This window comes from Hyphomicrobium sp. (assembly GCF_035687085.1).
Taxonomy (GTDB): Bacteria; Pseudomonadota; Alphaproteobacteria; order Rhizobiales; family Hyphomicrobiaceae; genus Hyphomicrobium_B.
In genome coordinates this window covers 226,319-283,860 of record NZ_DASRYS010000013.1, presented here as the reverse complement: position 1 = coordinate 283,860, position 57,542 = coordinate 226,319, and the positions used below count along the sequence as shown (strand labels likewise).

Annotated in this window: 52 protein-coding genes and 1 other RNA gene (2 of these 53 running past the window's edge); 41 read left to right on the top strand and 12 right to left on the bottom strand. The window is 62.2% G+C overall.

The window, feature by feature from the left end:
• From VFG26_RS12045 to VFG26_RS12030, 4 genes are all read right to left on the bottom strand, one after another.
• A protein-coding gene (locus tag VFG26_RS12045) for a flagellar motor protein MotA (RefSeq protein WP_325025579.1) crosses the window boundary here: on the bottom strand, positions 1-974 show its 5' portion. 76 nt of this gene lie to the left of the window's left edge; the window shows 974 of its 1,050 coding nt (coding positions 1-974); it begins with the start codon at positions 972-974; its stop codon lies beyond the left edge, outside the window.
• A gap of 126 nt (positions 975-1,100) precedes the next feature.
• Positions 1,101-1,898, bottom strand: coding sequence for an inositol monophosphatase family protein (locus VFG26_RS12040; protein WP_325025577.1), 798 nt, complete (start codon positions 1,896-1,898; stop codon positions 1,101-1,103).
• Positions 1,899-1,977: 79 nt separating this feature from the next.
• A complete protein-coding gene (locus tag VFG26_RS12035; RefSeq protein ID WP_325025575.1) occupies positions 1,978-3,084 on the bottom strand; it encodes a tetratricopeptide repeat protein in 1,107 nt (368 codons plus the stop codon).
• Positions 3,081-3,734 carry a thiamine phosphate synthase gene (locus VFG26_RS12030; protein WP_325025573.1) on the bottom strand — a complete coding sequence of 218 codons (654 nt, stop codon included), beginning with the start codon at positions 3,732-3,734 and terminating at the stop codon, positions 3,081-3,083. Before VFG26_RS12030 ends, VFG26_RS12035 begins: the two co-directional genes overlap by 4 nt.
• Before the next feature lie 324 nt (positions 3,735-4,058).
• Here VFG26_RS12030 and VFG26_RS12025 point away from each other — a divergent pair, with 324 nt between their 5' ends.
• Positions 4,059-6,323 (top strand): L,D-transpeptidase family protein, encoded by a 2,265-nt coding sequence (locus VFG26_RS12025; protein WP_325025571.1) that lies wholly within the window; start codon positions 4,059-4,061, stop codon positions 6,321-6,323.
• A 96-nt stretch (positions 6,324-6,419) separates the two neighbouring features.
• Here the strand turns inward: VFG26_RS12025 and VFG26_RS12020 are convergent, their stop codons facing one another.
• Entirely contained in the window at positions 6,420-7,454 is a 1,035-nt protein-coding gene (locus VFG26_RS12020) for a class I fructose-bisphosphate aldolase (RefSeq protein WP_325025570.1), read from the bottom strand.
• A gap of 72 nt (positions 7,455-7,526) precedes the next feature.
• Complete coding sequence (gene gap / locus VFG26_RS12015; RefSeq protein WP_325025568.1) at positions 7,527-8,537, bottom strand: type I glyceraldehyde-3-phosphate dehydrogenase; 1,011 nt, start codon at positions 8,535-8,537, stop codon at positions 7,527-7,529.
• A 281-nt stretch (positions 8,538-8,818) separates the two neighbouring features.
• On the opposite strand from gap, the gene VFG26_RS12010 reads away from it, so the two are divergent.
• From VFG26_RS12010 to folP, 23 genes are all read left to right on the top strand, one after another.
• Entirely contained in the window at positions 8,819-9,037 is a 219-nt protein-coding gene (locus VFG26_RS12010; protein ID WP_325025566.1) for a hypothetical protein, read from the top strand.
• A 42-nt stretch (positions 9,038-9,079) separates the two neighbouring features.
• Positions 9,080-9,418: a cell division protein ZapA gene (locus VFG26_RS12005; protein ID WP_325025564.1), complete on the top strand. Its 339-nt coding sequence runs from the start codon at positions 9,080-9,082 to the stop codon at positions 9,416-9,418.
• 64 nt (positions 9,419-9,482) lie between these two features.
• A non-coding RNA gene (gene ssrS, locus VFG26_RS12000) (6S RNA) lies at positions 9,483-9,642 on the top strand.
• A 35-nt stretch (positions 9,643-9,677) separates the two neighbouring features.
• Positions 9,678-10,253, top strand: a complete 576-nt coding sequence (locus VFG26_RS11995) for a 5-formyltetrahydrofolate cyclo-ligase (RefSeq protein WP_325025562.1) — start codon at positions 9,678-9,680, stop codon at positions 10,251-10,253.
• Between the two features lie 13 nt (positions 10,254-10,266).
• Positions 10,267-11,094, top strand: coding sequence for a TIGR00282 family metallophosphoesterase (locus tag VFG26_RS11990; RefSeq protein ID WP_325025561.1), 828 nt, complete (start codon positions 10,267-10,269; stop codon positions 11,092-11,094).
• Positions 11,095-11,267: 173 nt separating this feature from the next.
• Positions 11,268-12,017, top strand: coding sequence for a YebC/PmpR family DNA-binding transcriptional regulator (locus tag VFG26_RS11985; protein WP_325025559.1), 750 nt, complete (start codon positions 11,268-11,270; stop codon positions 12,015-12,017).
• A 296-nt stretch (positions 12,018-12,313) separates the two neighbouring features.
• Complete coding sequence (locus VFG26_RS11980; RefSeq protein ID WP_325025556.1) at positions 12,314-14,419, top strand: hypothetical protein; 2,106 nt, start codon at positions 12,314-12,316, stop codon at positions 14,417-14,419.
• Entirely contained in the window at positions 14,416-14,943 is a 528-nt protein-coding gene (ruvC, locus tag VFG26_RS11975; protein WP_325025554.1) for a crossover junction endodeoxyribonuclease RuvC, read from the top strand. Before VFG26_RS11980 ends, ruvC begins: the two co-directional genes overlap by 4 nt.
• Positions 14,940-15,563: a Holliday junction branch migration protein RuvA gene (ruvA, locus tag VFG26_RS11970; protein WP_325025552.1), complete on the top strand. Its 624-nt coding sequence runs from the start codon at positions 14,940-14,942 to the stop codon at positions 15,561-15,563. Before ruvC ends, ruvA begins: the two co-directional genes overlap by 4 nt.
• A 41-nt stretch (positions 15,564-15,604) precedes the next feature.
• Positions 15,605-15,997, top strand: a complete 393-nt coding sequence (locus VFG26_RS11965) for a hypothetical protein (RefSeq protein ID WP_325025550.1) — start codon at positions 15,605-15,607, stop codon at positions 15,995-15,997.
• 93 nt (positions 15,998-16,090) lie between these two features.
• Positions 16,091-17,137, top strand: a complete 1,047-nt coding sequence (gene ruvB, locus VFG26_RS11960) for a Holliday junction branch migration DNA helicase RuvB (protein ID WP_325025548.1) — start codon at positions 16,091-16,093, stop codon at positions 17,135-17,137.
• Positions 17,138-17,327: 190 nt separating this feature from the next.
• On the top strand, positions 17,328-18,272 hold the full coding sequence (locus VFG26_RS11955; protein WP_325025546.1) for a metallophosphoesterase: 945 nt from the start codon (positions 17,328-17,330) through the stop codon (positions 18,270-18,272).
• The gene (gene ybgC, locus VFG26_RS11950) at positions 18,269-18,757 is read left to right on the top strand and encodes a tol-pal system-associated acyl-CoA thioesterase (protein ID WP_325025544.1); all 489 of its coding nucleotides are present in this window, start codon (positions 18,269-18,271) and stop codon (positions 18,755-18,757) included. The genes VFG26_RS11955 and ybgC overlap by 4 nt, the downstream gene beginning before the upstream one ends.
• 370 nt (positions 18,758-19,127) lie before the next feature.
• Positions 19,128-19,844 carry a protein TolQ gene (tolQ, locus tag VFG26_RS11945; RefSeq protein WP_325025542.1) on the top strand — a complete coding sequence of 239 codons (717 nt, stop codon included), beginning with the start codon at positions 19,128-19,130 and terminating at the stop codon, positions 19,842-19,844.
• Positions 19,845-19,848: 4 nt separating this feature from the next.
• Positions 19,849-20,298: a biopolymer transporter ExbD gene (locus VFG26_RS11940; protein WP_325025540.1), complete on the top strand. Its 450-nt coding sequence runs from the start codon at positions 19,849-19,851 to the stop codon at positions 20,296-20,298.
• Positions 20,299-20,491: 193 nt separating this feature from the next.
• Positions 20,492-21,634, top strand: a complete 1,143-nt coding sequence (tolA, locus tag VFG26_RS11935) for a cell envelope integrity protein TolA (RefSeq protein ID WP_325025538.1) — start codon at positions 20,492-20,494, stop codon at positions 21,632-21,634.
• A 90-nt stretch (positions 21,635-21,724) separates the two neighbouring features.
• On the top strand, positions 21,725-23,062 hold the full coding sequence (tolB, locus tag VFG26_RS11930) for a Tol-Pal system beta propeller repeat protein TolB (protein ID WP_325025536.1): 1,338 nt from the start codon (positions 21,725-21,727) through the stop codon (positions 23,060-23,062).
• Between the two features lie 981 nt (positions 23,063-24,043).
• Positions 24,044-24,556, top strand: coding sequence for a peptidoglycan-associated lipoprotein Pal (gene pal / locus VFG26_RS11925; protein ID WP_325025534.1), 513 nt, complete (start codon positions 24,044-24,046; stop codon positions 24,554-24,556).
• Between the two features lie 173 nt (positions 24,557-24,729).
• Positions 24,730-25,527: an OmpA family protein gene (locus VFG26_RS11920; RefSeq protein ID WP_325025533.1), complete on the top strand. Its 798-nt coding sequence runs from the start codon at positions 24,730-24,732 to the stop codon at positions 25,525-25,527.
• A 155-nt stretch (positions 25,528-25,682) separates the two neighbouring features.
• Entirely contained in the window at positions 25,683-26,684 is a 1,002-nt protein-coding gene (gene ybgF / locus VFG26_RS11915) for a tol-pal system protein YbgF (RefSeq protein WP_325025531.1), read from the top strand.
• Between the two features lie 39 nt (positions 26,685-26,723).
• On the top strand, positions 26,724-28,076 hold the full coding sequence (gene tilS, locus VFG26_RS11910; RefSeq protein WP_325025529.1) for a tRNA lysidine(34) synthetase TilS: 1,353 nt from the start codon (positions 26,724-26,726) through the stop codon (positions 28,074-28,076).
• 152 nt (positions 28,077-28,228) lie between these two features.
• A complete protein-coding gene (gene ftsH, locus VFG26_RS11905) occupies positions 28,229-30,181 on the top strand; it encodes an ATP-dependent zinc metalloprotease FtsH (RefSeq protein WP_325025527.1) in 1,953 nt (650 codons plus the stop codon).
• A gap of 91 nt (positions 30,182-30,272) precedes the next feature.
• On the top strand, positions 30,273-31,376 hold the full coding sequence (gene folP / locus VFG26_RS11900) for a dihydropteroate synthase (RefSeq protein WP_325025526.1): 1,104 nt from the start codon (positions 30,273-30,275) through the stop codon (positions 31,374-31,376).
• A 168-nt stretch (positions 31,377-31,544) separates the two neighbouring features.
• On the opposite strand, the gene VFG26_RS11895 is transcribed toward folP, so the two are convergent.
• From VFG26_RS11895 to VFG26_RS11885, 3 genes are read right to left on the bottom strand one after another with little or no spacing between them, the layout of a single operon-like run.
• Positions 31,545-32,876, bottom strand: a complete 1,332-nt coding sequence (locus VFG26_RS11895) for an APC family permease (protein ID WP_325025525.1) — start codon at positions 32,874-32,876, stop codon at positions 31,545-31,547.
• A gap of 32 nt (positions 32,877-32,908) precedes the next feature.
• Positions 32,909-33,388 (bottom strand): hypothetical protein, encoded by a 480-nt coding sequence (locus VFG26_RS11890; protein WP_325025523.1) that lies wholly within the window; start codon positions 33,386-33,388, stop codon positions 32,909-32,911.
• A 26-nt stretch (positions 33,389-33,414) separates the two neighbouring features.
• Entirely contained in the window at positions 33,415-34,323 is a 909-nt protein-coding gene (locus tag VFG26_RS11885; protein ID WP_325025521.1) for a ParA family protein, read from the bottom strand.
• A 353-nt stretch (positions 34,324-34,676) separates the two neighbouring features.
• On the opposite strand from VFG26_RS11885, the gene glmM reads away from it, so the two are divergent.
• The 16 genes from glmM to VFG26_RS11805 all read left to right on the top strand — a co-directional run bounded on the left by glmM (position 34,677) and on the right by VFG26_RS11805 (position 53,152).
• The gene (gene glmM, locus VFG26_RS11880) at positions 34,677-36,026 is read left to right on the top strand and encodes a phosphoglucosamine mutase (protein ID WP_325025519.1); all 1,350 of its coding nucleotides are present in this window, start codon (positions 34,677-34,679) and stop codon (positions 36,024-36,026) included.
• A 207-nt stretch (positions 36,027-36,233) separates the two neighbouring features.
• A complete protein-coding gene (locus VFG26_RS11875) occupies positions 36,234-37,034 on the top strand; it encodes an outer membrane beta-barrel protein (RefSeq protein ID WP_325025516.1) in 801 nt (266 codons plus the stop codon).
• A 347-nt stretch (positions 37,035-37,381) separates the two neighbouring features.
• A complete protein-coding gene (locus VFG26_RS11870) occupies positions 37,382-38,251 on the top strand; it encodes a hypothetical protein (RefSeq protein WP_325025514.1) in 870 nt (289 codons plus the stop codon).
• Between the two features lie 94 nt (positions 38,252-38,345).
• A complete protein-coding gene (locus tag VFG26_RS11865; RefSeq protein ID WP_325025512.1) occupies positions 38,346-39,518 on the top strand; it encodes a phosphoserine transaminase in 1,173 nt (390 codons plus the stop codon).
• Between the two features lie 159 nt (positions 39,519-39,677).
• Positions 39,678-41,369 (top strand): mucoidy inhibitor MuiA family protein, encoded by a 1,692-nt coding sequence (locus VFG26_RS11860; RefSeq protein ID WP_325025510.1) that lies wholly within the window; start codon positions 39,678-39,680, stop codon positions 41,367-41,369.
• Positions 41,370-41,469: 100 nt separating this feature from the next.
• On the top strand, positions 41,470-42,759 hold the full coding sequence (locus tag VFG26_RS11855; RefSeq protein WP_325025509.1) for an adenylosuccinate synthase: 1,290 nt from the start codon (positions 41,470-41,472) through the stop codon (positions 42,757-42,759).
• Positions 42,760-42,825: 66 nt separating this feature from the next.
• The gene (locus tag VFG26_RS11850; RefSeq protein ID WP_325025507.1) at positions 42,826-43,623 is read left to right on the top strand and encodes a YdcF family protein; all 798 of its coding nucleotides are present in this window, start codon (positions 42,826-42,828) and stop codon (positions 43,621-43,623) included.
• 357 nt (positions 43,624-43,980) lie between these two features.
• Positions 43,981-45,804 (top strand): methanol/ethanol family PQQ-dependent dehydrogenase, encoded by a 1,824-nt coding sequence (locus tag VFG26_RS11845; protein WP_325025505.1) that lies wholly within the window; start codon positions 43,981-43,983, stop codon positions 45,802-45,804.
• Positions 45,785-46,597: a quinoprotein dehydrogenase-associated putative ABC transporter substrate-binding protein gene (locus tag VFG26_RS11840; protein ID WP_325025503.1), complete on the top strand. Its 813-nt coding sequence runs from the start codon at positions 45,785-45,787 to the stop codon at positions 46,595-46,597. The genes VFG26_RS11845 and VFG26_RS11840 overlap by 20 nt, the downstream gene beginning before the upstream one ends.
• A gap of 6 nt (positions 46,598-46,603) precedes the next feature.
• Positions 46,604-47,101, top strand: a complete 498-nt coding sequence (locus tag VFG26_RS11835) for a c-type cytochrome (protein ID WP_325025501.1) — start codon at positions 46,604-46,606, stop codon at positions 47,099-47,101.
• Between the two features lie 6 nt (positions 47,102-47,107).
• Positions 47,108-48,139, top strand: a complete 1,032-nt coding sequence (gene coxB, locus VFG26_RS11830; RefSeq protein ID WP_325025499.1) for a cytochrome c oxidase subunit II — start codon at positions 47,108-47,110, stop codon at positions 48,137-48,139.
• 23 nt (positions 48,140-48,162) lie between these two features.
• Entirely contained in the window at positions 48,163-50,088 is a 1,926-nt protein-coding gene (locus VFG26_RS11825) for a cytochrome c oxidase subunit I (protein ID WP_325025497.1), read from the top strand.
• Positions 50,081-50,680 (top strand): cytochrome c oxidase subunit 3, encoded by a 600-nt coding sequence (locus VFG26_RS11820; protein ID WP_325025495.1) that lies wholly within the window; start codon positions 50,081-50,083, stop codon positions 50,678-50,680. Before VFG26_RS11825 ends, VFG26_RS11820 begins: the two co-directional genes overlap by 8 nt.
• A 3-nt stretch (positions 50,681-50,683) precedes the next feature.
• Complete coding sequence (locus VFG26_RS11815) at positions 50,684-51,115, top strand: hypothetical protein (protein ID WP_325025493.1); 432 nt, start codon at positions 50,684-50,686, stop codon at positions 51,113-51,115.
• Entirely contained in the window at positions 51,109-52,041 is a 933-nt protein-coding gene (locus VFG26_RS11810) for a cytochrome c oxidase assembly protein (protein ID WP_325025491.1), read from the top strand. The genes VFG26_RS11815 and VFG26_RS11810 overlap by 7 nt, the downstream gene beginning before the upstream one ends.
• Before the next feature lie 286 nt (positions 52,042-52,327).
• On the top strand, positions 52,328-53,152 hold the full coding sequence (locus tag VFG26_RS11805) for a hypothetical protein (RefSeq protein ID WP_325025489.1): 825 nt from the start codon (positions 52,328-52,330) through the stop codon (positions 53,150-53,152).
• A 595-nt stretch (positions 53,153-53,747) separates the two neighbouring features.
• Here VFG26_RS11805 and VFG26_RS11800 read toward each other — a convergent pair.
• From VFG26_RS11800 to VFG26_RS11790, 3 genes are all read right to left on the bottom strand, one after another.
• A complete protein-coding gene (locus VFG26_RS11800) occupies positions 53,748-55,868 on the bottom strand; it encodes a DUF1217 domain-containing protein (RefSeq protein ID WP_325025487.1) in 2,121 nt (706 codons plus the stop codon).
• A 184-nt stretch (positions 55,869-56,052) separates the two neighbouring features.
• Complete coding sequence (locus VFG26_RS11795) at positions 56,053-56,574, bottom strand: N-acetyltransferase (protein ID WP_325025485.1); 522 nt, start codon at positions 56,572-56,574, stop codon at positions 56,053-56,055.
• A 54-nt stretch (positions 56,575-56,628) separates the two neighbouring features.
• Positions 56,629-57,123: an NUDIX domain-containing protein gene (locus tag VFG26_RS11790; protein ID WP_325025483.1), complete on the bottom strand. Its 495-nt coding sequence runs from the start codon at positions 57,121-57,123 to the stop codon at positions 56,629-56,631.
• 83 nt (positions 57,124-57,206) lie between these two features.
• On the opposite strand from VFG26_RS11790, the gene VFG26_RS11785 reads away from it, so the two are divergent.
• Positions 57,207-57,542: the 5' portion of a metallophosphoesterase gene (locus VFG26_RS11785; protein WP_325025481.1), read on the top strand. The gene runs 573 nt beyond the window's last position; only the first 336 of its 909 coding nucleotides appear in the window; it begins with the start codon at positions 57,207-57,209; its stop codon lies beyond the right edge, outside the window.

Below are 57,542 nucleotides of genomic sequence, written 5' to 3'. Positions count from 1 at the left end.
TCGACCCACTCCCTCACGACTTTCTGCTCCGAACGCATCTGGGTGACGAGCTGGTTGACCCCGCGGGCGAGGTCGCGAACGTCGTCCTGAGCGGGCGCGCTCTTGGCGGGAAGCCCCGCCTGATCGGCGACACGATTGGCGAAGTCCTCAAGCGAGCGCTGCATCTCGACCACTGCGGAGAGGAGCTGGCGGTTGACGTAGTCGTTGGTGTTGGCGCCGGTTCCTGCGGGCGTCAGCTCCGTGATGCCCGAGAGCCATTCCTCAAGTTCGTTATAGAAGCGGTTGTGCGCGTGGCTCGCCTGAAGTTCCAGGAAGCCCAGCACGAGCGATCCTGAAAGACCGAGCAGAGATGACGAAAAGGCCGTTCCCATGCCCTTCAGAGGCGCGGCCAGGCCCGCCTTCAGATCGCTGAAGAGCTGGACGTTGTCGGTCGCCTTGCTGTCGAGCGTATCGATGGCGTGGCCGACGGAAAGGATCGTTTCGAGAAGACCCCAGAAGGTGCCAAGGAGGCCCAGGAAGACGAGGAGGCCGACGAGATAGCGGCCGGTGTCGCGGGCTTCATCGAGCCTGGAACCGATCGAGTCCATGAACGAGCGCATGGCCGCGGTCGAGAGCGAGAGCGTGCCGGTGCGGTCGCGCAGCATCGTCGCCATCGGCGCCAGCAGGACGGGGCGGGCGCTGATCGAGAGGCCCGGATCGGAAATGCGGAAAGCATTGACCCAGCGAATTTCCGGGTAAAGTCGGAAGACCTGGCGATAGGCGTAGACGATGCCGAGCGCCAAAGCACCGACGATCAGGCCGTTGAGGCCCGGATTGTTCAGAAACGAGTTCTTTAATTGATCGAAGAGAATGGCCGCCAGAAAGCCGACCAACGTCAAAAAGATCGTCATCCGCAGCAAAAAGACACCAGGTGGTGTCAGCCGCCTCGATACCGGCGCGAGTGCCGAAGCATCGCCCGGGCGGATCTTGGCCATTTCTCGCCCTCCGGAAGCCCCGCTTGTCCGCTAGAACCTTAGCGCAAGGCTGTCCCATCGAAAACGGGCAACATCATGCCCAAGCCGCGGCTGGACCGCGACTATGCAGCACGATGCGGCAGGATTTCAGGACTTTCTGATGAGGTAGGAGCCCAAAGCCTTGTGAATGGTGGCGTTGGCGGCCAAAACGTCGCCCGTTTCCAGCATCTTATCGCCACCGTTAAGATCGGTGACGAAGGCCCCCGCTTCGCGGGCAATGACGATGCCGGCGGCAACGTCCCACGGCTGAAGATTATGCTCCCAGTAGGCATCGAAGCGGCCGGCGGCGACGAAGGCCAGGTCGAGGGCGGCGGAGCCGGTGCGGCGGATGCCCGCCACTTCCTTCATCAGCACGTCCATCTCTTTCAGGAAGCGGGCGTGGCCCTCGCGGCCGCGATGGGGAATGCCGGTCGTGACGAGGGCATCGCCCAAGTTCTTGCGGGCGGCGACGCGCAGGCGGCGGTCGTTCAGGTAGGCGCCTTTGCCCTTTTCTGCGGTGAAGAGCTCGTCGCTCGCGGGATTGTAGATGACACCCGCCACGAGCTGGCCCTCGCGTTCCAATCCGATCGAGATCGCGAACAGCGGATTGGAGTGCAGGAAGTTGGTGGTGCCGTCGAGGGGATCGACGATCCAGGTGTGGGTCTTGTCGGCGCCGACGATTTCGCCGCGTTCTTCCATGAGGAAGCCGTAGGTGCCGCGGGACTTCGAAAGCTCGCGAAAGATGATGTCTTCGGCCTTGTGGTCGGCGGCGGAGACGAAGTTCGCAGGCCCCTTAACCGACACCTGGAGATGCTCGACCTCGCCGAAATCGCGGATCAGGCTGCGGCCGGCCTTGCGGGCAGCCGAGATCATGACGTTGAGGGTCGGGGAGACGTTGCTGCTCATTTCGATGGTCCGGACGGGCGCGAATAGGGGAGTGCGGGCTCTAACGGCTCTTGCCCCGGGTGGCAAGGTGACGGAAACGCTAAGGTGCGTCAGCGAGGCCCGCGTCCACTCTTATCCGGTCGGACCAGGCGGACGCTGCGGCTTCCGCTTTCTGGCGATCCGCCTTGGGCATGGCGGCGATCCGCGCGTCGAGTTCTTCGTCCTCGTAGCCGTTCTTCTTAGCGATCAGCCGCCACTTGGCGGCTTCGACCGGATCCTTCTTCACCTTGATGCCGTCGAAATAGATGTAGGCGAGGCGATTTTGCGCTCCGGCGATGCCTTTGCCGGCCGCGGCTTTCATTAATGCCGGAATTTTTGGCTCGTCCTTCGTCAGACCCATGCCCTGGATGAGGCGAATGGCATACTCGTATTGCGCCTCCGGGTAGCCTTGCTCGGCGGCGCGGGAGAGCCAACGGGCGGCTTCCAGAGCGTTGGCGTCCGTACCGGTTCCATTTTGGTAGAGGGCGGCGAGGTCGTACTGGGCCTGGGCCAAGCCTTTCTCTGCAGCGTAGCGGATGTGCTGGAAGGCGCGAATTGGGTTTTCGGGTTTGCCGTCGCCTTTGAGGAAGAGCAGGCCGAGATTGTAGTTGGCGTCGGGCTGCCCGGTGAGCGCCGCCTTCTCGAAGAGTTCGGCGGCGGCTTTGCGGTCCTTCTTCACGCCTCGGCCTTGCGCATAGGAGATGGCGAGCGCGAAGGTGCCTTGGATGTCGCCCAGGTCGGAAGCGCGCTTGTAGTATTCGAACGCTTTGCGGTCGTCCTTCTGGACGCCGAGGCCTTCTGTGTAGATGCGTGCGATCAGCGTGTTGGCTTGCGGCTCGCCGCGGGCGGCGGCTTCTTCTGCGAGCTTCAGGGCCGTCAGATACTGGCCCTGATCGAAAGCCGTGTAGGCGGCGTCGTCGCCCGTCGCCGGCACCTCCGTCGGGATCTTGTTGCGCATGTCGGAGGCGCCACCCGGCTCAGGCACAAGCGTGGCGGGCGCCGTCGATTGGGGGGGCTTCTTGGGCGACGGCGCGAGCTTGGGGACCGGCGTTTCCTTTTCGCGCGTGAACCAGGAGCTGCTTTCGGCAAACGCTGGCGCCGCGGCTGCGACCGCAACGACGCCGGCAAGCGCCAGAGGGACGGCGAACTTCGCCGCGCGTTCGATCATTGCGCGGGCTCCGGCGTGGCGAGCGCCGCCGAAAACTGGCGCATCCGCGCGCCGGCCGCTTCCTCTGTATCGGCAGAAGTGATGCGTATGGCGACGAAGTCTGCGCCCGCCAAGGCGAGGGCATGCGCGGCGTCGGCATCATCGACATTGAAAGCGACGCAGGGGATCTCGAACAGCTCGCTCCACCAGGAGACGAGATCCAGCTGGCGCTCGGCGGCGCGTTCGCGATCTTCGACGTGAGGTGGAACTCCAAAGGCCACGTAATCGGCGCCGCCTTCGGCAATTTCCATCGCGTCGTGACGGCTGCGGCCGGCGTCAACGCCGATCACCATCGACGCCGATGCGGATTGCTTCAACGTCTTGAACTGGCGGGCGATATCTTTTGACCAGGGAAGGTGGATGCCGTCAGCCCCGAGCTTGCGCGCGTCGTCGACGCCCAAAGCAACGAGCGCTGCGATATTTCTTTTTTGAGCTTCAGCAATGAGCTGGCGTGCGGTTTCTGAATCGAGTTCCGCACCCTCGGCAGCTCTGATGAGAACGCTCTCGACAGGGGCTGCCGCGCAGGCCGCAATCAGCACGCGCGCTGCGTGCGCTGGGGCGGATCCTGCAGTGACCTCGAAGTCTAGATAAAGGCTAGTGGCGCTCGACAAGCGATAAGGCTCCCAATTTCACGCCCGCTCTTCGAAGCCGATTGCGGCGGAAACAAGAAGGGGCGCACATTCACACGATTTGACAACATCGTTTCCGGCTCTGGGTCGCAGTAAACGGGTCTATACTCAAGCCGATTCGAGTTTTCTCGGTCACAGACCGGTTTTTTCGCCGGATTCCGGGGCTTACGCAGTTTACCAATCCGGGGGGACGGGCGATGCTCGCCTATCTCTAAGTTTCGGCGTTTTTCCGCCAACTTGAGGGCTCACGTAATGCTGGCAACGCTGGCATCGGCGCGCCACTCGCCTATCGGAGCCAAACGGGGAATGAATAAATCTTCTCTTCGCCTTCTGGGCGTCAGCATGCTGGGGGTTTGTTTAGCCGGCGTTCCTGCTGCCATAGCCGGGCCCATCATTCAGAATTCGCCAAGCGGCACGACGACGTATTTTGCTCCACCCGGCACACCCGCCACGACGGGCGCCCTTCCTTCCGCAGACGTGGCGAAAGACGAAGCCACGGCCGCGCCATCACCTACAACACCAGCACCTGCAACACCGGCGGCTGAAGCTCCGGCTCAGCCCGCGCCTTCGACGGCGGCGGTGACGCCGCCAGCAAGCGAGCCGCCTCAGCCCGCGCCGGATGTCTCGCAGACGCCGGCAGCTCCCGCACCCGAGACAACGCCGGCCACGGCAACGCCCACCGATACGGCTACCGAGCCAAAGCCCGAAGCGATGCCCACCGTTGCGGCTCCTGTCGCGCCGCCGGTCAGCCCGGTCGTTGCGGCCGCGCGTACGGCGCTTGCTGACAAGTCTCTCGGCGGGCGCAACAACGTCGCCGAGGATCTGGCTGCGGCGCGCGACTTCTACAACACGCGCACCGAACCGCTGTGGGTTTTTGATGGGGCGTACACGCGCAAAGCCAAGGCCGTTATCTCGACGCTGAAAAGCGCGGACGATTGGGGGCTCGAGCCTGCCGATTTCCCCGTGCCGGAACTCATCGTCGGCGCGAGCCCGGATGCGCAGGGCGTGGCGGACGCGCAGTTGACGCTTTCAGCTTTGAAGTATGCGCGCTTCGCACGCGGTGGCCGTCTCGATCCCGTTGCGCTCAGCAACATTCTCGACATGAAGCCGCCGGTCAAAGATGCCAAGAACGTCATCAACGAGCTGGCGAGCGTGGCGGAGCCCGACGCCTATCTGCGGGGTCTCAATCCGAAGCATGAGGGTTTTGAACGCCTGCGCCAGGCGCTTCTGAAGGCGCGCGGCCCCAAGCAGGAGGAAGAGGCGGTCGATCCGGCGCTTCTCGTCAAGCTGCCGCAAGGCAAGCTGCTGAAGCCCGGCGCCCAGGACGATCAGGTCGTGCTTCTCCGTCAGCGTTTGAAGGTACCGGCGAGCAGCCCGGCAGACGAGAGCGTCTACGACGACAATCTCGTCGATGCGGTGCGTTCTTTCCAGCAGGATAACGGGCTCAAGGCCGACGGCATCGTGGGCAATCGCGTGCGCGCGGCGCTGAACAAGGCCGGTGAGCCCAAGGTCGCCAATCCCAAACGCCAGCTCGACCGGCTGATCGCGAACATGGAGCGTTGGCGCTGGCTGCCGGTGGATCTCGGGCCGCTCTACGTGATGAACAACATCCCGGAGTTCTCGAGCGAAATCTGGAAGGGCAACAGCCAAGAGCTGAAGCAGCGGATGATCGTCGGGCAGCCGTCGTGGCCGACGCCGGTGATGTCCGCCAAGATGCAGTTCGTGATCTTCCGCCCGAGCTGGGGCATGCCTGACGGCATCAAGGCGAAAGAGCTCATGCCGCGCCTCAAAAGCGCGTCGGGTGGATCCGGTTTCGGCTTCTTCGACCAGCTGTTCGGTGGCGGAAGCAGCGGCGGCGCCCGCGTTCTCCAGGCCTACAAGCTGCAGGTTTATTACCGCGGTCAGCCGGTCGATCCGGATTCGGTCAACTGGAGCACGGCAGACATTCGTCAGTACAGCTTCACGCAGCCGCCCGGTCCGGACAATCCGCTGGGTCTCGTCAAATTCCGGTTCCCGAACCGGCATGACGTCTACATGCACGACACGCCCGAGCGCGGTCTCTTCAATCAAAGCAATCGCGCTTTGAGCCATGGATGTTTGCGTGTCGAGGAGCCGCGCCGGACCGCCGAGGTGCTGCTGGCGGAAGACAAGGGCTATTCGCCCGAGAAGGTCGCTCAGCTGTGGGACAGCGGTGCTAGCGTGACCCTGTCGAAGGAAGTGCCGGTCTATCTCGTGTACTTCACCGCGAGCGTCGATAACGACGGCCGCCTGCAGACGTTCTCCGACATCTACGGCCATGACGACCGGATCATGTCGGCTCTGCGCGGCCGTCCGGTTCGTTACACGGCGCCGGAGGCCGTCGATCCGATCGAGGCGAACGAGCCCATGGCCTCCAACTCGTCGAGGAACGCCAACACGTTCAGCGATGCGGGTTCGGACAGCATGATGGACGCGCCGCCGCCGTCGAAGAAGAACACCAAGAAGAGCGCGTCGGCGAAACAGAAGCAGCAGCAGAGCAAGTCGTCGGGCGGCACCATTCAGGATGCGCTGTCGAACATCTTCCTGAACTAGTCGCGTCTCGCCACTTCGGCGAACGCTGAAATAAAGCTGAAATAAAAAAGAGCGGATCGTTCGATCCGCTCTTTTTCGTTTCGATTGATGCTTGGCTCAGGCGGCCTTTTCGAGCTTGTCGCTCCATTTGCCGAGAGCAGCGAGGCTGTTCATCTTGGCGCGATGCGTGAAGGCGCGCTGACCGGCAGCGACGTTCTCTGGCTTGCCGCCCCAGGCCTGAATCGCTGCGGCCTGCAGCGCGCGGCCGTAGGAGAACGTCAGCGGCCAGGGCAGGGGACCCGAAGCGTTCATCAGCGACAGGTGCTCGGTCGCGGCCTCGTCGGACTGGCCGCCCGACAGGAACGCGATGCCCGGAACAGCGGACGGCACCGTTTCCTTCAGGCACTTCACCGTCTTCTCGGCGACTTCGGCGGCGCTCGCCTGCTTCGGCGACTTCTGACCGGCGATGATCATGTTCGGCTTCAGGATGATGCCTTCGAGCTCGACCCGGGCGTCGTAGAGTTCGCGGAAGACCGTGCGCAGCGTCCAGGCCGTGACGCGGTAGCACTCGTCGATGTCGTGGCCGGAGTGCGGACCGTCCATCAGCACTTCGGGCTCGACGATCGGCACGATGCCAGCTTCCTGAGCGAGCGCGGCGTAACGGGCGAGCGCGTGGGCGTTGGCCTTCACGCAGTTCCAGCTCGGCAAGCCGTCGGCGATGGTGATGACGCCCCGCCACTTCGCGAAGCGCGCACCAAGCTTGTAGTACTCGGCGAAGCGCTCGCGCAGGCCATCGAGGCCTTCGGTGATCGTTTCGATCTTGGACGTCGGGCCTGCCAGCGGCTTGGCGCCCAGGTCGACCTTGATGCCGGGGATGGAGCCTGCCGCCTTCATGATGTCGACGAGCGGCGTGCCGTCTTTTGCCTTCTGCCGGATCGTCTCGTCATAGAGAATGACGCCTGAGACGTAGTTCTTCATCGCGTCCGTCGAGCGGAACAGCATCTCGCGGTAGTCACGGCGGCTGTCCTCGGTCGAGGCAAGGTTGATCGTGTCGAACCGCTTCTTGATCGTGCTCGTGCTTTCGTCAGCAGCGAGAATGCCTTTGCCTGGCGCTACGAGAGCGCGGGCAATATCCTCAAGTCTTTCACTCATTTCTGCCTCCGTCGAGCTTTGTCATTCTTTTCCCATGAAAACGGGCGCCATTTGCAGGCGCCCGTCAGTAACTTAGATCAGCTTCGCCATTGCGATGGCCGTGTCGGCCATGCGGTTCGAGAAGCCCCATTCGTTGTCGTACCACGAGACAACGCGCACGAAGTTCCCGTCCATCACCTTGGTTTGATCGAGGGCGACCGTCGATGAGGCGGCGTCGTGGTTCAAGTCGGAGGAGACGAGCTTCTCCTTCGTCGTCGCCAGAACGCCCGAGAGGCGGTTCGACTTCGAAGCCTCGATGAGTGCTTCGTTGACTTCCTCGGCCGTCGTGTTGCGCTTCGCCACGAACTTGAAGTCGATCAGCGAAACGTTGGGGGTCGGCACGCGCATCGAGGCGCCGTCCAGCTTGCCGTTGAGATCCGGGATGACGAGGCCAACCGCCTTCGCGGCGCCCGTCGTCGTCGGGATGATGTTCAACGCGGCAGCGCGGGCGCGGTAGAGATCCTTGTGCAGGGTGTCCAGCGTCGGCTGGTCGCCCGTGTAGGAGTGGATCGTCGTCATGAAGCCATGCTGGATGCCGAGGGCATCGTGCAGGACGCGGACGACCGGCGCCAGGCAGTTCGTGGTGCACGAGGCGTTCGAGACGACGAGGTGGTCCTTCGTCAGCTTGTCTTCGTTGACGCCGTAGACGACCGTCAGGTCGGCGTTGTCCGCCGGGGCCGAGACGAGGACGCGCTTGGCGCCTGCATCGAGGTGCGCCTTGGCCTTCTCCTTCGAGGTGAAGATGCCCGTGCACTCGAACGCGATGTCGACTCCCAGCTCCTTATGCGGAAGCTCGGCAGGGTTCTTGATCGCGGTCACCTTGATCGGGCCGCTACCCACGTCGATCGTGTCGCCAGAAACCTTCACTTCTTTTGGGAACCTTCCATGCACGCTGTCGTAACGCAGCAGATGGGCGTTCGTTTCGACCGGGCCGAGATCATTAATGGCGACGACTTCGATGTCGGTGCGTCCACTCTCGATGATTGCGCGCAGCACGTTACGACCGATGCGGCCGAAACCGTTGATCGCCACCTTCACAGTCATTCTCGGGGGTCCTCCGGGGTAAGAGATTTATGCTGGGGCTGATGAGATCTTGCCCGTTCCACTGGGATCTTCAGCAATTGCGGGTCTTTAACGTCAGTTGCTAGGGAGCTGTCAATCAGATAGCCCCGCGACCTCGGCAAACGCGCGACCAATTCTTTTCGTTCAATCGGGTACAAACACGGTCTCGTTTATTGACGTCGTTTACCTTCGCCACGTAACGTACATCTCAGCATTCGTGACTGGTGCGTCAATCGTGTCGCCCGAAAGGGTGAGTAGAGGCCATGACTGAACGCAACGCCGTAAAATTAAAGCGTGGGGAAGACGTCAAGTCTACCCGCAAGCCGGGCGACGTCGAGCTCCGGTCAGAAAACGAGCGGCTCAGGGCAGAGTTGGCGTCCGCAAACCAGCGGATCGCAGAGCTCGAGCAGCGATCAGCCGATGCGCTCAACCGCATTGATTGGGTTCTCGATTCGCTTCATAGTTTGGCCGAGAGCGGGTGACGGTGCGCGTCGCTCCAGAGAGCGGCGGAGCTGCCGGAAAGAATGGCCGAGGTCCCGTTCACCTTCAATCAACGCACCTACCGCTTCGTGTGCGAAGAGCACGACGTCCAGCGTCTCACAGACATTGTCGATTATCTGAAGGCTAAGCTCGACGGGCTGGTGCTGGAGCACGGCGCCGTCGGCGATGAGCGCCTCATCCTTATGGCGGCCCTTATGGTGACGGACGAGCTTTTTGACGCCCGGGCCGATGTCGACGAACTGCTCGGCGAGGGCCCCTCGGAGGCCCGGTCGGCCGCCATTCGCAGCATCCAGGCCGATGACGCCGGCACCGATCACGAGGACGACGACTTGGAGCCCGTGCGGCGGCGAGCCAAAGGCTAGCCGCTAAATTCCCGCCAAGGGCCTCGGCTGGCCCTGGATTTTTCGGCGCGGGTGACCTAAATCAGAGTGGCTGCGGGGCTCGTCAGGGACAAATGACCCGGGGGCCTATAAGATCCGCACGGGCGCTGTCCCTGTCCGGAGCCGTGGCTTCGGACACATGGTGCCCACCTACGCTCGTAGGGACCACGCGGGTTCATGCTCCCAACGGCCTTCGCGGCATTTTGTTTTTTGATGGGTTGAGCGTTTGACTGCTGACGTTATGCCAAACGCTAAAAAAGAGCTGCGAGCCGAAGCGCTTCTCCGGCGGAAAGCGGCCTTTGAGCGTCACGGGGCGGAGGCCAGCCGGATGATCGCGGCTCAGGGCCTCGATTTCCTGGGCGTCAAACCAGAGACGATCGTCTCTGGCTTCGCGGCCATCCGCGACGAAATCAATCCAGGACCATTGATGGCGTGGCTGCAGGCCGAAGGGTTCAAGCTCGCCCTTCCTGTCATGCAGGGTCGTGAGAAGCCGCTGCTGATGCGCGCCTGGTCACCGGGCGACACCATGGCCCCGGCGCAATGGGGCATCGCCGAGCCGCTCGACGACAAGCCCGAGGTTGAACCCGACGTTGTCCTCGTGCCGCTTCTAGCGTTCGATGCGCGGGGCTATCGGCTGGGTTACGGCGGGGGCTTCTACGACCGGACGCTCAGGCGGTTAAGGAAGCTGAAGCCCGTTGTGGCAGTCGGCATCGCCTACGACGAACAAAGGGTCGACGCGGTACCAGCCGAAAGCTATGACGAGAAGCTCGACTGGGTGCTGACACCTTCGGGCCCGCAACGTTGTCTCGATACCTGATCCGGAATTCTTTATGCGTCTCTTGTTTCTCGGCGATATCGTCGGTCGTCCGGGCCGGACTGCTGTTTGCGAAGCATTGCCGGGACTGATCAAGCGCTACGGGCTCGATTTCGTCGTCATCAACGGCGAGAATTCTGCCGGTGGCTTTGGGATCACCGAAACAATCCTTAACGATCTGATCGATGCGGGCGCCGACTGCGTGACGCTCGGCAATCATTCGTTCGACCAGAAAGAGGCGCTCGTTTTCATCGAGCGGCATGAGCGGCTGATCCGTCCGCTCAACTATCCCAAAGGCACGCCGGGGCGCGGTGCGACGCTGCTCAGGGCGAAGAGCGGGCAGGATGTGCTCGTCGTCAACGCGATGGGCCGCGTGTTCATGACCGAACTCGATTGCCCGTTCCGCGCCGTCGATGCGGAGATTTCGGCTTGTCCGTTGCGGCATGGCGCCGACGTCATCCTCGTCGACTTTCACGCCGAGGCCACGAGCGAGAAGCAGGCGATGGGCATGTTCCTCGATGGGCGCGTCAGCGTCGTCGTCGGCACGCACACACATACGCCGACCTCCGATACGCGCATTCTTTCGCATGGCACGGCCTATATGTCGGACGCGGGCATGTGCGGTGATTACAACTCGGTGCTCGGCATGGATCCCGAAGAGCCGATCAACCGGTTCATCACGCGTATTCCGCGCGGCCGGTACGAGCCCGCCACTGGGCCTGGGACGCTTTCGGGCCTCGCCGTCGACATCGACGATGAGACGGGGCTCGCCGTGAAGGCTGCGCCGGTGCGCATCGGCCCGCATCTGGAGCCCGCCATTCCGGCGTTCTGGTCCAACGATTGAGGGGCCGCGCGCGGTTTTTCAGAGCGTTAGGCGGGCTTTCTTAGACCTATGCCCGTGTTTCATAGGGGTGTGCAGGCCGCCGCCTATGCCCCTCTCTTGACCGGCGCGCGGGCGTTGCGCAAAAGACTGAGCCTCAGATCAGCGCAATTTTTCCAAGTCGAGCGAGCACGAGCATGGCCGGCCATTCGCAATTCAAGAACATCATGCACCGCAAGGGCAAGCAGGACGCCATGCGTTCGAAGCTCTTTGCGAAGCTTGCCCGCGAGATCACGGTGGCGGCGAAATCAGGCACGCCCGACCCGGCGATGAACCCGAGATTGCGGCTCGCCGTGCAGGAAGCGCGCGCAGAGAACATGCCCAAGGACAACATCGAGCGCGCCATCAAGAAGGCGCAAGGCAACGATCTCGCGAACTATGAAGAGGTTCGCTACGAGGGCTATGCGCCGGGCGGCGTCGCGGTGATCGTGGAAGCGCTGACGGACAACCGTAACCGCACGGGCGGCGTCGTCAGAAGCGTGTTCACGAAGTACAGCGGCAATCTCGGCGCGACGGGCGCGGTCAGCCATATGTTCAATCATATCGGCGAGATCACCTACAAGCCGAATGCGGGTTCGGCCGAGGCCATTCTCGAAGCCGCGATCGAAGCCGGCGCGGACGACGTGGTGTCGGATGCCAATGCGCACCTCATTTCCTGCGCGTTCGAGTCGCTCGGCACGGTCGCCGGCGAACTCGAAAAGACGCTCGGGGAAGCGCAGAGCGTCAAAGCGGTCTGGAAGCCGAACCTCACGACGCCGGTCGATGAGGACAACGCGCAGTCGATCATGAAAATGCTGGCGGCTCTCGAGGACGATGACGACGTGCAGAACGTCTACGCCAACTTCGAGATCTCGGACGAAGTCATGAAGAAGCTGACGGCGGCTTGATGCGAGAGGCCGCCAGCCGGTGGCCATTCTCCGACGACCTCAGCACTGCATTTATCCGGGCGGCCAGATTTGGCCGCCCAATTTTTTTCAAGACTTTTGTTAACGGCCAATTCCGTCATAGCAGCGCGTAACTGTTCGCCGCAATTCAGCTGCCATCAGTGTCCCGACGATGCTGATCTAACGGCCACAGCACACTGTAAATCTCGTGTTCAGCCAATGGCTGGCGCCATCAAGAAGGGGTGGCGGACGTCTCAGCAAAAGATATGATTGGTTCGCACACTGCGTAGGGGGCGTGAATGTCGGCGGACGGAACATCGGGGGCGAGGGGCCGGGTTCGCGTCGGATTGGTTGTCGTTCATGGCGTCGGCGAGACGGAGCCCGGATACTGCGTCAACGCCGTTCTTGATACGCTGGCTTCGACACGGCCTGGTTACAGCGTTTCCCCCGCCAACGAATACAACCGCATAGCCGAGCCGGAGTCCGGATCGCCGCCACGGGTCTTCCCCGTCATTCGCCGCGGCGCCGCACATACCAGCGGCATCGAAATCGAAGCCGTGGAACTGCATTGGGCCGACCTGACCACGGTTCAGGAGGGCCGGGTCGATACGCTCCTGCAGCTCTTTCGTGTCATCTTCGAGTCCCATCATCTGGTCGATGCGATGCTCGACCGGTCGCGCGATGCAATCGCGTGGCTGCTTAGAAAAATTCTCTGGGTTGCCGGATGGCTCATTCGCGGTCCGAGCGCTGCGCTGACGATCGTGACCTCGGTGATCTGCGCGCTGTTTCTTTTCGAGCCCGCAACGCTCACGACAGACATTTCCGACGTCAGATCGCAGGTGCTGATCGTGACGGGCGTGATGTTCTTGGCGTCTCTCTGGGTCTTTCACCGGATCACGCGGAAGCAGGATTATTCCTGGTACGACACTGTCTTCTGGCTGGCGATCGCGGCGCTCTCGGTTTTTGTGCTGACGTTCTACAATTTGCTGCTGCCGCTGTTGCGCATGGTTCCGGATCTCGAAATCGGCCCGGAGCGCTTAGCGGGGCGGCCACAGGTGGAATGTGTGGCGGCGGCGACGTCGGCCGCGGCCTGTTACATCAACGGGCTCTATAAGGTCATCATCTGGGGCTGGCGCTTCTGGGGCGGCTTGATGCTGTTTGCGACGGCGCTGCTCGGGATTGCCTATTTGCGGGCGCTGAGCACGGGCGACCGCTCGCGGCTGGCCACGGCATCGACGAGCATCGGCATTTTGATCATGCAGTTCCTGCTTTGGACGACCGTTGTCGTCAGCGCGATTTATCCCATGCTCAATCGGGCCGAGACGATCACGACGCTCAGGGAAGCGCAGCCGATCATCAATCAAGCGATCAATGCGGGCCAGCTGGCGAGCGACAGTGCGCTCGCCCGGCTGGTGCAGGTGCCAAACATCGAGCTCGATTGGATCGGGCGCTTCAAATTCATCTTCGCGGCGGCGGCGCTCACGGTGATGCTCTGCATCATCGGCGGCGGCATCCTGATCGAACTTCGTCACCTGAAAGCGAGGCGCGGACTCTCCGATCTCCAGCAGACGGCGCGCAGCATGCCAAGGCTGCTCTTCAGTCCCGTGCTCGTCGGCCTGCTGATCGTCGCATTCGTCGTCGTCTTCGCGCTGGTGTTCGTGCAACCTTATCTCGACAGCAATGAAGTGTTCGTGACGCTCAGGGGCTACATCTTGCCGGTGGCGGCGATCGTCGCGGTGCTGCTGCCGTTCTTCTTTGGGCGGCGCATCGCCAACGTCGTCAGTGTGGCGCGCGATCTCATCGATCATCACTATCAGCCGCGGCAGGAGACGGCAGCGTACCTCATTCCGTCGGTGTTCCGCTCACGCTTCCGGCGTTTAAGGCGTGAGCGCATCCAGGGGCGGCTCAATCGGGTTCTCGAACACTTCGTTCAGAACCAGGGCTATGACGGCGTGATCTTTCTGGCGCACAGCCAGGGCTCGATCATCGTTTATGATTTTCTGCGTGATAACGGTCCGCATTATGCCCGGCTTGGTGACGCGTCGCCCGCGCTGCTGACGTTCGGCTCGCCGCTCGGCACGCTTTACCAGAAGTACTTCCATGAGTACTCCGCAGCGAAGGGCGTGCCGCTCGGCATTGCGGCGAGCCTCAAATGCTGGATCAATCTCTATCGCGTCGATGATTACATCGGCGGCCGTATCGACCCGCCGCGCGGCCTGCGCATCGACAACCATGTGATGGGCATCGGCGGGCACACCGGCTACTGGACCGAACCCGATGTTGCGGAAGCGCTCGATGCCATTCTGACCGGCAAAGTTGCCGACGCCACGAAGCCACCGCCGCTGCCGCCGCCACCTATGACGCCTTCGGCGCCCTATGCGGTTCGTGCTATGCGGAGAGCATGAATGGACGAACGATTCGCATTATCGGCATCGACCCCGGATTGCGGCGGACGGGGTGGGGCATCATCGAGAGCGACGGTCCCCGGCTCGTTTACGTCGCGTCGGGCGTCATCACGCCACCCAAAGACGATGATCTCGCCTACCGGCTTTCCGCGCTGTTTGATGCTGTGACGAGCGTCATCCAAAGTTTCAGCCCGTCGGAGGCCGCTGTCGAAGAGACCTTCGTCAACGAGAACCCACGTTCGACGCTGAAGCTCGGCCAGGCGCGCGGCGCCGTTCTGCTCGCACCTGCTCGGCTCGGGCTCCGGGTTGCGGAATACACCCCGAACCTGATCAAGAAATCGGTGACGGGTGCCGGGCATGCCGAAAAACAGCAGATCCAGGCGATGATCGGCTTTCTGCTGCCGAAGGCGACGTTCGGATGCGCCGACGAGGCCGACGCGCTGGCGATCGCCATCACGCATGCCCATCACCGCGTCAGCCGCCAGCGATTGGCGACGGTCAAAGCCAAGGTTCCGCAGCCATGATCGGCAAGCTCAAGGGCAAGGTCGATGCGGTGGGCGAGAGCTTTCTCATCATCGACGTCAATGGCGTCGGCTACGAGGTGCAGGCGTCATCGCGAACGCTGCGCAACCTGAAGGCAGGCGATGCCGTGTCACTCACGATCGACACGCACGTGCGCGAGGACGCGATCCGGCTGTTCGGTTTTCAGAGCGAATACGAACGCAGCTGGTTCCGCACGCTGCAGTCCATTCAGGGCGTCGGCGCGAAAGTGGCGCTGAGCGTTCTCGGCATCATGTCGCCTCAGGACCTGGCGAGCGCGGTGGCGATGGGTAACTGGGCGGCGGTCGAAGAGGCGCCGGGGGTCGGCAAGAAGCTCGCGCAGCGCATCGTCGCGGAATTGAAGGACAAGGTGCCGGGACTTGCCATGGGCGGCCACGATATTCCTTCGGGCGCTCAGGCGACGCCTTCGGCGAACGGCGTGCCCGCCGGCATGGCATTTGCGGAAGCGCTCTCGGCGCTCACCAACCTCGGTTACAACCCATCGCAAGCCACGGCGGCCGTCGCCGTTGCCGCGAAGGAACTCGGTGAGGGGGCGGAGACGGCGGGTCTCATCAAGCGAAGCCTCAAGGAACTCGCGCGCTAGCAACGCGCAACGGGCATAATCGAGGGAAAGCTCGGCACATCATGCGACAGATCTCCTTGAGCAACACGCAACGCGCCATCTGGATGGTGCTCATCAGTTCGCTCGCCGTTCCCTTTTTCGCCGGTGTCATCGATCTTGGTCTGATGCTTCTCAGCCCTTTGACGGACGCGGTGCTGCCGGCTCGCGGCAGCGGAGGTGCCGGCGAAGCCGCGGCGGGGGCGTTCGTGTGGAGCGTTCTGCCGGCGGCCGTCGCCGCGCTGGGGCTGACGCCGTTCGTCTTGCAGCGCGGGACCTACAGCTGGCTCGAAGCGGCGGTTGCGGGCGTTTTGGGGTTCATGGCCGCTGTCATCATTTTTCCCTTCGAACCGCCATCGGGCGTGCCGTTTCTCGCGTTCACTGCGGGTCTCATCATGATCGGCATGCGGCGCTGCTGATCGCTGCTGGAATCCTCAAGCCATAGGCAGGAGCGGCCTTTAAGACCTCGCCCTCGACTTGACGGCGCTGCCGAATAGCCCCACGAACAAACCATGACCGACAGGCTCGTCAGCAGCGCGCGAAAAGACCTCGACGCCTTGGAGGCGACGATACGACCGCAGTCGCTCGACGAGTTCGTCGGGCAGGAGCAGGCGCGCGCCAATCTCAGAGTGTTCATCAAGGCGGCGCGCGGGCGCGGCGATGCGCTTGATCACGTGCTCTTCGCGGGACCGCCGGGCCTCGGCAAGACGACGCTCGCGCAAATCCTTTCAAAGGAACTCGGCGTCGGCTTTCGCGCGACCTCGGGGCCGGTGATTTCGAAGGCGGGGGATCTCGCCGCGCTTCTGACCAATCTCGAAGAGCGCGATGTGCTCTTCATCGACGAAATCCACCGGCTCAATCCTGCGGTCGAGGAAATCCTCTATCCGGCGATGGAGGACTTCCAACTCGATCTGATGATCGGCGAGGGGCCGGCGGCGCGGTCGGTTCGTATCGACTTGCCGAAATTCACGCTCGTGGGCGCGACGACGCGGGCCGGCCTTCTGACCAATCCGCTGCGCGATCGCTTCGGGATTCCGGTGCGTCTCAATTTCTATTCGGTCGAGGAACTGGAACTCGTCGTTGGACGCGGCGCGCGGGTGCTCGGCGCCCAGATGTCGTCCGACGGTGCGCGAGAAATCGCCAAGCGCTCGCGCGGCACGCCGCGCATCGCGGGCCGGTTGCTGCGCCGAGTCCGCGATTTCGCGAGTGTCGAGGGCGCTGTCGTCATCAATGCCGAAGTCGCCGACCGGGCGCTCAGGATGCTCGAAGTCGACGGCGAGGGGCTCGACGCGCTCGATCACCGCTATCTCGGCTGCATCCTGCAGAATTACGAAGGCGGGCCCGTGGGCATCGAGACGCTCGCCGCCGCGCTTTCCGAACCGCGCGATGCGCTGGAAGAAATCGTCGAACCGTTTCTGCTGCAGCAGGGCTTCATCGGCCGCACGCCGCGCGGACGGGTGCTGACTTTGAAAGCTTACCGGCATTTGGGCGTCAGCGGCCCGGCGCGCGCGGTCTCGCCGGAGTTGCCGATTTTCGACGACGGCGCGGACGAGACTTAACGCCGCTCTTGCCGCTTTGCGTTGGCCAAATTCACCGTTTCGACAGCATTCTCTGGCGACAGTGGAACGGTTGCTGTTCTTGCTTCGCAGCGCCGGCCCGATCGGTCGGGCAACAGGAAAATTCAGCTGAACCGGCCAATTAAACAGGCCAGTTGAACGAGCCAATTGAACGGGACTGAGGGTAACTGGTTTGATCAGCCGCCGCGATCTGCTCAAGTTGACGGGTGTTGCCGGCGTTGGCTCCACAGCGCTGAGCGGTTATGCGCTCGCAGAGGCATTCCGCGAGAATGTCACCACCTACAACCTTATTCCGCCGAACTGGACGTCAGGGCTCAAGCTGAAGCTCGCGGTGCTCGCCGACCTTCATGTCTGCGAGCCGTGGATGTCGGTCGAGCGGGTGCAGAATATCGTCGAGCAGACGAACCGTCTCGAAGCCGACGCAGTGCTGCTTCTGGGCGATTACGTCGTCGGTTACCGGCTCGGCCAATACTCCGCCAAGGTGAGCGATCAAGCGTGGGCGCAGGCGCTTGCGGGTCTCAAGGCGCCGCTCGGCGTGCACGCCGTTCTGGGCAACCACGACTGGTGGGACTCGGAAGAGGTCCAGGAGCGAGGAGCGGGCCCGACGCCTGCGGGATTGGCGCTGCAGGCGGCCGGGATCACGGTGCATGAGAACACGGCCGTGCGGCTGGAAAAGGACGGGCACCCGTTCTGGCTCGCCGGTCTCGGCGACCAATGGGCATTCCGCCCGCGCGGAGCGAGCTCCGACGAGTTCGCTGAAGGCAGTAAGACACGCTTTCGCGGCGTGGACGACCTCCCGGGTACGCTGCGGCTCGTCACCGACGATGCGCCGGTCGTCTTGATGGCGCACGAGCCCGACATCTTCCCGGTGATGCCCGAGCGCGTGTCGCTGACGATTTCAGGTCATACGCACGGCGGGCAGGTTCGCATCTTCGGGTACGCGCCGGTCGTGCCGTCGCGATACGGCTCGCGCTACGTGTATGGCCATATCGTCGAGGGCGGACGCCACCTGATCGTTTCGGGCGGTCTTGGGTGCTCGTCGTTGCCGATCCGGTTCGGCTCGCCGCCCGAAATCGTCATGATTGAACTCGGCGGTGCCGAGGAGGGGCAAGTTTGACTTCAAGCCAGTGGCCAGATCTCGCCGGACGCATCGTTCGCGATGCCGAGGGTCAGCATCACGTTCTCCCCGTGCGCGTCTACTTCGAAGACACCGATGCCGGCGGGGTGGTCTATCACGCATCCTACGTCCGGTTCGCGGAACGCGGGCGCACGGACTTCCTGCGGCTGCTCGGCACCGATGCGCGCCGCATGATCGATGGTTCGGACAGCCGCGAACCGGCTGCCTTTCTCGTCCGGCGGATGAGCTTCGATTTCGCACGTCCCGCCCGAATGGACGATCTGCTCGAGGTCGAGACGCGGGTAAAGGCGCTGGGCGCTGCCAGCGTCACGCTCGACCAGAGGATTTGCCGCGAAGGCAAGGTGCTCGTCTCGGCGGAAGTTGTCGTCGTGCTGGTCTCGATGTCGGGAAAACCGCTGCGCCTCAGCGATACCGTGCGTAGCGCCTTCGAGGCGCACGAAGCGGTGAAGAATTCTTCCGCCTAATGCCTAGTCCACCGCGTCTGCTCGCGATATTCGCGGCAAATGGCGATGCGCGGCCACACGGCAATTGACATGCAGCAGCGCCCTCGGCATGGCTCATGGTGAGATCAATGGCCGCATTTTTCGTGGATAAACACGACGATGCGTCATTGCCGTCGGCTACACACAGCCCTCGTTTGGTCATATTGGGCGTCAAAAGCTCTCGACGCGAATGAGTGCGGGTAAGCGACGGGCTTGCTGCCGGGGTGAGGGTCATTACGCCGTCATACGCAAACTTCATCGGGCTCGCGCCCGGCGCGTCCCAATGCTGCCGAAATTCCAAGGCCCGTGCGGCTCCGTACGGGTGTCCTAATTCTACGACATGGATGGTGAAATGAATCCCGCGGATGTCGCCCAAAGCGCCGTTGCCCCGGTCGCAGCGGGAGGTTTCTCGTTCGTCGAGCTCTTTCTACAGGCCCATATCGTCGTCCAGTTGGTGATGACGGGCCTGGGCGTCGCGTCTGTGTGGTCGTGGGCGATTATTTTCGAGAAGCTCCTGGCGTTCCGGCGCGCGCGCGTCGAAAGCGACCGCTTCGAGCAGTTGTTCTGGTCCGGCCAGTCGCTGGACGAGCTTTACGCGAACCTGTCGCGCGGGCGCACGATCACGATGGCGGCGCTGTTCGTTGCGGCGATGCGCGAGTGGAAACGTTCTGTCGAAGGCAACATCCGCGCGCTGGGCGGTATTCAGCTGCGCGTCGAGAAGGTGATGGACGTGACCATCAGCCGTGAGATGGAGCGTCTCGACCGCCGCCTTCTGTTCCTTGCGACCGTCGGATCGACTGCGCCCTTCGTCGGCCTTTTCGGCACGGTCTGGGGGATCATGTCGAGCTTCCAGTCGATCGCGGTGTCGAAGAACACCTCGCTCGCGGTCGTGGCGCCCGGTATCGCGGAAGCCTTGTTCGCGACGGCCCTCGGCCTCATCGCCGCCATTCCGGCGGTTGTATTCTACAACAAGTTTTCGGCTGATTCGTCGGCCATTTCGCAGCGTCTCTATGCCTTTTCCGACGAGTTTGCAGCGATCGTGTCTCGCCAGATCGACGTGAGGACCTGAACCGATGGGGATGAGCGTCAAAGGCGGCGGGGGCGGAGGACGCGGGCGGCGCGGCCGTCATATGCCCATGAGCGAGATCAACGTCACGCCGATGGTCGACGTGATGCTCGTGCTTCTGATCATCTTCATGGTCGCCGCACCGCTTCTACAAGTCGGGATCCCCGTCGAACTGCCGGAAGCCAAGGGCCAGGAAATCCCCGCGCCGAAGCAGGAACCGCTGGCCGTCACGGTCAAAGTCAACGGCGACGTGTTCATCGGCGAAAGCCAGGTTCCCATCGATGAGCTCGCAGCGAAGCTCAAGGCCATCGCCAAGAACGGGTACGACGAGACCATCTTCGTGCGTGGCGACAAGGGCGTGTCGTATGGAATCGTCATGAGCGTCATGGGCCGCATCAATGACGGCGGCTTCAAAAAACTGTCGTTCGTTCTCGATCAGGAAAAGGGAGGCACGTAGCGCATACATTCGCCAAAGGACGATACGTATGACGAACCAGAATGCGCGTCCGCCATGGGAGACGCGAAGGGCGATGTTGGCGCACCGCACAGGCGGTTCGAGGCCACTTGCGTGCATTTCCGTTCGCCCGACGGTTCGCCCTCAGCTTCGCCGATCAGACCTTACGCCCCTTAGCGATGATGGGTGCTGACCCGTGCCCTTCGGACTTATTCTGTCGCTCCTGCTGCACGCTTCCCTTCTCGGGTGGGCGGTATTCTCCATGCACGCCAATCCCCCGCTGTCGCCGGATACGCCGGCGATCGCCGCGGACATCATCACGCCGTCGGAATTCCTGCGCCTGAAGCAGGGCGCGGAGAACGCAAAAAATCTCGAGACGAAGGCGAACGACCAGCCCAAGCCCGACGACAGCAAGAACGATACGCCGAAGCCCACCAACGCTCCGCCACCTCCGCCTCCGCCCGCCGAAGAGCAGGTGGCGAAAACCGAGCCGCCGCCTGAGCCCGAGCCGCCAGAGGCTGCCGAGCCACCGCCTCCGCCGCCTCCTGCCGAGCCCGTCGTGAAGCCGAAGGAGGAGCCGCCGCCACCTCCACCTCCGCCGGAGCCCACGCCTGGTCCAACGCCGGACGAGAAAAAGCTTCTCGAGCAAAAACTCGAGGAGGAAAGGCGCGCGGAAGAAGCCAAGAAAAAAGCCGAGGCGGAAGCCAAGAAAAAGGCTGAGGAAGAGGCGCGTAAGAAAGCCGAAGCCGAAGCCAAGAAGAAAGCCGAAGAGCAAGCCAAGAAGAAAAAGGCCGCCGAACTCAAGAAGAAGAAGGAAGAAGAGGCCAAGAAGAAAGCTGAGGCGGCGAAGAAGCAGTTCGACCCGAGCAAGATCGCGTCTCTGCTCGAGAAGTCGCCAGAAGATTCCACGCCCAAGGCGCTTCTCGACAAGGACAAGCGCAAGAAGGGGCAGCAGGCATCGGGTTCCAGCGCCACTTCGGAGAAGTTCGGCAAGGAAGCCGGCACGCAGACGGGGACCGACACGGTCCTTTCGGCGCGCGAGCAGGATCTGCTCAAGGGGATGCTGAAGTCACAGCTCAACGGCTGTTGGCGTCCGCCGGGCACGGGTGGCGGCAGCGAGGTTCCGGTCGTCGAGCTCCATTGGGAGCTGAACCCCGATGGCACGCTCGCCGGAGAGCCGCGCGTCACGTCCGCGCCGCCGACGACTGCAGGTCAGGTGTACGCCGAGGCAGCCCTCAGAGCCGTCAGGATGTGCTCCCCGTTCCGGCTGCCGCCGGACAAGTACGAGGGCGGATGGAGATACATCGAGTGGACGTTCGATCCGCGAGAAATGTTGTAAACGCCCAAAAGTTGCTTCATTCGACCGCGAAGCGAAGCATCACGCTATTGATTTTCTGCAACGCCGCTGTGCCGCAATGAGAGACCATCCATGACCTTGAAAGTCCGCCTCAAAAGGCTGTTTTCCGTTGCGACGCTCGTCGCCCTCGGTGTCTGGCTCGTACCGGGCTTTACGCCTGTTGCCAGGGCGCAGCTGAAGGGTACGCAGACCGAAGGCACGATCGCGCCCATTCCGATCGCCATTCCCTCCTTCCTCGGTGATGATTCCGAGCTTGCGCGAAATATTTCGGCGGTCGTCGAAGCCGATCTTGAAAGATCGGGGCTGTTCCGCCCGCTCGATCACCAATCGTTTCTGGAACAGGTCCGCGACGTCAATGCCGCGCCGCGCTTCAACGACTGGCGCGCCATTCAGGCCGATGCGCTCGTCGTCGGGCGTGTCGTCAACGCCGGCGACGGCAAGGTCGGCGCTGAATTCCGCGTGTGGGATGTGGCCGGCGGCAAGCAGCTCGCCGGGCAGCGTTTTTCGACGGCTTCGCGGAACTGGCGCCGCATCGGCCACCTCATCGCCGACAGCATTTACGAGCGGCTGACGGGCGAGAAGGGCTACTTCGATACGCGCGTCGTCTACATCGACGAGACGGGGCCGAAAGAGAAGCGCATCAAGCGCCTTGCCATCATGGACCAGGACGGCGCCAACGTCCGTTTGCTGTCGCAGGGCCAGGAGCTGGTGCTCACGCCGCGGTTTTCTCCGACGAACCAGGAGATCACGTATATGTCCTATACGAACGATCAGCCGCGCGTCTTCATCATGAACCTGGAGACGGGACGCCGCGAGCTCGTCGGCGATTTCCCGAATATGACTTTCGCTCCGCGGTTCTCGCCTGACGGCCAACGCATCGTCATGAGTCTTGGAACGCCGGACGGACGGTCGAGCATCTACGAAATGGACCTGCGGTCTCGGCAGCCGCGCCGGCTTACGCAGTCCGACGGAATCGATACCAGCCCGAGCTACTCGCCTGATGGCAGCCAAATCGTCTTCGAAAGCGACCGGAGCGGCAGACAGCAGCTCTGGGTGATGAACTCGGACGGATCCAACCAGCGTCCGATCTCGATGGGGGATGGCAGCTACTCGACGCCCGTCTGGTCGCCGCGCGGGGACTATATCGCGTTCACCAAGCAAACCGGCGGTGAGTTCATCATCGGCGTCATGAAGCCCGACGGCTCGGGCGAGCGCACATTGACTGGCGGTTTTCATAACGAAGGCCCGACCTGGGCGCCCAATGGCCGGGTTCTGATGTTCTTCCGCGAGTCGCAAGGCGCCAATGGCGGGCCCCGAATCTACTCGGTCGATATCACCGGCTACAACGAGCGGAAGGTCGATACGCCGGCGTTTGCTTCCGACCCCGCGTGGTCACCGCTTCTCAATTAACACCCTATTTACGAATGGCGCGGCGCAATTCTTAACGGCGCCTCGGCCGATAACTCAAAAGATGAGCGATTTCATATGATTGCTCATCTTAACTCTCGTCGCCGAACTGTTGACTTTTGCCCACTAAGTCCCGTTGCATTTTCGCATCTATTGCCTTGGAAAACTTGAGAATTGCCCCCTCTGTCCTTGATCGGGACGCGCCCTCCCGGTACCCCAGAGTACGGCTTTTGCCGGAATCGTATCAGGAGATATGACCATGCAGGGTGTGAAGGGGCTGATCCTTTTGTCAGCAGTTGTCGCGGCAGTCGCTCTCGGCGCTTGCCGTCGCGAAGCTGAACATACGCCTTTGAAGCTCGGCGGCCCGACGGCTTCCGACCAGGTTGCTCGCTAATAGCGAGTAGTCTGATCAAAGGAGACTACCTGTGAAAGGCGCATTCGATTTCACTGTGATCTTCCTGGCTGGTGCTCAGCGCCAGTTCATGAAACGCGGTGGGGCCGTCGCTCAGGAGCAGGTCGCGCGATAAGTGCTACCTGCCTACTGGGTACTGCGTTTTTCATCCTATTCTTCAAGACCGAGTTGTTGGCGAGTAACTCGCCACCATCTCGGTCTTGAGCTTTTTTAGGCCTCGTTTCCGAGGCCTTTTTTTGATTCTGAATTCGTGCTTTCGGCGTCCCAAAACTGCTTTGAAAAATTCGATTCCACCGCCTGTTTTTGACGCGGGAAAAGATCGAGAAAAGTGCTCAAAACCAAATTAGTCGCACGCGCACCTCTCATTGTGATGCTACAAGTTTGTCAGAGACGGATCGCGGGAGATCCAGATTTACCGGGCTCTCTTGAGAGTCCCGGAGGGTCATCCGTGGACTCGGCCATATTTTAGGCTGAACGATTCTCTATGCGGAGATGAAACAGCTATCTCTCTGCCGGGCAAAACAACTGCCGATGGCGAGAGAGGTGAGATCGATACGAAGGGGATGTGCGAAATGATGGCCACGTTTGCGCGGAGCTGGGGTCTGCGCCTTGCCGCCGTTTCGATTCTTGCCGCAACGCTCGGTGCGTGCGCCAACAAGGACATGCAGCCTGATGGGCTGAGCAGCAAGTACGGCAACGCAACGCCGGGCTCGCAGCGCGACTTCACGCAGAACGTCGGCGACCTTGTCTACTTCTCGACCGACTCGGTGGATCTGACGCCGGAAGCCGCACAGACGCTGTCGAAGCAGGCGCAGTGGCTGCAGCAGTACCCGAATTACACCATCACGATCGAAGGTCACGCCGACGAGCGCGGCACGCGCGAATACAACATCGCGCTTGGTGCCCGCCGCGCCACGACGGTTCGCAACTACCTCTCCGAGCATGGTGTGAACGGCGGCCGTATCCGCACGATTTCGTACGGCAAGGAACGTCCTGTCGCAGTGTGCAACGATATCTCGTGCTGGTCGCAGAATCGCCGCGCGCAGACAGTGCTTAACAGCGGCGGCGTCGTCAGCCAGCGCTAACCGTGTTGGGCGCCAGCGGGCCACTTGCTTGCTGGCGGGCCCGGGTGGTGGTTCGTCCGTGCCACAGTTCCACAGAGCTTTTGCGTCTCATCGAATTAGCAAAGTTTGGCCTAATTGGCCTCCCATAAGGGCGTCAGCATTTTTATAGTTGCGGCGCCAGTTCGATGTTCAAATTGCCGACTACCAATCTAGCGATTGGCATTCTCTGCGGGATGCTCGCCGTAACGGCGGTATTTGCCCCTCGCGTATTTGCTGAAGACCACTCACAAGACCAATCGGCGGACGGCGAGAAAGCCACCGAGTTGCTCGAAGACGGGCTCGATGCCCTGTCGGATCACGCCGAGGATTCGGGCCGCCGATTGCTGGGCCGGGTGGTCAGCGATTTTCCGGGATCGAAGGAAGCTCTGCGCGCCAAGCGCGTACTCGCGGCGCTCGATCGTGGCGAGAGGATTCCGGACGAGCGTGCCGTGATCAGAGCGCGCCTCGCGGAACGCACCGATCAATACCGGCGTGCTTTTCTGATCGATGTCGGCGACCGGGTGTTCTTTGCGGAGAACAGCGCGGTCATCGGCGGGCGGGCGCGGCACCTGATCGAGAATCAGGCGCGCTGGTTGAATGCCCGGCCTGACCTCGCGGTCGTGATCATTGGCAGGGCCGACGACGGCGGCAGCGGGCCAGCATCGGGTGCGCTTTCGTTACAGCGCGCTGAGGCGGTTCGCGAGCGGCTTGTGGCCGCCGGGCTTGCGGAGAATCGCATCGAGATCGAAGCTGCCGGAACCGCGGACAGGCTGGCGTTGTGTGACGACCCTCTTTGCCAGGCTCAGAACCGGAACGCCGAAGTCTACATAAGGGATTGGCGCATCGACAGAGGCCGGCAGTCGCGTCCGGCTGTTTCGGATTTGCCGGCGCGAACGGCGATAGTGCCGCTGAGCGGTCCGCGCCCTGAGCCATCCGAAGCGGTGTCGCAGTAAATATCGCTCCGGCCGTGCATGCCGATTGATCCGTGCTGCGACGCGGCGTAGGTGGAGGCGCACACGGTGCTGAGCTACAGTTTCAGGCAGCCGGCAAATGACCGCCGTTCTTCTTGAGAATTTCGTTTGATCAAACATCAGAGGTAGTGCCGGGAATGGCCAAGCTTGCGGGGATTCTTCGGAGTGGCTTGCGATTGCAGGTCGTAGCGCTCGCGTGCGCGCTATCGGCCGCTCCGGTTCTGGCGCAGTCGAGCGATGCGCGCGCGCCGAAAGGTGCGGCGGGAGCTTCTGCGGCAGCGTCCTCTGGCGATGCGGCCCTCAAGGCGCGGGTGCAGGCTCTCGAGGAGCAACTCGTCGATATGCAGGTCGTCGTCGGAACTTTGGAATCGCTGGCCAAGGGCGGCGGTACGGCGGCGCAACCCTTTCCCTCATCCGGCGGCGCAGTAGCGGCGGATCCGGCCCGAATCGACGGATTGGAGACGCAGGTTCGCGCGCTCTCCGCGCAAGTGCAGCAGCTGTCGGATCAGATTCGCAGTATGGGCGGTGTCCCGCGGCGCTCGGATGTTAATGGCGTTGGCGATGGCGGCGCCCTCGATCACGCCGATGCCTCGGCAGGCGGCTTCGGATCGACGACGATTTCGCCGGGCGGCGACGCCATCGGCGGGTTGCTGGACGACGCAGGACAGGCTGCGCCCGCGAGCGCGGCTGGCGTTGCCGCATCGGCTTCGGGTGTTCAGACGGCGGCTTTGCCGCTCGAAAGCGAGCCCGTTGGCGATCCCAAGCAGCTTTACGAGACGGCGTACGGTTATCTGCTCCAGCGCGATTATGCGTCGGCGGAAACAGGCTTCACCGATTTTCTGAAGAAGTTTCCCAACGACTCGCTTTCCGGCAACGCGCAATATTGGCTGGGCGAGACGTATTTCGTGCGCGGTCAATACAAGGCGGCGGCGAGTTCGTTCTTGAAGGGTTATTCGACGTACGGGCAGGGCGGCAAGGCGGCCGACAGCTTGTTGAAGCTCGCCATGTCGCTCGACCGGCTCGGCCAGAAGGAGGCGGCGTGCTCGTCCTTCTCGGAGCTGGCGTCGAAGTTCCCGGCGGCGCCGCAAAACGTGAAGGCGCGCGCGCAGACGGAGCGGCAGCGGATCGGCTGCCAATAAGCGATCAGGGAGAGCGGGCTCATCTCCGCTAAGGAACCCGTGAGCAGCGTATCGCCACTGCCGATTAGGGAAGCTGAAGCGGACGCCGCCTTCGCGCCTCTCGCTCGGTTTGGGCACGTTGTTCTGGCTGTATCCGGCGGACCGGACAGCATGGCGCTCATGGTGCTTGCCGCCGACTGGCTCGCGCGCGCGAAGTCCATTCGTCCATCGCTTTCTGTCGCGACCGTCGATCATCGGCTTCGGCCAGAGTCGCGGCTTGAAGCGGAACTCGCCGGCGAGACTGCCCGGCGTCTCCGTTTGCCCCACGTGATTTTGCCGTGGGATGGCGCGAAGCCGCAAACGGGAATCGCCGCCACGGCGCGCGAGGCGCGCTACCGTCTTCTGGAAGAGTACGCCCGCAGCTTTGGCGATGGCGGCGTCGCAATCGCGACGGCGCATCATCTCGACGATCAGGCCGAAACGTTTCTGATGCGGCTTGCGCGTGGCGCGGGCATCGATGGTCTTTCCGGGATGCACTCGGAGCGGCCGCTCTGCGCACAATCGTCTGTTATTCTCGTACGGCCGCTGCTCGGCTTCGCGAAGGGCCGTCTCATCGCTACCGCCGTCGAGGCGGGCGTCGCCTACGTCGAAGACCCCTCGAACACGGATGATCGCTTTGAACGCGCGCGCGTGCGTGCGGCCATGGCCGATCTGAGCGGCTTGGGCCTGTCGTCGAAGGCCCTGGCGACGTCGGCGCGGCGGCTGGGAGAAGCGCGCGAGGCGCTTTTGTATGCGGAAGAGTTCTTCATCCAATCGCTCGAACTTTCGTTTGGGAACGAGGTGTTCGCATCTCTCGATCGCCGGGCCTTTGACGAGGGACCGGCGTATCTGAGGCAGAAGGTGCTGGCGCGTCTGATTGGCCGCTTCGGCGGCGCCAGTCCCGAGGCGCGGCTTTCAGAAGTTGAAGCTCTGGCGGCGCGCCTGAGGGGCAAAGACCGGTGCGCCGCGACGCTCGGCGGGGCGATGGTGTGGGCTGGCCCGCGCCATATCCGCGTTTGGAGAGAAGTGGGCCGGCTCAATCAGAGCCCGGTCGAACTTCCGCCGCAGTCCGTCAGAATTTGGGACAAGCGCTTTGCGCTTTCCTGGTCTGCAGAAACTGGCGGCCTCACGTCGCAGATCGCGAGTCGAGCGATCACGGTGAGGCCCCTGGGCAGCGCCGCTTACGCCGCTATCCTGCCGCGGCTTCGCGACGAATTGCGGCCGCCGGCGCGGGCGGCTGCGGCGTTGCCGTCGTTCTGGGCGGGAGATGAACTTGTTGCAGCGCCTTCTTTGGCGCCTTTTGCCCTTCCAGAGGCCCCGCCGCTCGACCCGCAGGGGTTCCAATTGACGCCCCTGGCCTCGGTTACATCTTAAGAATTGGGGGGTAAGATCGAGGCCCGAAAGCTAGGTAATCGCACGAACTTGTGCGGAGATTGGCCGCCACCTATGTTAAGCTCTCACTTTGGGGGCAGCAGTGCCACCGAGCACGCGCCATTTTGGTGCCGATGGCGCCATCAAGGAAAAAAATGAACCCGAATTATCAGAAACTTGCGATCTGGGCGGCGTTATTCGTCCTCTTGCTGGCACTATACAACCTCGTGAGCAATCCGAGCACGACCCGCCGCACGAACGAAATTCAATATTCGGAATTTCTAGATGCCGTGGATAAGGGTAACGTGTCGGAGGCCGTGCTTTCGGGCAATCGCATCACGGGTACGAAACGGGATGCGGGCGCCGGGGACGCGACGTTCTCGACGTATGCTCCGGAAGATCCCAACCTCGTGACCCGCCTGCGCGAGAAGGGTGTGAAGTTCAAAGCGAAGCCCTCCGAGGATGAAGTGCAGTCGATCACGAGCATTCTCCTGAGCTGGTTCCCGATGCTGCTGCTCATCGGCGTGTGGATTTTCTTCATGCGTCAGATGCAGTCCGGCTCCGGGCGCGCGATGGGTTTCGGCAAGTCTCGCGCGAAGCTTCTGACGGAGCGGCATGGCCGCGTGACGTTCGAGGATGTCGCCGGCGTGGACGAGGCGAAGGCCGATCTCGAAGAGATCGTCGAGTTTCTCCGCGACCCGCAGAAGTTCCAGCGCTTGGGCGGACGCATTCCGCGCGGCTGCTTGCTGGTCGGCCCTCCGGGCACCGGTAAGACGCTCATTGCACGCGCCGTTGCCGGCGAAGCCAACGTGCCGTTCTTCACGATCTCGGGTTCCGACTTCGTCGAAATGTTCGTCGGCGTCGGCGCAAGCCGCGTGCGCGACATGTTCGAGCAGGCGAAGAAGAACGCGCCCTGCATCATCTTCATCGACGAAATCGATGCCGTCGGCCGTCATCGCGGCGCCGGTCTCGGTGGCGGCAACGACGAGCGCGAGCAGACGCTCAACCAGCTGCTCGTCGAGATGGATGGTTTCGAGGCCAACGAAGGCATCATCATCATCGCGGCGACGAACCGTCCCGACGTGCTCGACCCGGCGCTGCTGCGTCCCGGCCGTTTCGACCGCCAGATCGTCGTTCCGAACCCTGATGTGGTCGGACGCGAGCGGATCCTGCGCGTTCACATGAAGAAGGTGCCGCTGGCGCCGGACGTCGATGCCAAGGTCATCGCGCGCGGTACACCGGGCTTCTCGGGTGCGGATCTTGCGAACCTCGTCAACGAGGCAGCCTTGCTTGCCGCCCGCCGCAACAAGCGTCTCGTGACGCAGGCCGAGTTCGAGGATTCCAAGGACAAGGTCATGATGGGCGCCGAGCGCAAGACCATGGCCATGACCGAGGAAGAGAAACTCGCGACCGCGTATCACGAAGCCGGCCACGCCATCGTCAACCTCGTCGTGCCGGGCAACGATCCCCTGCACAAGGTGACGATCATTCCGCGCGGCCGGGCGCTGGGCGTGACGATGAGTTTGCCGGAGCGTGACCGCCTCAGCTATTCGAAGCAGTGGTGCGAGGGCAAGATCGCGATGGCCTTCGGCGGCCGCGTCGCCGAGCAGATCATCTATGGCCGCGAACACTTGAACACGGGTGCTTCGAGCGACATCAGCCAGGCGACGAACATCGCCAAGAAGATGGTGACGGAGTGGGGCATGAGCGACAAGCTCGGGCCGCTGCTCTACTCGGAGAACCAGCAGGAAGTGTTCCTGGGCCATTCGATCACGCAGCAGAAGAACATGAGCGAGGAAACCGCCAAGCTCATCGACGAGGAAACCCGTCGCATCGTGACGACCGGCCAGAGCATCGCGTGGGAAGTTCTGACCAAGCACAAGGCCGAACTCGAAGCCATGGCGCAGGCGCTCATGGAATACGAGACGATCAGCGGCGACGAGTGCCAGGCGATCATGCGCGGCGAGAAGATTTCGCGTCCGACGGACGATGACGGCAGCAAGGGCCCGGCCGGTTCGGCCGTGCCATCTGCGGGCCGGCAGCCGCCGCGGCCGCGGGGCGAGCCCAAGGGCGGGATCGATATCGAGCCCGAGCCGCAGCCGCAGTAACCGGCCGGAATGGTCCTCTATTTTCCCGGCGGCCGCGATCATCTCGCGGCCGCCTTTTTATGAGTTGGGCGTCGAAAGAGCTTCCTAAGAAATGAAACGATCCGTCTATCTGCAACCGAGTGCAATCTTCTGGGACCGGAGCGTGCCTCGCGCCATCGACGAAGCCGACGTTCCGGAGTGGAAGGGGCTGCCTCTTGCCGGGAGCCGCCTCTCTTTTGCAGCGCTCGACGTGCTGACGCGGGCCTCGCCCGTCACGAAGCGGCGAACGGTCGTGCTTGGCGATGCCTTCAGCGGCGACTGGGGACGCGACGCATTATCGGCTGCCGATATCCTGCAAGAGCTGTCGCAGCCGCGCGGGCGCGTTGCGGGCTTATCGCTCGACCGGCCGCGCATCATGGGCATCGTCAACGTCACGCCGGATAGTTTTTCCGACGGCGGTCAGTTCGCGACAACGGAGGCGGCGATCGCACAAGGCTTGCGCCTTGTCGAAGAGGGCGCCGACATTCTCGACATCGGCGGTGAAAGCACGCGGCCGGGTTCTGACGCCGTTCCCCTTGATGAAGAACTGCGCCGTGTCATTCCCGTTGTCGAAGGCTTGCGGGCCAAGACCGACGCGGTGATCTCGGTCGATACGCGCAAGTCGGAAGTGATGCGGCAGGCGGCTGCCGCGGGCGCCGACATTCTCAACGACGTCTCGGCGTTCACGTACGATCCGGAGGCGCTTGAGGTTGCCGCCGAGACCGGGCTTCCGATCTGCATCATGCATGCGCTCGGCGATCCTAAGACGATGAACGACAATCCAAAGTACGACGACGTCGTGCTCGATGTTTTCGATTATCTGGAGAGCCGCATTCAGGCGTGCGTTGCTGCCGGTATTCCGAAGGCGAAGCTGATCGCTGATCCGGGTATAGGTTTTGGCAAGCACCTTCATCACAACGTGGCGGTCATGGCGGGACTTGCGCTCTATCACGGGCTCGGTGTGCCGATCCTGCTCGGCGCCAGCCGCAAGAAGATGATCGGTCAGCTCTGCAATGTGGATGCCGCGAAGGACCGGGTGCCCGGTTCGCTCGCCTGCGCGATCGCGGGCGCGGCTGCGGGCGTGCAGATCATTCGCGTGCACGACGTTGCGGAAACGAAACAGGCGATCGAGGTCTGGCGTGCATGCCAGGCCGGCACGGAGAAGGGGCTCGACTGAGCCTCGCGGACGTTGGCGATGTAGAGCGCGTAGAGCGAGCCAAGCGTCGTTCGCGCATGCGTTGTTCACCCCACCCCTAACCCCTCCCCGTCGAGGGGAGGGGAATCCGAGCGGCATACTCAGTGTCCTGGGCTGAACCCCGTCAAGGGGAGAGGGAATCGGCCTGCGCTATCTGATTTTGGCGGGCATCATCCGCAGGCCGGCGTAGAGGCAAAGGATGAGCGCGATGAGTGCGCCGGCCAGTGCCGGGGCGCGCCAGTCGGTGCTTGCCACGCGTGTGATGATGAGTCCGGCGCAGACGACGATCCCGGCGATCGGCAGGGCGATCGGAATCTCGAATTGTCCGGTAGGTTCGCCCGCGCGCTGCTTCAGGACGACGAGCGACGCATTCACGGCAATGAAGACGACGAGCAGCAGCAGGACGGTCGCTGCGGCGAGGTCGGCTATATCTCCGGCTACGACAAGCAGGAGCAACAGTGCGAGGATCACCGCGACGGCGACGTGCGGGGTTCTCCGCGTGACGTGTACGCGGCCGACGAAGCCAGGCAGCAGGCCCTGGCCCGACATGCCGTAGATCAGGCGCGAGGCCGTCACGTAGTTGACGAGCGCTGTGTTGGCGACCGAGAAGAGCGCGATGAAGCTCATGAGTTCGGTCGGTATGCTCGGCGCGGCGCGCTGGAGGACGGCGGTCAGGGGGCTCGGGGCGGCGGCGAGTTCGTTCCACGGCAGCACGGACACCGCGGTGATCGAGACGCCGACGTAGAGGAGGGCTGCCGAGGCCGTCGCTATGATGAGCCCGCGCGGAATCGTCCGCTGCGGGTCCTTGCATTCCTCGGCGACGTTGATGGCGTCCTCGAAGCCGATGAAGGCGAAGAACGTCAGCACGGATGCCTGCAGGACGACGAGCGCCACGCCCGTTTCCGATTTGCCTGCGGGGGTCTCGAAGTAGTCGACCGTGCCCCAGTAGGAGAAGCCCGCGGCGATAACGAGGAGAATCCCTGAGACTTCGAGCAACGTGCAGAGCACGTTCACCCACATGCTCTCGCGGATGCCACGGAAGACGATGCCGCTCAGGATCAGCAGAAAGCCGATCGCGATTCCCGTCGGCGACACCAAGTCGAGGCCGGTGAGGTCGGCGAGGATCGCGGCGAAAATTTTTGACTGCGTCGCAATCGAGGTCAGGCCTGATGCCACCAGCGCGAGCCCGATGGTGAAGCTCAGCACCGGAATTCGGAAGGCGCGGTCGGTCACGTAGGCGGCGCCACCGGCGCGCGGGTAGCGCGAGCCGAGCGATGCGTAGGACAGCGCCGTCAGTAGCGCGGCAAACATGGCAATGAGAAACGACAGCCAGACGGCGGATCCCGCTTCGCCCGCAGCCTTGCCGATGAGCCCGTAAATTCCCGAGCCCACCATGCTGCCGAGCGCATAAAGCGCGAGTTGCGTCGTGCCGATGGAGCGGCGGAGGCCCGGCTGTTCGTCAGTCGGCGCTTTGGCCACCACGTCACATCCTTCTTGCTATTTGCTGGAACTGGTCAGCTGGCCGCGGCCTTGCGATCGGCGAGGCGGCGTTCGACCCCTGCTATGATGGCTTTGCGGATATCATCGGTTCGCTTCAGGGTCGGCGCAACAGGCACATGCTGCGCTTCCGCCAACGCCCTGAGGTTTTCCGCCGATTTGATTTCCTGGAGTGACTTCATCAGGCCTTCGCGGCCGTGCTTGGCGAGTGTGACCATGGCGGAGAAGCGGTAGGGATTGAAGGCTTCGCCACTGCCACTGCTCCGCTCGCGCTTAGGCGCGGGAGCTGGGGCTCTCGGAGCTTCAGCAACGGACGGCTGCTCGACGAGGGAGGGGGCCGGCGGCATCTCGCGGACGAGCATGCGATTGATGGATTTCGTCAATGCGGCGGCCAGCCGGCCGGCGGCCTCGGCATCGAGGGCCGTCTCGCGATCAATATGCGCGCGGAAGAACGCTGCCATTTCATCGCCGGGCCAGAGCTGCTTGCCTTTGCTCATGTTCGACGCTTTCCCGCCTTCGATGATTAGGAAACGGAGACTTCGTTCTTCTTGTTTGCCGCCACGGTTTCGACCAGGCGCGCAATCTCCTGATACAGCTCTTTCACATCGCCGGCGCCATCGGAATACTTGACGTCGATCGATCGCAGCTGGCCGATGTAGTCGAAGGCGTTGGCGATGCCGTTGCGCTGCGGCAGAAACGTCTCGAGCACGGGATGCACGAGGCTGATCTCCTCGATCATCATATAATCCCGGTCGTCGTTGCGCACGTAGTTTGCGATGCAGACGTAACGGCGGTCTTCGGCCGGCATGGCGGCCAGATCGTCGAGACTGCGCATGTCTTCAATCAGCATTGCGACACGATCAACGGCCAGCTGAGACACGTAGTCCGGCCGGAAGGGCACGATGACCTTGTCGGCGGTCTTCAGCGCAGCGAGGGCGGCGAAGGAGAGGCCCGGCGCGCAATCGAGGATCACGACGTCATAGTCGCCTTCGAAGCGGCGGATGAGGCTTTCCATGCGGCCGCGAACGCGGTTGGCGACGATTTCGGGAACGTTGCTCTGGCTCGCCTGCTTCAGATAGAGCTCGCCCTGGATGTCCTCCAGAAGCAGCGAGCCGGGGACGAGCGAAATGGGGGCCGGTTTGCCGTTCGCCATTGACACGTCGCCGACGTTCCTTGCGACGTAGTCCGGGGCGTTCGCCGGAATGCCGTCAAAAAGGTCGTAGAAGTAGTCGGCGATCGTTTTTCCGGCCTTGCGGGCTTCGTTCCAGCCGTGGCCGCCCATGAGAATGAGTGAGGCGTTGCACTGGGAGTCGAGGTCGAGCAGCAGAACGCGCTTACCGCCGTAGACGGCGAGCCCGTGAGCCAGCATCACAGAGACAGTAGATTTGCCGACGCCACCCTTGCGGTTAGCGACCGCTAGAAAGACTGCCATAACGATCCCCTCGGATTGCGCCCGCTTATCGACTTTGGCCCCGAAGCGCGCGTCGCATCAATAGCGGACCTATGGGCCGATTCCGTGATGCGAGCCAACCTGTGGCTCAAAATCTCATTATGTGGAAAGAACCCCCATGTCCGTGCAACCCGGAGTGGAATCCGGTGCAAAAATTGCGGCAATTCAAACCATCACAATGGAATGCGCGTGCGCTGTCGGGCATCTATGGTCTCTAAGGGGAAGGGGAACCGCGCCGATGTCCGTCGGCGCTCGCGTTTCGCCGCAATTTCTTCGGATTGGCTTTGTTCGGGCGTTCTGCGCGACTGAGTTGATCTGCACGACGGGAGGTTAGCATGGTACGCCGCTATTTCGGCACGGACGGCATTCGCGGTCTCGCCAACACGCATCCGATGACATCGGAGATCGCGCTGAAGGTCGGGATGGCTGCCGGCACCGTTTTCCGTTCGGGCACGCACCGCCACCGCGTCGTGATCGGCAAGGACACACGGCTTTCCGGCTACATGCTGGAGGCGGCGTTGATGTCGGGGTTCACCTCGGTCGGCATGGACGTGTTTCTGCTGGGGCCAATGCCGACGCCGGCCGTCGCCATGCTGACGCGCTCGCTTCGCGCCGATCTCGGCGTGATGCTGTCTGCCTCGCACAACCCCTCCTACGATAACGGCATCAAGCTCTTCGATCCGGACGGCTACAAGCTGTCGGACGATATGGAAAAGCAGATCGAAGAGCTGATCGAATCCGATTCGAGCGCTCTGCTCGTTGAAGCCGATCGCATCGGCCGCGCCACGCGGGTCGAGAGCGCGCAGGAGCGTTATATCGAATTCGCCAAGCGCACGATGCCGAAGCAGTTGCGTTTAGCGGGTCTGCGCATCGTCATCGATTGCGCGAACGGTGCGGCTTACAAGGTGGCGCCGGAAGCGCTGTGGGAACTCGGCGCAGAAGTCATCAAGATTGGGGTCGAGCCCAACGGCCACAATATCAATTTGAATTGCGGATCGACGTCGCCGAAGGCGCTTGTCGAAAAAGTGAAAGAGCTGCGCGCCGATATCGGCATCGGTCTCGACGGCGATGCTGACCGTGTCGTGATCGTGGACGAGAAGGGCGAGATCGTCGATGGCGATCAGCTGATGGCCGTCATCGCGGAGAGCTGGCACCGGACCGGCAAGCTCGCGGCGGGCGGCATCGTCGCGACCGTGATGAGCAATCTCGGCCTTGAGCGCTATCTGCGCTCCATCGGCTTAACGCTGGCGCGCACGCCCGTGGGTGATCGCTACGTCACCGAGCACATGCGCAAGCACGGCTTCAATGTCGGCGGCGAACAGTCGGGCCACATCGTGCTTTCCGACTTCACCACGACGGGCGACGGATTGGTTTCTGCACTGCAGATTCTGGCCTGTGTCGTCGCCACCGGTAAAACCGTGTCGGAAGTCTGCAACCGTTTCCAGCCGCTGCCGCAGATCCTGCGCAACGTGCGTTACGCGAACGGCCAGCCGCTGGAAGATATGCGCGTCATCAAGGCGATCGAAGGCGCGAAGGCGAAGCTCGGAGACAATGGCCGTCTCGTCATCCGGCCGTCGGGCACGGAGCCAGTCATCCGCGTCATGGCGGAGGGCGACGATGAGAAGATCGTCTCGACCATCGTCGGTGACATCTGCGAAGCCGTGAAGTCGGCTGCAGCGGCGTAAAGTTTTTTCCGCTGACGATGAGGAGAGTGGCTGCAGGCGCGCGCCGTTAACCTCTCGTTAGCATCCCAGTGAGTTTACGGTTTCTGCTCCGCCGTCTCAAATTCCGACTGCAATTAAACTCGTCTTAAGCCTTCTCGGTAATATTCAGGACCGGTTTTTAGTACCGGTCCGGCGCGCAGCGCTGCGCCGCTTGAGAAGGGAAATCACATGCTCATTACGCGCAAAGTATTGCTCAGCGCGGCACTCGTTCTTGGCAGTGCTCTTAACGCGTCAGCGGCCGACCTCGGTGAGTACGGTCTCAAAGATGCCCCCATCATGGAGCCGATGCCGCGGGCTTCCGCCGGCTGGTACATCAGAGCGGACGGCGGCTACAATTGGTTCGCGAGTCCTTCCCTGAGCTTCAGCGGCCTTGATGTCGGAAACACCAGCCAAGACGGCGCGTGGAGCGTCGGTGGCGGTATCGGCCGCTATTTCGGACGCGGGTTCCGCGGCGATATCACGATCGACCACATCTTCAACTCCACGACTGAGTCCTCGCTCTTCTATGAACCGGGCGGTGGCCTTGTCGGCAATGCTCGCTTCGATCTGAGCAGCACGGTCGTGCTCGCCAACCTCTACTACGATTTCAACCGCGGCGGCCGCTTGGTTCCCTACATCGGCGCGGGCATCGGCTTTGCGCACAACTCGACGTCTTCGGGCACGTTCGAGCAGTGCGGCTGCACGAGCGAGTTCGACGGCAGATCGACGAACAACTTCGCGGCGGCGGCCATGGCCGGTGTGTCGTGGCGTCTTCGCGGCGGCCAGACAACCTACGTTGGCGGCATGAAGGATGAGCCGGTTGCCGTCAGCTCGGGCAACGCCCTCTATCTCGATGTCGGATATCGCTTCCTCTACCTCGGCGACGCCCAAACGGCTGCGTTCGACGGAGACGGTGTGGTTTCCAGCGAGAAGTTGAGCGACATCACCGCTCATCAGCTGCGCGTCGGCCTCCGCTACGATCTGAACTGATCTTTATCCCGGGCGCGCTTCTCCCGCGCCTTCGAGAAGAATGGAGCAGGGGTGTCTCGCGCCTGCTCCGCCCGGAATGCCAAAGGTGTGGTTTGTTCCGCGTGTTTTGCGTTCGTGTGTCCCTCCCGTGAAGCGTAGTGGGCTCCCTCTTCCGTCCGGGGAGCCCACGGACACCGATTGAAACCCGCTTTTCCCTCCTAGGGCTCGGTTAGCGCGTGTGTAGCGTTGAGCAGAGTCTTCGAGTGGCGCGCGTCATGCCGGCGCCTCGAATTGAGGGATCAGAAATGAAATTTGCGAAAGCGTGGGTTGCCACGTGTTTTCTACTTGCCGCCGGTGGAGCGCCTGCGATGGCCGCTGACTGGGGTGGCGTCAGAGATATGGGCGGCGGCGTTGCGATGCCCGTTCCCGCACCTGTTCCTGTTCCGACCTATGATGCCGATTCCGACTGGTATGTCGGCTTGATGCTGGGTGGAAATCTTTCGCAAAGCGCTTCGATCACAGACACGGATATCAATCTATTCGGGGATTCGAGCCCTGGCCACTTCGCCCGCGACGATGGCGATCTGCCCATGTCGCCGATCTTTGGTCTGACGTTCGGCCGCTATTTGACGCCGTCGTTGCGTGCTGAAATCGCGATTGACTACACGCCGGAATATCAGATCAGCAACGATTTCAGACTGGGGTATGTCGCAACGAACTCGGCACCGAACACGTCTGTCGGCGGCATCGATACGAATGCGTATTCGATTTCGCGCACGGACACGGTGAAGCTTTCGCGGACGACGGGCCTCGTGAACCTGATCTACGATATCGATACGGGGACGCGGTTCACGCCGTACATTGGCGGGGGCGGCGGTTTCTCCTGGCGACGCTTAAGGCGTACTTATGACGAGTCGGCGACGTGTATCGGTGCCATCAACTCGATCGACGGCCCGTATGATCCAGGCACCTGCTCCGGCAATCCCTCTCTGCCTGCTGATACCAGCACCACCAAAGGTTCCATGACCAAGAACCAGATCAATCTGGCCGCTGCGGTCCAGGCGGGTGTCGCCACGAACCTGACGGAGTCGATCATCTGGGACAATGGCTGGCAGATGCTGTGGGAACAGGGTGCCATTTCCTCCCACGTGCCGTCGGCGTCGGGCGGAAATCGCATCGTCTACAAGGATGCCGTCCTGCAGCAGTTCCGTTCGGGCCTGCGCATCAAATTCGATTGAAGACTTTCGCACCCCCGTGTTGCTTTGGTGCTTGGAAGGCGGTCGTTCGCGACCGCCTTTTTTCTTATGCGGCAGGCGTGCTAAAGAGCGCCCGATGTCTGAACCGAAGAAGCCGCAAGTCAAACCTGCCCGCCCGTTCTTCTCGTCCGGCCCGTGCGTCAAGCGCCCGGGGTGGACGCCCGATGCTTTGCGCGATGCGCTCATCGGGCGATCGCATCGCTCCGTAGACGGACGGGAAAGGCTGAAGCTCGCGGTGGAGCGCACGCGGGATATTCTGCGACTTCCACCTGGCTATCAGGTCGCGATCGTTCCGGGTTCCGATACGGGCGCGTTCGAACTTGCGATGTGGAACCTGCTCGGCCCGCGCGGTGTGGATGTGCTGGCGTGGGACATCTTCGGCCGCAACTGGCTGCGCGATGCCATGGCTGAGTTGAAGCTTGCCGATCTGCGTACGCTGGAAGCCGAGGCGGGGCATTTGCCGAACTTGGGTAAGGTCGATTTCTCCCGTGACGTGCTCTTCACCTGGAACGGCACGACGACGGGCGTAACGGTGCCGGATGGGAATTGGATTCCGGATGATCGCGAAGGCCTCGTGATCTGCGATGCGACGTCGGCCCTTTTCGGCGAGGTCATCGATCTCAACAAAATCGACGTGCTGACCTATTCCTGGCAGAAGGCGCTCGGTGGTGAAGCCGCGCACGGGATGCTCGTGGCCTCGCCCCGCGCGCTGGAGAGGCTCGCATCCTACCGGCCCCCGTGGCCCGTGCCGAAGCTATTCCGGCTTACGAACCAAGACGGGGTCATGCATGACGTTTTCGAGGGCGTGACCATCAACACGCCGTCGATGCTGTGCGTGGAGGACTATCTCGACGCGCTCACGTGGATCGAGGGCCTCGGCGGTCTCGATGCGGCCATCTGGCGGGCCCGTGTCAATTCTCAGGTCCTTTACGACTGGATCGACCGCACGCCGTGGGTGGCGCCGCTTGGGGCCGATCCCCAGACGCGGTCGCACACGCCCGTCGCCATGCGGTTTGCGGACCCCGGGCTGATGAGCGCGTCTGAGAGCGTGCGTCTTGATGTCATGCGCGAACTCGTGCGTCTGCTCGAAGCGGAGGCTGCAGGCTTTGATATTGCCGCTTACCGCGGCATGCCGGCCGGCCTTCGCGTCTGGTGCGGCGCTACGGTCGAGCGCGATGACATCGTGGCGCTTCTACCGTGGCTCGAATGGGCGTATGCGAAGGCTCGCAAAGAGGCGGTTTCGGGCTGAATTTGCTGGATACGTTTGCGTATTCTGGTTAACACCGGCCCTGTCAATGCCTTTTTATCGCGCTTCCCATCGGCCATAATTGGCGCGGCGGTTTCCCGCCCGGCAACGCGGTTCATCGGGGCACCGTCAGAGCTCAACCCAAGCGAAGGTCACAGCGAGATGCGTCTTGTCTTTGCGGCAGCTTTTCTGGCCGCCATGCCGTTCCACGCGCTTGCGGCCGAGGTAGCTGCCACATCGGTGGTCGACAACGTGACCGTGTTCCTCTCGGGTGCCGAGGTGACCCGCGTCGCGAAAGTTCACGTCGACAAGGGCGAGCATACGATCGTCATCGGCGACATCCCGGCGAGCGCCGTACCCGGTTCCATCAGAGTTGAAGGCAAGGCTACGGGCAAGCTCGACGTGGGCTCGGTTGATACGGCCGTCCGGCTCCTGCAGCGCGCCGAGAGCGAAGCCGCCGACCGGCAGCGCAAGACGCTGGAAGACACGATCCAGGCGCTGAAAGACCAGAGAACGACCGTCGAAGCGCAGGCGCAAGCCGCCAAGACGCAGAAAAAGCTGATCGGCAACCTGGCGCAGCTTCCGGCGCGCCCATCGCCACAAGCCGCTGGGTCTCCCGCTCCCGCCGCCGATGACTGGCCAAAGATCTTGGCTCTCATTGCGCAGGCGACCCAGGATGCGAGCCGCTTGGCACTCGATGCCGAGCAGAAAATTCGCGACATAAACCGGCAGATCACTGATGCCGAGAAGCAGCTCGCGGCGTTGGCGCCTGCCCGGACGGAGCAGACGGAGCTTCGCGTACACGTCGTCGCGCAGACGCCGCTCGAAGCCGATTTGAGCGTGCATTATCAGGTTCCGGACGCGCATTGGACGCCCTTGTACGACGCCCGCCTGGAGACGGGCTCGAAGATGGAGCCGCCGAAACTTTCGCTCGACCGGCGCGCGGCGATTACGCAGCGCTCGGGGGAGAATTGGGAAAACGTGTCGCTCAAGCTTTCAACGTCGCGACCGGGCGATGGCTCGTCGGCCCCCGATATCGATTCGCAATTCATCGATTACGAGCAGGAGCCAAAGCCGTTGGCAGCCGCCGCGCCGGCCGCTCCCGCGCCAGAGCAGATGGCAAAGCGCCGGAGTTTTGCCGCGCAAGACGCAGCCGGCGGCAACCTTGCGCAGGAAGCGCAATCGGAGCGCGTCCGCGTCGAGGAAACCGTGGCGCAGCTGCAGAGCGCGCCGTTCGAGGCCACGTTCGACGTTCCAGGGCGCGCAAGCATTGCAGGAACGGGCGAAGCCAAGCGCGTGCTGCTTGCATCAGAGGCGTATGAGCCCGCCTTGAGCTGCCGCGCCGTTCCCAAGCTCGATACCAGTGCTTACCTTTACGCCAAGCTCAAGCTTGCAAAGGGCACGCCGCTTCTGCCCGGCAGCATCTACCTCTTCCGGGATGGTACGTTCGTCGGCACGGGCGATCTGCCGCTTCTCAACCCGGGAAGCGAGCACGATATCGGCTTCGGCATCGACGATCAGGTGAAGATCAAGCATGCGGTTTTGGAAGAAAAGCGCGGCGAAAGCGGGCTCATTTCGACCTCGCACGTCGATAGCAGGAACTTCCGGGTCAGCGTAAAGAACATGCACGAGCGGGCCATCGACGTCACCATTCTCGATCGCGTGCCTGTGGCGCAGAACGAGGAGATCAAGGTCGAGCAGACGGGCAAGGTTTCGCCCACGGCGCAGAACGTCGATGACAAGCGCGGTGTCATCGCCTTCAAGGGCAAGCTCGAGCCGGATGAGGAAAAGATTCTGGAGTACGGCTATCGCGTTTCGTGGCCGGCTTCGAAGTCGATCGTCTACGGGCCTTAGAGGTCTGCGAGAGCGGTCTGGAAATTAGCAAAGCGGAATTGCCGCGAGGCCCTGGCCGTTGCCGGGGCCAAATCATGAGAAGTGTGGAAGGTTGAACTAAATGGCAAACGTCGTCGTGGTCGGAGCCCAGTGGGGAGACGAGGGCAAGGGCAAGATCGTGGATTGGCTGTCGGAGCGCGCCGACGTCGTCGTGCGCTTTCAAGGCGGGCACAATGCGGGGCACACGCTCGTTATCGGCGGCACGACGTTCAAGCTGTCGCTCCTGCCTTCAGGCGTTGTGCGGCCTGACAAGCTTTCGGTTATCGGCAACGGCGTCGTCATCGATCCGTGGGCACTGACGGAGGAGATCGCCCGGCTGACGCAGCAGGGTGTTGCGATCACGCCGGATAACCTCCGCATCGCCGAGAATGCGACCCTCATTCTGCCTTTGCACCGCGAGCTTGACGTCGTTCGCGAAGCCGCCGCCGGCACCGAAAAGATCGGCACCACGGGCCGCGGCATCGGACCCGCTTATGAGGACAAGGTGGGCCGCCGCGCCATTCGCGTGCAGGATCTGGCTTCGCCTTCGACGCTCGGGCCGAAGATCGACCGGGCGCTTGCGCATCACAACGCGCTGCGCCGGGGTCTTGGCCAGCCGGAAGTTGCGAAGGACGAGCTGATGTCCGAGCTTCTGTCGATCGCGCCGAAGATTCTCCCCTACACTGATGTGACGTGGGAGCTGCTCGAGCAGGCGCGGCGGCAGGGCAAGCGCATTCTGTTCGAGGGCGCGCAGGGCGCACTCCTCGACGTCGATCATGGGACATACCCATACGTCACGTCGTCGAACACTGTTGCGGGTCAGGCCGCAACGGGCTCCGGCATTGGCCCCGGCCACGTCGGCTATGTCCTCGGCATCGCGAAGGCGTACACCACGCGCGTTGGATCGGGACCGTTTCCGACGGAGCTTACGGACGCGATCGGCGAGCGCATTGGCGAGCGTGGCCGCGAATTCGGCACCGTGACAGGCCGCAAGCGGCGCTGCGGCTGGTTCGACAGCGTTCTCGTCCGGCAGGTGGCGAAGGTTTCGGGCATCGACGGCATTGCGCTCACCAAGCTCGATGTTCTCGACGGCTTCGACACCATTCGCATTTGCGTCGGCTACAAGCTCAACGGCGAGCGCATCGAGCGTCTGCCGGCAAGCTCGTCGGCCCAGGCCGAAGTCGAGCCGATCTATGAAGAGTTCGAAGGCTGGTCGCAGTCGACGCAAGGCGCGCGGCGCTGGGCGGATCTTCCGGCACAGGCGGTGAAATACGTGCGCCGCGTCGAGGAGCTGATCGAATGCCCGATTACGCTCCTCTCGACGAGCCCCGAACGCGACGACACCATCCTGATGAAGGACCCCTTCATCTGAGCTGAAAGACTGAGCCTCCGGCGGGAAGCGCCGGGGGCGAATGCCCGTGGCTGAGCAGGGGGATCCATGTTTTTTGTTGCGTCGAAGGTCATCTTCTTCTGCATTCAGCCCTCCAGTCTGGCATTCCTCGCGCTTGCAGCGGGCCTTATCTCTTTGAGTTTGAAGCGTTCGAAGCTGGCTGCGTTTTTCCTCTCTGCGGGTCTTGGGATCGTCGTGCTGTTCGGCTTCTTGCCGGGCGGGAACATCCTCGTGCTGCCGTTGGAGCAGCGTTTTGCGTCACATGTGCCGGACGTGCCGCATGAGAAAATCAGCGGCATCATTCTGCTCGGCGGCTTCGAAGACGGCGCGATCACCGCTAGTCGCGGCGGGCTCGCGCTCAATGAATCTGCTGAGCGGCTGACCGAGACGCTGCGCCTTGCGCGTGCGCTTCCCGACGCGAAGGTGATTTTTACTGGCGGCAGCGGCTCCCTTCTCGGCGGCGAGGGGATGGGCGCGCAAATTGGTCAGTTCTTCATCGAGGCGGGTCTCGATCCATCGCGCATCGTCATCGAAAACAAGTCGCGCACGACATACGAGAATGCGGTCTTCACGAAAGCGCTCGTCAATCCCAAGAGCGATGACACGTGGGTGCTCGTCACGTCCGCCTATCATATGCCGCGCTCCGTCGGCGTGTTTCGAAAGGCTGGCTACAACGTCGTTCCTTATCCAGTCGATTTCCGGACGCGCGGGAGACGCGATGCGATCCGCCCGTTTGACAGCATATCTGCGGGTCTCCAACGCACGGATCTCGCTGTCAAAGAGTGGTTGGGCTTGCTTGCATATTGGGTAACGGGCCGGAGCGCTCCGCTTTTTCCCGGACCTTGACGCCGCCGAGCTTCCCGCATTCGAGTTCACGCACTTCGCGCAAAACTTTCCTGAAAGTGGCTCTCGCGATGGTGCAGGCTTCGTTGCCTCTTGCTTTGAAATAGCATTCGCGCACTCAAAGCATATGCTCGCGATGAGCTGGTGTGTCCGTTTCCGACCTTCCGCCCGGGTTTTGCTGTCGGCGATTTGCCCTGCCTTAACACTAGGAGGCTCGTGCATTGCAAAACGTTCACGTCGCAGGAACTAGATCTTCCGAGCCCGGTTCTCGGCACTAAGGGTTCCGCTTCCTGCGGTCACAAATTGTTGTGGCGTCTTGCACTTGGCGCTCCCGGCCACGCCCAACTTGGGGAAACGCCGATGCCGAATTTCAGGCCCTACGTCTTCATTCTCTCTATCGTGCCACTTTTGGCATTCCATCCCGCTCCATCGTTCTCGCAAACCCTCGCTCAACAAAACGTCTCGCGGCCCAAGGTTCCGGCTTTCGCAACGGCGGGTGGCAACGAGTGGCAAATGCCCGGTGCCAACACGGCTCTCACGCGGTTCAGCTCGCTCACCGACATCAATGCGCAGAACGTTGCGAAGCTTCAGCCAGCCTTTACCTTCTCGATGGGGACCGATCGCGGACAGGAAGCGGCTCCGATCGTCATCGGCAATACGCTTTACGCTCTCGGGCCTTATCCCAATGTCCTTTATGCGCTCGATCTTTCCAAACCCGGCGCACCGCTGAAATGGAAGTATGAGCCGCGTCCGCTCGCAGCGTCCCAGGGCGTTGCCTGCTGCGACGTCGTCAATCGCGGACCGTCGTTCGCCAACGGGCGCATCTTCTTCAATACGCTGGACGGCCACACGATCGCTGTCGATGCCAACACCGGCAAAGAGATCTGGCGCACGAAGATGGGCAACATCAACATCGGTGAGACGATGACGATGGCGCCGCTTATTGCGAAGGACAAAGTGATCGTCGGCAACTCCGGCGGTGAAATGGGCGTGCGCGGCTGGGCTGCGGCGCTGGACCAGGGTTCCGGCAAGGTGCTGTGGAAGGCCTACAGCACTGGCCCCGACAAGGATGTGCTGATCGGCCAGGGCTACAATGCCCATTACCCGCAACTCCAAGGCAAAGATCTCGGCGTCACGACTTGGCCGCCGGGCATGTGGGAGCAGGGCGGCGGCACCGTTTGGGCGTGGGTTTCCTACGATCCCGAGCTGAACCTCGTCTATTACGGCACATCAAATCCCGGCCCGTGGAACTCCTCGATGCGTCCGGGCGACAATCTTTGGACCGCTGGAATTTTCGCCCGCGATGCCGATACCGGCCAGGCGCGCTGGTTCTACCAAATGAGCCCGCACGACGTGTCGGACTACGACGCGGTCAACGAATGCATTCTTCTCGACATGGATTGGAACGGGAAGAACCGCAAGGTGATGGTGCACCCCAATCGTAACGGTTACATGTACATCCTCGACCGCACGAATGGCGAAGTCCTCTCCGCCACTCCTTTCGTGCCGATCACGAGCAGCCAGACCGTGGACCTGATGTCCGGACGGCTGATCTACAATGCCGACAAGCGCCCGTCGCTCGGCAAGACCGTGACAGATGTTTGCCCGGCGCCTCCGGGCGGCAAGGATTGGCAGCCGTCATCGTTCTCGGAAACGACCGGGCTTCTCTACATGCCGCACAACAATTTGTGCATGGACATCAAAGAGACGGATGTCGGCTACATCGCTGCGACGCCTTATGTCGGTGCTGACGTGCACATGAAGGCGGGACCCGGCGGTCATCGTGGCGAATTCACCGCGTGGGATATTCAGGCCGGCAAGCCCGTTTGGAAGATCAAGGAGTCTTTCCCGGTCTGGAGCGGCGCGCTGGCAACGGCGGGCGATGTGGTCTTCTACGGCACGATGGAGGGCTGGTTCAAAGCTGTCGATGCGAAGAGCGGCAAGCTCCTCTGGCAGTACAAGACGGGTTCCGGAATCATCGGCCAGCCGACGACTTGGCGCGGACCTGACGGCAAGCAGTACGTGTCCATCCTATCTGGCGTTGGCGGTTGGGCAGGCGCAATCGTGGCGGGCGGATTGGATCCGCAAGACGGCACCGGCGCTCTCGGCTTCGTCAACGCGGTGAAGGACCTTCCTCAGCATACGACGAAGGGAGGCTCGCTGTATGTCTTCTCGATTCCGTAAAGCGGGCTTTCTCGCACTTGGCGTGCTCGCAGTTTCTGCGGGCCCGCTCTGGGCGCGAGAGTTGAAGTTCTGCGCCGATCCCAACAACATGCCGTTCTCGAACGATCGCGAGGAAGGTTTTGAAAACCGCATTGCGAAGGCCGTGGCCGAAGAGCTGGGCGCGACGGCAACGTTCGAATGGGCTCCGGAGTGGCGAGGCTTCATACGCAAGGGCCTAGGCGCCCGGCGTTGTGACGTCGTGCCGGGCGTGCCGACAGGTCTTGAACGCGTGCGGCCGACGAAGCCTTATTACAAGGCGAGCTACGCGTTCGTTCAGCCTCACGGCGCAACGCCGATAACGTCATTCGACGATCCCGCATTGCGCGAGAAGCGCATCGGCGTGCAGCTCGTCGGCAACGACGGTGCGAACACACCGCCGATGACCGAACTCGCGCGGCGCGGGATCACCGACAAGATCAAAGGCTACATGGTGATCGGCGATTGGTCGAAACCCGACCCGCTTTCTCCCATCGTGCAAGGCGTGGCGCGGGGCGATGTCGATCTTGCCGTCGTGTGGGGTCCTGTCGCCGACTATTACGCGGCGCGGCAGTCGCCACCCTTGCTGGTCACGCACATCGACGATGTGCAGAATATGGCGTTCCCGATCTCGATGGGCGTGCGTAAGCCCGATGCGGAGCTTGCGGAAGAAATCAACCGTGCGCTCGAGCGACGGGATGCCGATATTCGAAAGATCCTCGCGGAATACAACATCCAGTCTTCCGGAACGCAGAAGAAGGCCGCAAAGGCGGAGTAAAACCTCGTGAAAAAATATCTTCCATTTCTGGGTTGCGCTGTTCTCGCTTTGCTGATCGCCGGCTGCAACTCCGATGCTGCCGACAAGCCCAACACGGCTGAGCAGACGCAGAACACCGAGCCGCAAGTCTCCCTGGTTCCGCTTGCGCCGGGCGGCGGCGAAATCATCGCTCAGACGAGCGCTGAGGGCCGCAGAATTGCGAACGATCCCGCGCAAGTCGAGCAGGGCCGTCAGCTTTACGCCCAGATGAACTGCGTCGGCTGCCATGCCCATGGCGGTGGCGGCATGGGCCCGGCATTGATGGACAAAGTCTGGATCTACGGCGGCTCGGTCGAGAACATCGCGGCGTCCATTCGCGAGGGCCGTCCGAACGGCATGCCATCGTTCCGCGGGTTCTTGCCGGATGAGCAGGTCTGGCAGGTTGCCGGTTATGTGCACTCCCTATCCTACGGCATGCCGAAAGGCAGCGGCGGAGGCGGTGGAGCGAACACGGAGGGGAAGTAGGCCGGATTGGCAGGCATACGCGAATCCTCAATTGGGATAGCGGCTCTTCCCGCCACGGCGATCATTTACTCCGGTCCAGCGTTTGCTGACCCGCCGCTCAGCTACCTCAGTGCCTTCGGGCCGAAGGCAGATTCGACAGCAAGCCTCACATGGGGCTTGCTCATCATCTCGATCCTGGTGACGGCCGTCATGACCGGCCTCGTCATCTGGGCCATCTTCAGGAAGCGCGCGCCGGTCAGCGGTCCCGGGCCGGAACCTGAAACTCACCACATCAGCACCTTCAATATCTTCGGCTGGGGACTTGGCCTGACCGCGTTGATCCTTGCGGGCTGCGTCGGCTGGACCATGATGACGCTCGCGGCAATCGATCAGCCGCCGAAGACACCGGCCGTGAATATCGAGGTTACGGGAAACCAGTGGTGGTGGCGTGTGCGCTATCTCAACGACGAACCTTCGAAAAATTTCGACACCGCGAATGAGATGCACATTCCGGCCGGCGAGCCGGTGAAGGTGACGTTGCGATCAGAGGACGTCATTCATTCCTTCTGGGTGCCGTCTCTATCAGGCAAGACGGACGTGATACCCGGGCAGCTCAACACGACGTGGATCGAAGCGCGGGAGCCTGGCACCTATCAAGGACAATGCGGAGAATATTGCGGGCTGCAGCACGCGCACATGCAGTTCAAGGTCATCGCAGATAAACCAGCCGATTATCTGGCCTGGCGCGACAATCAGCTGAAACTCGCACCAACTCCGGCGCCGGGCGACCCGCAGGCGGGGCTCGTGGTGTTCGAGAAGCGGTGCGGCGCCTGTCATGCCGTGCGCGGTACGATGGCCGGCGGCTATCTCGGTCCCAACCTTTCGCACTTGATGACGCGCAGCACGCTCGCCGCCGGTACGCTTCCCGCAGATCAGGGCGATCTCGCTGGATGGATTTCGGACCCGCAGTCGGTGAAGCCTGGCACGCGCATGCCGCATGTGCCGCTCTCGGGTGACGAAATGCAACTGGTCATCACGTATCTGAGCAGTCTCAACTGACGGGCGTGCCGATGGCGAACACGATGACAATTCCAGCAGTCCAGGAGACGCCCGAGCTGCGCGCGAGACTCGATCGTATCTGGGAAACGCCCAAGGGTTTCGCGGGCTGGCTCTCTTCGGTCGACCATAAATCCATCGGCATCCGCTACATCGTGACGGCGTTTGCCCTGCTGGTGATCGGCGGCATCGAAGCCTTGATCATGCGCCTGCAGCTGGCGCGCCCCAATCAGCAAATTCTAACGCCGGCTCAATACAACGAGCTCTTCACGATGCACGGCATCTCGATGATTTTCTGGTATGCCTCGCCGATCCTCTCGGGCTTCAGCAATTATCTCTGGCCCCTCATCCTCGGTTCGCGCGACATGGCGTTTCCGCGCCTCAATGCGCTCTCCTACTGGATCTATCTCTTCTCAGGCGTTTTCCTGTACGCGGCGTTTGCGATCGGGATCGCGCCGAATGCCGGCTGGTTCGACTACGTCCCTTATGCAAACCAGCAATACAATCCGGGGCAGGGGATCGATGTTTATGCAATGGCGCTGATCCTGCTCGGCATCTCGACGACGGTCGGCGCCATCAACTTCGTCGTGACGCTGATGCGCACGCGCGCGGCGGGCATGTCGATCAACCGCATGCCTATTCTGGTCTGGGGAACGCTGACGGCGTCAGCCGGTAACATTCTGGCCGTTCCCGCGGTTAGCCTCGCATTCTTCCTGCTGTGGCTCGATCGGCGGTTCGGCACGCACTTCTACGATGTTCCGGCCGGCGGACAGCCACTGCTGTGGCAGCATCTCTTCTGGATGTTCGGGCATCCGTGGGTTTATGCGATCGTGCTTCCCGCGATGGGGATGGTGTCGGATGGGTTGCCGACGTTCTGCCGCCGGCCGCTTGTCGGCTATACGCTCGTCGCCCTTGCCACCGTGCTGACGATGGTGATCGGCTTCGGCGTTTGGGTCCACCACATGTTTGCGACAGGCCTGCCGGACATCGGCATGTCGTTCTTCAGCGCGGCGTCGTTCGTGATCGTCATACCGAGCGCGGTTGCCGTTTTCGCGTGGACCGCGACGATCGCGCTCGGCCGGCCGCAGCTCACGACCGCGTTCCTCTTCTTCGCGAGCACAATCGTTCTCTTCGTCATCGGCGGCGTGTCCGGTTTCATGACCGCTTCGGTTCCTGCCGATTGGCAGTTTACCGATACCTATTTCATCGTCGCGCACATTCATTACGTGCTCATCGGCATCAACGTCTTTCCGGTGCTTGGCGCGCTTTATTATTGGTTCCCCAAGATGAGCGGGCGGATGCTCAGCGAGCGCCTCGGCCAATGGAACTTCTGGCTCATGTTCATCGGCTTCAATCTCGCGTTCCTGCCGATGCATCTGACGGGCCTGTGGGGTATGCCCCGCCGCGTCTACACGTATGGCGCGGACTTCGGCTGGAATACGTTGAACATGATCACGACGATCGGTTCTTTTGTTTTGGCGCTGGGCGTTCTGCTTCTCATCGTCAACGTTGTGATGAGCCTTTTCCGGGGCGCTGCGGCGGGGCCTAACCCGTGGGATGCGGCGACGCTCGAATGTGCCACGCCTTCACCGCCGCCGCCTTACAACTTCGCTGTTCTGCCAACGGTCGCGAGCCGCCATCCGCTGTGGGAGGACCGGTTACAGGAGAGCGATGAACGCTCGCGCATCACCGTGGGGCCGGCGCTCGACAATGGACGCGAAGCGCTCGCCACATCGCCCATCGACGCTCAACCCGATGCCATTTTGAAGATGCCCGAGGATAGCTACGCGCCGCTCGTGCTCGGTCTGGCGTTATCGGCGCTCTTCGTCTCGATGTTGGCGATGTCGCTTCCGGGCGTGCTTTGCTCGTTCGCAGTCGGATTGATTGCCATGCTCATCTGGCTTTGGCCCGCGGGCCTGAGCTTCCGGCCATTGAGGACGACCGATGGTTGACGCCGTTGCATCAGGAGCGGAAGAGCAAGCCCGCAGCCCAAGTATTGCGAGGTCGTCGGGCTGGTGGGGAATTATTTTCACCATCGCCACGGAAGGCGCCGTCTTCGCGTACCTGCTCTTCAGCTATTACTACATGGCGATCTCGTCACACGCGACTTGGCCAACGGCTCCGCTTTCGCTGAAGCTGGCGCTGCCCAACACGCTGATCCTGCTTCTCAGCAGCGGGACGATCTGGTGGGCTGAGAGACAATACTCGACTGGCAAATCAACCAACGCTCTTCTGGGGCTCGTCGTCACTTTCATCCTCGGCGCCATCTTCGTGAGCATTCAGATGGTCGAGTGGCACCAGATGAGCTTTTCGCCCACATCCGGTCCTTACGGATCGCTGTACTTCACGACGACCGGCTTCCACGTCGCACATGTGGTTGTGGGGCTCTTGATCCTCTTGGCACTCATCGGCTGGGTGGCATCCGGTATTCTCGAGGATCGCCGCCAGAATGCGGTCTCGGTAGGCGCTGCTTATTGGCACTTTGTCGATGCTGTCTGGCTCTCGGTCTTTTTCACCTATTATCTTACGCCCTATTTGAGTTGAGCGATGGCGAGTGATCTGCCCGTTTCCGGCCCATCGCATCCCGCCCCGCACCGCGGCAGGGCAAGTCCGTTTGCCCTTTGGTTCGCAATTCTTGCGCCGCCGCTCGCATGGTCCATTCGGCTCATGATCAACACCGTCATCGCCGGGCGCAACTGTAAGGGTGCTGAAGTGATGGCGGTTCATCCGGCGGGGCGCGTGCCGCTCATGCTGACCATCGATCTTGCAGCCTTCATTATCGCGATGGCGGGTTGCATTATCGCGTTCCGCTGCTGGCAACAGACGAAAGCAGAAAGTGGAGAAGATACGCGCCGCTTGATGCATCTTGGCGAGGGGCGCACGCGGTTTCTGGCGTTGTGCGGATTGCTCACGAGCTCGCTCTTCGCTGTGGCGGTTCTTGTCGATGCGCTCGGCATCGTCCTGGGGCCGCCATGTTGAGGCGATTGGCATTCCTCACCGTTGCTTTTGCGGTGCCGGTAACGCAAGCCCATGCGCACGTTGTTGGCGCCGATCCTGATGTTCCAGAGACGCTCAGATATATCGAGATGATCGCCATAGCGTCCGCCGTGATCGTTTACGCCTTGGGCGTGCTTCGCATCCGGCGCAGCGCTGGAGCGAACCGCGTCGTCAGTGCGTCGCAGACGCTGGCGTTCTCGCTCGCGCTTTCGCTGTTCGTCGTCATCCTGTCGCCGCCCGTTGATCGGGTGACGGACGCGCTCTTTTCCGCGCACATGGTGCAGCATCTGGTCCTGATGCTTTTCATTCCGCCGCTGCTCGTTTGGAGCCGCCCGTTTCTCGTGGGGCTTTGGGCTCTCCCGGCCGCGCAGCGCAAGGCGATATCGAGTTCGCGCTGCCTCCATGTCTTGCGTGCAATGGGGGCGTGGCTGATGCGGCCCGTGGTCGTTGCGGCGCTCTTTCTCGGCGCTTTCGCCTTCTGGCATCTGCCGCGGCCTTACGCGTGGAGCCTTCAGAACGAATGGGTGCACGCCGCAGAACATCTGAGTTTTTTGCTCACCGCAATCATGTTCTGGTCGCTCGTGATCGAGCCATCGGGCCGCCGACAGATGGACCACAACACCTCGCTCATCTATGTGGCCGTCGTCGCCGTTTTGAGCGGGCTTCCGGGCGCTTTGATGCTTTTGTCTCCCATTCCCCTGTTTCGCGCGCATGGGGATGCGCCGCTCTCATGGGGTTTGACGCCGCTCACCGATCAGCAGATTGCCGGGGTGATCATGTGGGTGCCTGCCGGCATCTTCTTTCTCGTCCCGATCGGCCTCCTGTTCGTCAGAAGTTTGCAATCGGCCGAGCGGCGCGCGAAGGCGGCAAGCGCCTCGCAAATGGAGAGAACCCGTTCGGCCGGGTAACGATCTTCGGCAAGCGCGACGCCAGCCACTTCGGTCTGACGTCCGTTTAATTCGAATACCGCAATAACTTGCTCTTTTGCTGCGTTGTCTGTGTGCATTGCAATGAATTGGGATGTTGGCCGGAGCGCCGCAATTTCCGGAACAAACTCGCGTTATCCGGGTTCATTCAGCGGCATAATGTGAGGAGACGTGCAGTGCACGAGATCATTTATCTGATCGGATTGATCGTGGTCATTTCGCTTCTTCTGGGGCTTTTGGGTTTTAGATGATCGATGGAGAAGCCACGATGGTAGAAGTTGTCGATATGCGTGAGACGCCTCCGTTCCTCAGCTGGCGGGGCATCATCGCGGGCGCGGTCGTTGGCGCCGCGCTGTCATTCGTACTGACTGCACTCGGCATTGCCGGGGGCTTGTCCTTTTTGTCTCCGTGGCCTGGCCAGTCGCATAGCGGACTGGCAAGCTGGATTGCTGCGCTTTGGGCCCTGATCGTGACGATCGCGACGTTCCTCATCGCCGGATACGTTGCTGCCCGCGTGCGTCCGCGCGCGGCCGACGTGCCGCCGGACGAGGTTGAATTCCGCGATGGGCTACAAGGCTTGGTCACATGGGGCGTGTGCGTTCTATTGGGCCTCTTGCTCGCCGCAAGCGCGGGTTCGGCTGCCCTTAACGCCGGCTCGTCCGCCGTTTCCAAATTCTCAAGTGCGAATTCCAGTCCGCTTTCAGGCATTGTTTCGGCTTTGGCGACGCCGCCGGAAGGCAAGCCTGTGACCAACGCTCAGCTTATGTCGCCCGATGAAGAGAAGACAATCGAGGCAGTGTTCATGCGCTCGTTCGGTAACGACAAGCTGGCGCCAGCCGATCGCAATCTCGTGACGTCGATCATCGCTTCCAAGGCCGGCATTTCCCAGGAGGAAGCGCAGAAGCGTGTCGACGACGCTTATACCAACGCGATCGCCGCGCTGGACAAGGCGAAGAAGACCACGGAGATGACGGGACTTCTCACTGGTCTCGGTCTGCTCATCGGCTTGGCGGCGGCATGGTACGGCGGCGTGCGTGGCGGGGCCAGCCGCGATACGAATGTACCGGCGCGCTTCAGGCTGAGATCGTTCTGAGAGATCGGATGCGATAAAGACTTCAGAGACGCGAGGAAACTCGCGTCTCTTTTATTTTGGGCAGGCGATCATTGGCCGTCCAGGATGATGTAGGGGCGGCGGCGCCGGGGCGTCGGCAGGGTCGGCAGCGGCGGGCCGAACACAGGCTGCCTCAATGTCCAATTTGGACCGGCTGTGCCGGCCGTACTCACGCCGCCACGATTCCAGCCCGAATCCGGCAGCAGAAGGTCATCGGCCGGAAACGTCGGGCCTAAGCGATCCACGGGGGCCGATAGCACGCTGCCGCCCGGCCCACGGGGTCCGGAACTGGAGCGCGGGGGCTGGGGGGGCTGCGCCGAAGCGGCTGCGGCTGAGAGCAACAAAGCGGCTGTGGCGGCGGAGGTGAGAGCAAAAGAGCGCATCGCATGGGTCCTTCGCATCGGCGCCGGCTCGCGCGCTGGCGTTGAGAGAAATTAATCCTCAACGCCAATAACTAAAAGACCGTTTAACCGGATCCGTCAGCCTGCTGCCATAATGCAACAAATAGCAGGGAGGCCGCTGCAATCGGCCTTCCCCGGCTAGTACATCGGCCAAAGCCATCGAATTGAAAGGCGCTCTAGTTTCCGCGCAGGAGTTGCAGGATCGGCGACTGGCTCGTGTCGGTATTCGCCACGTCATAGAGCGCAGCGAACTGAGCGATGATCTTCGTTACCTTCTTGGGATCTTGAAGGTCTGCCAAGTTAAGTTTCTTCGTGATCATTTTCGCCTGCGTGTCGATATCGGCTGCCGACATCATCGACGATAGGCCAAGCGCGGTCTGTGCGAACTGGAGCAGCGCCTTATCGGCAAGGATCTGATAGGCCGACGTGATGCTCGAGGCTTTCTTCTGGAAATAGAGCGCCAGGCGAACGCCCTCGCTCTGTTCGCCCGCTTGCGTTTCCATCATCTGCTCGAGGTAGCCATCGAGCGTTGACACGAGCTGGTGGCGGTTCTGCGTTTGGCCCGCCGGCACGTCGAGCGTCTTGCCGTCGGTGCCGAAGTTGAAGGCGATGGCGAGATCGCGATACTTGGCGTTCTCGGGCTTGTTGATGAAGCTCTTCTTATCGAGCGGATCGCTTGTCAGGATCGTGCGCAAGAGCGAGGCCGAGGGATTTTCGCTCTTCAGGCCAAAGGCGCTGACGATGAAGTTCACGAGCTTTGAGTCTTTCAGCAGGTCATCGACGTTCGTGATCGAGCCCATCGCCGTCATGTAGTAGTTGCTGTCGGCCTCGGCCTGATCGAGCTGGGCCGTCTCGGTGCCCGCCTGCTTCATATAGAGCTTGATCGTGGCGTTGAGATCGGAGTCCGTCTGCGCGACCTGTGCGGTCTTCGCCTTGCCGTCTTGGTCGAAGTTGAACGCCGCCGCCATCGCGATGTAGGCGGGATCATGCGACTGGTTGGCGAAGCTGTTGGGGTCGTCCGGATCGCTCTGCAGAATTTTCGCGACGGTGTATTTCGTGATCTTGGAGGAATCTATTCCGTAGGCGGCCAAGATGTAATTGTAGGCCGTGCTGTTCAGCAGGTCCTGAACGCTCGTCGCGGTGCTGACGGCGTTCTGGTAAGCCTCCGTGGCTTGGTCATTGAATGATTTCTGCGTGGCGTCGTAGCTCGCCATGTACCTGTTGATCAGGCTTGTCACCTGCGTCGCCGTTTGCGCCGCGCCGTCCGCCACCGAGCCGTCGGTGTTGAAGCTGAAGGCCTGCGCAAGGTTCTTATAGGCTGCGTTCGTCTGCTTGTTGGCGACGCTTTCGGGATCGGAGAGGTCGCTCGTCAGGACGTCCTTGATGAGCGTCTTGGATTGCAAATTGGGATCAAGGCCGAACGCCGTCATCGCGACGTCGAAGAGCGTCGCGTTTGCCAAGAGGTCATCGACCGAGGTCACGCCAGAAATGGCGGCCTTGTAATACTGCGTCTTGAACGCCGCCGCAGCGGGGGTGCCGTTCGTGCCGGTGGCGTTGAAATACTGGGAGACCGCCGCGATGGTATTGGCGGACGACTGAGCTGTTCCGTTCACGCTGCCGTCGGCTGCGAAATTGAAGGCGGAAGCGAGAAGCTTATAGTTGGAATTGGAGGCGCCCATCTTGTTGGCGACGCTGTCGGGATCGGAAAGATCGCTCGTCAGCACGGCTCTGATCGTGGCCTTGGTCGCGTTGCTCGAACCCAACCCGTAGGCGGACATCACGAAGTTCAGCAGGCGGGAATTGCCCATCAGCTGATCGACAGAGGTCACGTTGCCGATGTTTGCCTGATAGTAGGTGGCCTCGGCCGAAGCCGCGATGCCCTTGTTGACCTGCTGCTGTGTGTAGAGGCCGATCGTTTCGGTCTCTTCGTTCGCGTTCTGAGCGACGAGCGACTGGGTGGCGAGCTTGCCGTCGGGCGAGAACTGGTAGGCTTTGGCGAATTCGACGAACCGGGTGTCGGTGAGCTTGTTGACGAAGCTCTTGGGGTCCGACAGATCGCTCGTCAGCACCTTTTTCATGAAGGCCTTGGCGTAGGCCATGTCGCTCAGGCCATAGGCCGTCGTTGCGTACGTGAAGAGCCGCGAATCCTTCAGGAAGTCATCGACCGTTTTCACCTTGCCGATGTTCGCCTGATAGTACTTGGCAGCGTTCGATATGTCGTTCTGGGCAGAAATGCGCGACAGAGTCTTCGGCAGGTCGGAGGCGTAGGTCCGGTAGAGCAGGTAGGTGGAGATCATCGCGGGCTTTCTGCTGCAGGCGATTCGGCTTCGCTCAATATGCTCTCGTAGTTTGGACTGGACCTGACAAGCGTTTTGCTGCGTCCCGGACGAAGCCGGATACAACTCGAGCGTCACCGCCGGCCGGATCCGATCGTCAGGAGATTCGCGTTACGATGGCGTTACCGCGCGGGAGCGGGACGCGTCAGTTTTCAGGTGTTTTTGCGGGTGGCTCTGCAACCACGAGGCCGCTGTAGCCGGACAGCGCGCCCGGCTCCAGTTCTTGCGCCAGAATGCGCGCGGGATCGACCGGGCCTGGGAAGGTGATCTGGCCCATAGGCACGGCCTTGAAGCCGAAGCGGCCGTAATAGGGGAGATCTCCCACCAGCACGACGAGCTTGGCGCCGCCAGCGCGTGCGGCTTCGAGCGCGGCCGCAATGAGCTTGCTGCCGAGGCCAAAGCTGCGATGGCTGGCATCGACCGCGACGGGCCCGAGCAGGATCGCGCCTGTCGCGCCGCCTATGGAGACTTCGGTCGTGCGGATGGAGGCCACGATTTCGTTGCCGGCGCAGGCGACGAGGCAGAAGCGTGAGATGTGCCCTTTGCCTTCGCGCACGCGGTAGGCCGAGCGGGCGAAGCGTCCGGGTCCGAAAACGCGCGCGTGCAAGCTCGACAATGCGGCGAGATCTTCAGGAAGCGCTTTGCGGACGACGATCGATGGGGACATGCACGGACAGTCAGACTTGAGGACGCCGGCAATGCCCGGCAGGCGGGCCTTCTATCACGTTTGCGGAATTGTGCGAGCCTCGCTTAAGCGGCTAATTCGCTCTGCTGCCCGCTTGATTACATGAGCCGGCAAGGCGTCCAGTGGGAAGAAGCGGGCTTCGCGCGTGCCGTTCGCCATATCGCGGGCTTTTCCCCCTGTCGAAAGCCGCTGCCAATTGCGGACGACGTACAGTCCCATTTGGCGGTTGCAGCCCTCAGAGGAAAAGCCACGCAACTCCGGCCTGGAATTAACCTCTATGCCGTCCAAGTCTCGCAGGAGACGGCGGAGCGCCATTTCGAGGCTTTCACCGTCGCGCACGGCCGTTGACGGCAGGTGCCAAGGGCCGCCTGCGTCGTGCCGCACCAGGAGAATCCGGTTCGCCTCGTCCAGGACGCACGCCTCAACATCCAGAAAGAGCCCGCGCGTTGCCCGCCAGAATTGCTGGAAAGCGCGGGTAACGACGTAGCCTAGAAGGAAGCGGTCTTCTCTCAACGGCGGCCTCTTTCTCATTCGTGCCCGGCTGCGGCGCTAAGCATTTGCTAACACCTCCGGTATGGTAGACTACGTTTTCGCCAGGATACGCCATTCCCGACATGACCGAGACTTTCACGCTTGCGCACTTTTCCGATGTGCATCTGCCGCCCGCTTTCGGGTCCGGGTGGCGGCATTGGAACGCCAAACGCGCTCTGGGTTATGTGAACTGGATCCGCAAGCGGCGCCGCGTCCATCAAGGTGTGATCGCCAATATGCTGCTTGCCGACGCGGTGGCGCTTCGCGTCGATCATATTGCCATAACGGGTGATCTCATCAATCTCGGATTGCCTTCGGAATACGAGGCGGCGCATCGCTGGCTGAAAGGCATCGGCCCGCCGGAGAACGTCACCATCGTTCCCGGCAATCACGACATCTATTCGAGCCTGCACGGTGAT

Bases quoted from the DNA above. Each gene is read 5' to 3' on its own strand.
- VFG26_RS12040 (WP_325025577.1), bottom strand. From the start codon at position 1,898: ATGAGCAGCAACGTCTCCCCGACCCTCAACGTCATGATCTCGGCTGCC.
- VFG26_RS12035 (WP_325025575.1), bottom strand. From the start codon at position 3,084: ATGATCGAACGCGCGGCGAAGTTCGCCGTCCCTCTGGCGCTTGCCGGC.
- VFG26_RS12025 (WP_325025571.1), top strand. From the start codon at position 4,059: ATGAATAAATCTTCTCTTCGCCTTCTGGGCGTCAGCATGCTGGGGGTT.
- VFG26_RS12020 (WP_325025570.1), bottom strand. From the start codon at position 7,454: ATGAGTGAAAGACTTGAGGATATTGCCCGCGCTCTCGTAGCGCCAGGC.
- gap (WP_325025568.1), bottom strand. From the start codon at position 8,537: ATGACTGTGAAGGTGGCGATCAACGGTTTCGGCCGCATCGGTCGTAAC.
- VFG26_RS12010 (WP_325025566.1), top strand. From the start codon at position 8,819: ATGACTGAACGCAACGCCGTAAAATTAAAGCGTGGGGAAGACGTCAAG.
- VFG26_RS12005 (WP_325025564.1), top strand. From the start codon at position 9,080: ATGGCCGAGGTCCCGTTCACCTTCAATCAACGCACCTACCGCTTCGTG.
- VFG26_RS11995 (WP_325025562.1), top strand. From the start codon at position 9,678: ATGCCAAACGCTAAAAAAGAGCTGCGAGCCGAAGCGCTTCTCCGGCGG.
- VFG26_RS11990 (WP_325025561.1), top strand. From the start codon at position 10,267: ATGCGTCTCTTGTTTCTCGGCGATATCGTCGGTCGTCCGGGCCGGACT.
- VFG26_RS11985 (WP_325025559.1), top strand. From the start codon at position 11,268: ATGGCCGGCCATTCGCAATTCAAGAACATCATGCACCGCAAGGGCAAG.
- VFG26_RS11980 (WP_325025556.1), top strand. From the start codon at position 12,314: ATGTCGGCGGACGGAACATCGGGGGCGAGGGGCCGGGTTCGCGTCGGA.
- ruvC (WP_325025554.1), top strand. From the start codon at position 14,416: ATGAATGGACGAACGATTCGCATTATCGGCATCGACCCCGGATTGCGG.
- ruvA (WP_325025552.1), top strand. From the start codon at position 14,940: ATGATCGGCAAGCTCAAGGGCAAGGTCGATGCGGTGGGCGAGAGCTTT.
- VFG26_RS11965 (WP_325025550.1), top strand. From the start codon at position 15,605: ATGCGACAGATCTCCTTGAGCAACACGCAACGCGCCATCTGGATGGTG.
- ruvB (WP_325025548.1), top strand. From the start codon at position 16,091: ATGACCGACAGGCTCGTCAGCAGCGCGCGAAAAGACCTCGACGCCTTG.
- tolQ (WP_325025542.1), top strand. From the start codon at position 19,128: ATGAATCCCGCGGATGTCGCCCAAAGCGCCGTTGCCCCGGTCGCAGCG.
- VFG26_RS11940 (WP_325025540.1), top strand. From the start codon at position 19,849: ATGGGGATGAGCGTCAAAGGCGGCGGGGGCGGAGGACGCGGGCGGCGC.
- tolB (WP_325025536.1), top strand. From the start codon at position 21,725: ATGACCTTGAAAGTCCGCCTCAAAAGGCTGTTTTCCGTTGCGACGCTC.
- pal (WP_325025534.1), top strand. From the start codon at position 24,044: ATGATGGCCACGTTTGCGCGGAGCTGGGGTCTGCGCCTTGCCGCCGTT.
- ybgF (WP_325025531.1), top strand. From the start codon at position 25,683: ATGGCCAAGCTTGCGGGGATTCTTCGGAGTGGCTTGCGATTGCAGGTC.
- ftsH (WP_325025527.1), top strand. From the start codon at position 28,229: ATGAACCCGAATTATCAGAAACTTGCGATCTGGGCGGCGTTATTCGTC.
- folP (WP_325025526.1), top strand. From the start codon at position 30,273: ATGAAACGATCCGTCTATCTGCAACCGAGTGCAATCTTCTGGGACCGG.
- VFG26_RS11890 (WP_325025523.1), bottom strand. From the start codon at position 33,388: ATGAGCAAAGGCAAGCAGCTCTGGCCCGGCGATGAAATGGCAGCGTTC.
- VFG26_RS11885 (WP_325025521.1), bottom strand. From the start codon at position 34,323: ATGGCAGTCTTTCTAGCGGTCGCTAACCGCAAGGGTGGCGTCGGCAAA.
- glmM (WP_325025519.1), top strand. From the start codon at position 34,677: ATGGTACGCCGCTATTTCGGCACGGACGGCATTCGCGGTCTCGCCAAC.
- VFG26_RS11875 (WP_325025516.1), top strand. From the start codon at position 36,234: ATGCTCATTACGCGCAAAGTATTGCTCAGCGCGGCACTCGTTCTTGGC.
- VFG26_RS11870 (WP_325025514.1), top strand. From the start codon at position 37,382: ATGGCCGCTGACTGGGGTGGCGTCAGAGATATGGGCGGCGGCGTTGCG.
- VFG26_RS11865 (WP_325025512.1), top strand. From the start codon at position 38,346: ATGTCTGAACCGAAGAAGCCGCAAGTCAAACCTGCCCGCCCGTTCTTC.
- VFG26_RS11860 (WP_325025510.1), top strand. From the start codon at position 39,678: ATGCGTCTTGTCTTTGCGGCAGCTTTTCTGGCCGCCATGCCGTTCCAC.
- VFG26_RS11855 (WP_325025509.1), top strand. From the start codon at position 41,470: ATGGCAAACGTCGTCGTGGTCGGAGCCCAGTGGGGAGACGAGGGCAAG.
- VFG26_RS11850 (WP_325025507.1), top strand. From the start codon at position 42,826: ATGTTTTTTGTTGCGTCGAAGGTCATCTTCTTCTGCATTCAGCCCTCC.
- VFG26_RS11845 (WP_325025505.1), top strand. From the start codon at position 43,981: ATGCCGAATTTCAGGCCCTACGTCTTCATTCTCTCTATCGTGCCACTT.
- VFG26_RS11840 (WP_325025503.1), top strand. From the start codon at position 45,785: ATGTCTTCTCGATTCCGTAAAGCGGGCTTTCTCGCACTTGGCGTGCTC.
- VFG26_RS11825 (WP_325025497.1), top strand. From the start codon at position 48,163: ATGACAATTCCAGCAGTCCAGGAGACGCCCGAGCTGCGCGCGAGACTC.
- VFG26_RS11820 (WP_325025495.1), top strand. From the start codon at position 50,081: ATGGTTGACGCCGTTGCATCAGGAGCGGAAGAGCAAGCCCGCAGCCCA.
- VFG26_RS11815 (WP_325025493.1), top strand. From the start codon at position 50,684: ATGGCGAGTGATCTGCCCGTTTCCGGCCCATCGCATCCCGCCCCGCAC.
- VFG26_RS11810 (WP_325025491.1), top strand. From the start codon at position 51,109: ATGTTGAGGCGATTGGCATTCCTCACCGTTGCTTTTGCGGTGCCGGTA.
- VFG26_RS11805 (WP_325025489.1), top strand. From the start codon at position 52,328: ATGGTAGAAGTTGTCGATATGCGTGAGACGCCTCCGTTCCTCAGCTGG.
- VFG26_RS11800 (WP_325025487.1), bottom strand. From the start codon at position 55,868: ATGATCTCCACCTACCTGCTCTACCGGACCTACGCCTCCGACCTGCCG.
- VFG26_RS11795 (WP_325025485.1), bottom strand. From the start codon at position 56,574: ATGTCCCCATCGATCGTCGTCCGCAAAGCGCTTCCTGAAGATCTCGCC.
- VFG26_RS11790 (WP_325025483.1), bottom strand. From the start codon at position 57,123: ATGAGAAAGAGGCCGCCGTTGAGAGAAGACCGCTTCCTTCTAGGCTAC.